Source organism: Eudoraea sp. (genome assembly GCF_049669105.1).
GTDB lineage: Bacteria > Bacteroidota > Bacteroidia > Flavobacteriales > Flavobacteriaceae > Eudoraea.
The window spans coordinates 1-56,170 of sequence record NZ_JBATKE010000051.1; the positions used below are offsets into that span (position 1 = coordinate 1).

38 protein-coding genes and 2 tRNA genes are annotated in these 56,170 nt (G+C 38.7%); 22 read left to right on the forward strand and 18 right to left on the reverse strand.

Going from position 1 to position 56,170, the window contains the following annotated elements:
- Positions 1-866, reverse strand: an 866-nt coding sequence (locus WBM60_RS03915; RefSeq protein ID WP_424282776.1) for an MlaD family protein, incomplete at its 3' end; no start/stop codon positions are given.
- Between the two features lie 54 nt (positions 867-920).
- Complete coding sequence (locus WBM60_RS03920; protein WP_424258709.1) at positions 921-2,372, reverse strand: N-acetylmuramoyl-L-alanine amidase family protein; 1,452 nt, start codon at positions 2,370-2,372, stop codon at positions 921-923.
- A gap of 300 nt (positions 2,373-2,672) precedes the next feature.
- Here WBM60_RS03920 and WBM60_RS03925 point away from each other — a divergent pair, with 300 nt between their 5' ends.
- Both WBM60_RS03925 and WBM60_RS03930 read left to right on the forward strand, forming a co-directional pair.
- Positions 2,673-5,327 (forward strand): putative LPS assembly protein LptD, encoded by a 2,655-nt coding sequence (locus tag WBM60_RS03925; RefSeq protein ID WP_424278898.1) that lies wholly within the window; start codon positions 2,673-2,675, stop codon positions 5,325-5,327.
- An 83-nt stretch (positions 5,328-5,410) separates the two neighbouring features.
- The gene (locus tag WBM60_RS03930; RefSeq protein ID WP_424261727.1) at positions 5,411-5,791 is read left to right on the forward strand and encodes a RidA family protein; all 381 of its coding nucleotides are present in this window, start codon (positions 5,411-5,413) and stop codon (positions 5,789-5,791) included.
- Here the strand turns inward: WBM60_RS03930 and WBM60_RS03935 are convergent.
- The 4 genes from WBM60_RS03935 to WBM60_RS03950 form a co-directional block, all read right to left on the reverse strand.
- Positions 5,784-6,635 carry an N-acetylglucosamine kinase gene (locus WBM60_RS03935; protein ID WP_299164517.1) on the reverse strand — a complete coding sequence of 284 codons (852 nt, stop codon included), beginning with the start codon at positions 6,633-6,635 and terminating at the stop codon, positions 5,784-5,786. The genes WBM60_RS03930 and WBM60_RS03935 overlap by 8 nt on opposite strands.
- 81 nt (positions 6,636-6,716) lie before the next feature.
- A complete protein-coding gene (gene gap, locus WBM60_RS03940) occupies positions 6,717-7,718 on the reverse strand; it encodes a type I glyceraldehyde-3-phosphate dehydrogenase (RefSeq protein ID WP_424261729.1) in 1,002 nt (333 codons plus the stop codon).
- 22 nt (positions 7,719-7,740) lie between these two features.
- On the reverse strand, positions 7,741-8,730 hold the full coding sequence (gene pfkA, locus WBM60_RS03945; protein ID WP_424261731.1) for a 6-phosphofructokinase: 990 nt from the start codon (positions 8,728-8,730) through the stop codon (positions 7,741-7,743).
- A gap of 288 nt (positions 8,731-9,018) precedes the next feature.
- Positions 9,019-10,221 (reverse strand): 6-phosphofructokinase, encoded by a 1,203-nt coding sequence (locus WBM60_RS03950; protein WP_424261733.1) that lies wholly within the window; start codon positions 10,219-10,221, stop codon positions 9,019-9,021.
- Between the two features lie 169 nt (positions 10,222-10,390).
- Here WBM60_RS03950 and WBM60_RS03955 point away from each other — a divergent pair, with 169 nt between their 5' ends.
- The gene (locus WBM60_RS03955) at positions 10,391-11,443 is read left to right on the forward strand and encodes a class I fructose-bisphosphate aldolase (protein WP_424261735.1); all 1,053 of its coding nucleotides are present in this window, start codon (positions 10,391-10,393) and stop codon (positions 11,441-11,443) included.
- Between the two features lie 129 nt (positions 11,444-11,572).
- Here WBM60_RS03955 and WBM60_RS03960 read toward each other — a convergent pair whose 3' ends face one another.
- A complete protein-coding gene (locus tag WBM60_RS03960) occupies positions 11,573-15,964 on the reverse strand; it encodes a translocation/assembly module TamB domain-containing protein (RefSeq protein ID WP_424276656.1) in 4,392 nt (1,463 codons plus the stop codon).
- A 128-nt stretch (positions 15,965-16,092) separates the two neighbouring features.
- Here WBM60_RS03960 and tsaD point away from each other — a divergent pair, with 128 nt between their 5' ends.
- The 6 genes from tsaD (at position 16,093) to WBM60_RS03990 (ending at position 22,460) form a co-directional block, all read left to right on the forward strand.
- Positions 16,093-17,118, forward strand: a complete 1,026-nt coding sequence (tsaD, locus tag WBM60_RS03965) for a tRNA (adenosine(37)-N6)-threonylcarbamoyltransferase complex transferase subunit TsaD (RefSeq protein ID WP_424276652.1) — start codon at positions 16,093-16,095, stop codon at positions 17,116-17,118.
- A gap of 114 nt (positions 17,119-17,232) precedes the next feature.
- Positions 17,233-17,937, forward strand: a complete 705-nt coding sequence (locus WBM60_RS03970) for a 16S rRNA (uracil(1498)-N(3))-methyltransferase (protein ID WP_424259139.1) — start codon at positions 17,233-17,235, stop codon at positions 17,935-17,937.
- Between the two features lie 161 nt (positions 17,938-18,098).
- Positions 18,099-18,740, forward strand: coding sequence for a DUF4159 domain-containing protein (locus WBM60_RS03975; RefSeq protein WP_424279319.1), 642 nt, complete (start codon positions 18,099-18,101; stop codon positions 18,738-18,740).
- A gap of 3 nt (positions 18,741-18,743) precedes the next feature.
- The gene (locus WBM60_RS03980; RefSeq protein ID WP_424262650.1) at positions 18,744-19,832 is read left to right on the forward strand and encodes an AI-2E family transporter; all 1,089 of its coding nucleotides are present in this window, start codon (positions 18,744-18,746) and stop codon (positions 19,830-19,832) included.
- 73 nt (positions 19,833-19,905) lie between these two features.
- On the forward strand, positions 19,906-21,018 hold the full coding sequence (locus tag WBM60_RS03985) for a THUMP-like domain-containing protein (protein ID WP_424262648.1): 1,113 nt from the start codon (positions 19,906-19,908) through the stop codon (positions 21,016-21,018).
- Positions 21,019-21,083: 65 nt separating this feature from the next.
- On the forward strand, positions 21,084-22,460 hold the full coding sequence (locus WBM60_RS03990) for a Gfo/Idh/MocA family oxidoreductase (protein ID WP_424262646.1): 1,377 nt from the start codon (positions 21,084-21,086) through the stop codon (positions 22,458-22,460).
- 16 nt (positions 22,461-22,476) lie between these two features.
- On the opposite strand, the gene WBM60_RS03995 is transcribed toward WBM60_RS03990, so the two are convergent.
- Positions 22,477-23,409, reverse strand: coding sequence for an alpha/beta hydrolase (locus WBM60_RS03995; protein WP_424262644.1), 933 nt, complete (start codon positions 23,407-23,409; stop codon positions 22,477-22,479).
- 25 nt (positions 23,410-23,434) lie between these two features.
- Entirely contained in the window at positions 23,435-24,025 is a 591-nt protein-coding gene (locus tag WBM60_RS04000; RefSeq protein WP_424278059.1) for a M15 family metallopeptidase, read from the reverse strand.
- A gap of 359 nt (positions 24,026-24,384) precedes the next feature.
- Between WBM60_RS04000 and WBM60_RS04005 the strand changes: the two genes are divergently transcribed.
- Genes WBM60_RS04005 through WBM60_RS04020 form a run of 4 tightly spaced genes read left to right on the forward strand, consistent with a single transcriptional unit; the run spans position 24,385 to position 29,655 of the window.
- The gene (locus tag WBM60_RS04005) at positions 24,385-25,506 is read left to right on the forward strand and encodes a glycoside hydrolase family 26 protein (protein ID WP_424262642.1); all 1,122 of its coding nucleotides are present in this window, start codon (positions 24,385-24,387) and stop codon (positions 25,504-25,506) included.
- The gene (locus WBM60_RS04010) at positions 25,484-26,737 is read left to right on the forward strand and encodes an AGE family epimerase/isomerase (RefSeq protein WP_424262640.1); all 1,254 of its coding nucleotides are present in this window, start codon (positions 25,484-25,486) and stop codon (positions 26,735-26,737) included. The genes WBM60_RS04005 and WBM60_RS04010 overlap by 23 nt, the downstream gene beginning before the upstream one ends.
- Before the next feature lie 22 nt (positions 26,738-26,759).
- A complete protein-coding gene (locus tag WBM60_RS04015; protein ID WP_424276650.1) occupies positions 26,760-27,890 on the forward strand; it encodes a glycoside hydrolase family 130 protein in 1,131 nt (376 codons plus the stop codon).
- Position 27,891: 1 nt separating this feature from the next.
- Entirely contained in the window at positions 27,892-29,655 is a 1,764-nt protein-coding gene (locus WBM60_RS04020; protein ID WP_424282777.1) for an arylsulfatase, read from the forward strand.
- 3 nt (positions 29,656-29,658) lie between these two features.
- Here WBM60_RS04020 and WBM60_RS04025 read toward each other — a convergent pair whose 3' ends face one another.
- The 5 genes from WBM60_RS04025 to WBM60_RS04045 all read right to left on the reverse strand — a co-directional run bounded on the left by WBM60_RS04025 (position 29,659) and on the right by WBM60_RS04045 (position 35,636).
- The gene (locus WBM60_RS04025; protein WP_424282778.1) at positions 29,659-31,251 is read right to left on the reverse strand and encodes a sulfatase family protein; all 1,593 of its coding nucleotides are present in this window, start codon (positions 31,249-31,251) and stop codon (positions 29,659-29,661) included.
- A 32-nt stretch (positions 31,252-31,283) separates the two neighbouring features.
- On the reverse strand, positions 31,284-32,123 hold the full coding sequence (locus WBM60_RS04030; RefSeq protein ID WP_424263214.1) for a sugar phosphate isomerase/epimerase family protein: 840 nt from the start codon (positions 32,121-32,123) through the stop codon (positions 31,284-31,286).
- Between the two features lie 16 nt (positions 32,124-32,139).
- The gene (locus WBM60_RS04035; protein WP_424263216.1) at positions 32,140-32,856 is read right to left on the reverse strand and encodes a gluconate 2-dehydrogenase subunit 3 family protein; all 717 of its coding nucleotides are present in this window, start codon (positions 32,854-32,856) and stop codon (positions 32,140-32,142) included.
- A gap of 3 nt (positions 32,857-32,859) precedes the next feature.
- On the reverse strand, positions 32,860-34,578 hold the full coding sequence (locus WBM60_RS04040) for a GMC oxidoreductase (RefSeq protein WP_299164537.1): 1,719 nt from the start codon (positions 34,576-34,578) through the stop codon (positions 32,860-32,862).
- A 179-nt stretch (positions 34,579-34,757) separates the two neighbouring features.
- The gene (locus WBM60_RS04045) at positions 34,758-35,636 is read right to left on the reverse strand and encodes a helix-turn-helix domain-containing protein (RefSeq protein WP_424264068.1); all 879 of its coding nucleotides are present in this window, start codon (positions 35,634-35,636) and stop codon (positions 34,758-34,760) included.
- Between the two features lie 198 nt (positions 35,637-35,834).
- Here WBM60_RS04045 and WBM60_RS04050 point away from each other — a divergent pair, with 198 nt between their 5' ends.
- The 5 genes from WBM60_RS04050 (at position 35,835) to WBM60_RS04070 (ending at position 48,126) form a co-directional block, all read left to right on the forward strand.
- Complete coding sequence (locus WBM60_RS04050) at positions 35,835-37,658, forward strand: sodium:solute symporter family protein (protein WP_424282779.1); 1,824 nt, start codon at positions 35,835-35,837, stop codon at positions 37,656-37,658.
- A 4-nt stretch (positions 37,659-37,662) separates the two neighbouring features.
- Complete coding sequence (locus WBM60_RS04055) at positions 37,663-38,856, forward strand: glycosidase (RefSeq protein WP_424264072.1); 1,194 nt, start codon at positions 37,663-37,665, stop codon at positions 38,854-38,856.
- Between the two features lie 434 nt (positions 38,857-39,290).
- Positions 39,291-42,626, forward strand: coding sequence for a SusC/RagA family TonB-linked outer membrane protein (locus WBM60_RS04060; RefSeq protein WP_424264074.1), 3,336 nt, complete (start codon positions 39,291-39,293; stop codon positions 42,624-42,626).
- 56 nt (positions 42,627-42,682) lie between these two features.
- Positions 42,683-44,443: a RagB/SusD family nutrient uptake outer membrane protein gene (locus WBM60_RS04065; RefSeq protein ID WP_424278373.1), complete on the forward strand. Its 1,761-nt coding sequence runs from the start codon at positions 42,683-42,685 to the stop codon at positions 44,441-44,443.
- Positions 44,444-44,550: 107 nt separating this feature from the next.
- Entirely contained in the window at positions 44,551-48,126 is a 3,576-nt protein-coding gene (locus WBM60_RS04070; RefSeq protein WP_424282780.1) for a VCBS repeat-containing protein, read from the forward strand.
- Here the strand turns inward: WBM60_RS04070 and WBM60_RS04075 are convergent.
- The 4 genes from WBM60_RS04075 to WBM60_RS04090 all read right to left on the reverse strand — a co-directional run bounded on the left by WBM60_RS04075 (position 48,123) and on the right by WBM60_RS04090 (position 53,332).
- Positions 48,123-49,631 (reverse strand): sulfatase family protein, encoded by a 1,509-nt coding sequence (locus WBM60_RS04075; RefSeq protein WP_424259034.1) that lies wholly within the window; start codon positions 49,629-49,631, stop codon positions 48,123-48,125. The two genes, WBM60_RS04070 and WBM60_RS04075, sit on opposite strands and share 4 nt — an antisense overlap.
- 7 nt (positions 49,632-49,638) lie before the next feature.
- Complete coding sequence (locus WBM60_RS04080) at positions 49,639-51,357, reverse strand: glycoside hydrolase family 9 protein (protein WP_424282781.1); 1,719 nt, start codon at positions 51,355-51,357, stop codon at positions 49,639-49,641.
- Between the two features lie 49 nt (positions 51,358-51,406).
- Entirely contained in the window at positions 51,407-52,501 is a 1,095-nt protein-coding gene (locus WBM60_RS04085; protein ID WP_424282782.1) for a bile acid:sodium symporter family protein, read from the reverse strand.
- 96 nt (positions 52,502-52,597) lie between these two features.
- A complete protein-coding gene (locus WBM60_RS04090) occupies positions 52,598-53,332 on the reverse strand; it encodes a prolyl oligopeptidase family serine peptidase (protein ID WP_424259775.1) in 735 nt (244 codons plus the stop codon).
- 276 nt (positions 53,333-53,608) lie between these two features.
- Between WBM60_RS04090 and WBM60_RS04095 the strand changes: the two genes are divergently transcribed.
- The 4 genes from WBM60_RS04095 to WBM60_RS04110 form a co-directional block, all read left to right on the forward strand.
- Positions 53,609-53,692 (forward strand) — tRNA-Ser (locus WBM60_RS04095).
- Positions 53,693-53,814: 122 nt separating this feature from the next.
- Positions 53,815-53,889, forward strand: a tRNA-Pro gene (locus WBM60_RS04100).
- Positions 53,890-54,733: 844 nt separating this feature from the next.
- Positions 54,734-55,021 carry a helix-turn-helix domain-containing protein gene (locus tag WBM60_RS04105; protein ID WP_424282783.1) on the forward strand — a complete coding sequence of 96 codons (288 nt, stop codon included), beginning with the start codon at positions 54,734-54,736 and terminating at the stop codon, positions 55,019-55,021.
- 9 nt (positions 55,022-55,030) lie between these two features.
- Positions 55,031-56,170 (forward strand): type II toxin-antitoxin system HipA family toxin (locus WBM60_RS04110; RefSeq protein ID WP_424282784.1); only part of this gene is annotated, 1,140 nt, incomplete at its 3' end.

Genomic DNA, 56,170 nt, shown 5'->3' on the forward strand with positions numbered 1-56,170 from the left:
CGAAAATCCTGAAGCAAGAGGTCTAACTCTTTGGAAGCCTCAGATAGATTGTTATACAGTTCTTCATTATTTACCAATTTGCCAAGCGTACCTTCACCATTTTCAATTTTAGCTAACATCTTATCCAAATTACTAATTGTAGACTCCAAACTTCTTATAGTATTGGTTAGTCCTACCTGAGCTATGGAATCTGAGAGTACCGAAAAATTAGTGGTAATCGTATTAATATTTGTAATGGAACTGTCCAATTTATTTTTATTATCTGCCAATAATGTATTTAGAGTGGAAGCACTCGATTGAAAACTTTGAACGGTAGTATTTAGACCCTTGATACTTTCTCTTAAGTTTCTTTTTGTTTCTTCATCTAATACTTCATTGAAATTTAATAACAAAGAATCCGCATTGGACACAGCCCCCTCTATTTTCGATTGTAATGGTGCTAATTTTTGCTGTAACAAATCTGTAAGGCCGGGTTTAATATTAGAGGACAAAGTATCCCCGGATTGTGCAAATGGAGCGCCGTCAAAAACCGGATTAATTTGAATTCCTTTACCTCCTATAATTCCTGTATCATATAACTCAGCGACGCTATTTTCAGAAAATTCGAAATTACTGTCAACAGAAAAAGTAACCAGTAGGTTGCCACTTCCATTCTTAAAAGTAATATTAGTCACATTGCCCACATTAAATCCATTAATAGATACCTGTGTTCCCGGCTGCAAACCGCCTACGTGTTTGTAAACCGCGTAAAAGGTTTTGCTGTTATTAAAAATAGGGGTTGATTTAAGAAAACTGAAGCCCATGACAAACAGCAAAATACCTCCAATAACGATTATTCCTGTTTTAATTTCCCTGGATAGCTTCAAACGAATATATTTAGTTTACAAACAAAATTAGAAATAAATTTTCAAGACCTGCTATTATTCAGAGATGTATTTTAAGGCCTCAGGGACAGGAATTCTTTTGCCCTCTTTATAGGCCACAATAAAGGAAGTTTCATAGCCTTTAGCATCGGCGTTGGCCTTAAATAATTTTGCCTGAGAATATGAATTGGTCTTACCATACATATATCTCACAAGGTTATTATGGCGTTCCGTTGAGAGTGAACTCAATCCATTAAATTCTTCAGATAGCAGAGGTAGTACCCTTGAACTTGCCAATAATTGCACTTTAAATACTATTTCTGAGTCTGAAACAACCTCCTCTTTTATTACTTCCTCCTTTATTACCTCTTCCTTTTTTTCTTCTTCTTTTTTCTCATCAACTATTGGCGTAGCAATGGGTTCTTCAGCAATAGTTTCGGGTATTTCTTTTACCTCTTCTTCAGGCACTTCTTTATTTGGTGCAGGCTTAGCCTCCTGCCTTATTTCGATCTCCTCAGGTTTATTTTGGACCTCCTCAGCAGTTTCAGTTTGAGGTAATTCAGTAGAAACGACAGCGATTGGTTCCTTAATTTCCTTTTTCGTTGCCTCATTATTACTTTCAATGGCTGGTGATACTTCCGTTTTTGAAGCTACAATCGTCTCATTTACAGGTGTCTCCTCCTCAATTTTGGTGGTGGTGATTTGCTCTGAAGACGCCGCATCCTCCAGATTAATTCTTGTGTTGTTTTTATAATTAATTATTGCAGACGCAATAGCATTGCCCATTTCTTCCTGGCCTTTTTTAGAGCTTAGGTATAGTCCCTCTGACTTATTTGTAAGAAAACCTGTTTCGATCAGAACACTGGGCATAAAAGTTTGATGTAATACAATAAAACCAGCCTGCTTAACCTTTCTGTCATTTCGGCTCAGGTTGTTAGAAAAATTGTCCTGCATCATCTTACCAAGCATAACGCTTTGATCCAGGAATTCTTCCTGCATAATAGTCAAACCAATTATAGATTCGGGAGAATTTATATCATAATCAGCATAGCGAGATTCGTAATTATCTTCTAGATAAATCACGGAGTTTTCCTTTTTTGCAATTTCAAAATTCTGTTGATTTGCATGTAATCCCAGCACAAATGTCCCGGCACCATTGGCGTCAGAAGTATGTGAATCACAATGTACAGATACGAAAAGGTCTGCATTTGCCTTGTTTGCAATTTCTCCTCTAACAAAAAGATCTACAAAAGTATCATCCTTTCTTGTGTAAATAACCTTTATGTCCGGATTGGATGCTAATTTCTCACCAACATTTAATACAATATTTAAGGCTATATTCTTTTCCATATAGCCATTGCCCAAATTACCCGGATCGTGACCTCCATGGCCTGCGTCTAATACTACAATAAATTGATCAGTCTGAGTATCTGAATCACTTTTGTCATATGAGCATAGCAAGAAAAATAGTATTGCCAGGGGAATGAAAAAAAAATTATTAAACTTCATTGATTTTAGAGTTATATTTTAAAGAACATGGAACAATTGTAATGGCCTTATATCTTTTCCTAAGATAAAAATCTTTATGATTTTTACCTATTACAAATCAAAAATACAATTATCATCTTTCATCTGCTAAAAGAATTTTGCATCCATTTACTATGGTTAAATTTATTGTAATGTGCTACAAGCAGACCAAAAAATATATGTAAGTTTGACTACCAAAAACGAAGCCTTACCGTTACAAAAATAGGATTTATCGCTTTGCAATCAAACAAACATTCTCTACTTTTCTTATTACTGCTTATCATGGGCATTATTCCGCTCTCTGCGCAGGAAGATCTGATCAGGCCCTTACCTATTAAAGCTGTGGGAGATACTATTTACGCGCCTCTTATGCCTGCACCTGCAGTATTAGATACAGTTTTGACCGATTCTATACATTCAGATTCAATTACTGAGAAGCCAGGTTTTTTATCGGATAAAATAAAATATAAAGCGAAGGATTATGTTAAATTAAGTCAAAAAGAGCAAAAAATTTATCTGTATAATGAAGCTGAAATTTATTATCAGGATACCGAATTAAAAGCCGGTATAATAATTATGGATTACATAAAAAACGAAGTTTATGCCGGGCGAATAAAAGATTCTTTGGGTAATTATTCGCAAGTTCCTTATTTTAAACAAGGGGAAAACGTGGTAATTCCAGATTCAATTCGATTTAATTTTGACACACAAAAAGCCCTGATTTGGAATTCCAGAACAGAACAGCAAGCGGGTCTGGGGCAACTTGGTTCTGATGCCATGAAGGTTTATGCTTCGATTACCAAAAAGGAGAACGACTCGGTTTACTTTTTAAGTGAAGGAAGGCTAACTACCTCTAAAGATACTATAGACCCGGATTATTATATTCGAGTCAGAAAGGCAAAGTTTGTTCCAAAGAAAAAAGTCATAGCAGGATTTAGTAATATCTATATTGCAGATGTACCAACCCCTATTGCAATGCCATTCGCATATTTTCCTTTGACTTCCGGACGAACTGCAGGAGTAATGATGCCCACATTTGGAAACGACCCGGACAGGGGCTACTTCCTACAAAACTTGGGTTACTATGTACCTATTAATGACTATGTAGACCTTACGCTTACCGGCGACCTCTATACCAACGGGAGTTGGGGTTTCAGAACACAATCTGTTTATTCCAAGCGCTATAAATACAGGGGTAATTTTAATTTTAGATATGAAAATCAGGTGACAAGTCAAAAGGGGTTTGATGATTACAGCCGGGGAACTATTTACAATATTCAAATTTCACATTCTCAGGATACAAAATCTAATCCTAATTCCAGATTGTCTGCATCGGTGAACCTGGGTAGCAGCCAATACTACAGAAACTCTTTACTTCAGCAGAATTTACCCAATACCCAGATCAATAATTTATCCTCTTCCATCTCCTATTCACGGACTTTTCCTGAATATCCTTCAGTAAATTTAAGCCTGACAGCTACACATAATCAAAACACAAATACAGATGCCGTAGACCTAACTCTACCAACTTTACAAGCCAGTATGGAGCGTATTTTTCCTCTTGCTAAAAGGGATGGCATAAAAAAAGGTGCATTACAGAACATCAATTTTCAGTATGATCTTAATGCCAGGAACAGCATTAGTACCACTACTGATGATTTTGGAACAGCCAAGATGTTTGATAACGCTAAGGTTGGCGCACGGCATCGGATACCACTGAGTACAAATTTTAAAGTAGCTAAATTTTTTAGTGTAAGTGCAGGTGGTACCTATGAAGACGTATGGACCTTGCAAACATTTAATCAACGTTTTGATGCTGAGACGCAAGAAGTTGTTACCGATACTATAAAAGGTTTTGACCGGTTTAATCAATATAGTCTTAGCACTAGTGTTGGGACAACAGTCTATGGTACATTTAATTTTGGCGAGCAAAAAAAGATACAGGCCATCCGACACATAATGAGACCTTCTGTAAGTTATGGCTGGGCGCCTTCTTTTGATCAATATTATGATGAATATATTAATGGAGTTACAGGAGATACTATTGAGTACACCAGGTTTCAAAATACACTTTATGGTGCCCCAAGAAGTGGTAAATCCAGTGCTTTAAGCTTTTCTCTTGCCAATACACTTGAAGCCAAGGTACGTGACAAAGATTCCACGGCTCTGGAACCCAAGAAGGTTATGCTCCTAAATAGTTTTAATTTGTCCACAGGTTATAATTTTCAGGCAGATTCTCTTAATTTAAGTCCGGTAAGTTTAACCGGCGGTACCAATATTCTCAATAATAAAATGTCCATAAACTTTGGTGCCAATCTGGATCCATATGCAATTGACAATAATGGCAGGCGTATAAATACATTTAATATTAATAACGGAGGAAGTCTGTTCAGACTTACATCTGCCAGGGGTAACTTAAGTTATTCCTTGAGCAGTAAAGACTTCCAACCCACCAAGGACCGTGAAGAATATCCGACGGAGGGTGATGCTTACGTTGCCGCCAGTGGGGGCCGGACAGATGATCTTTTTGGAAAAGCAAATAACTTTGATGAAAGCCGGTTTGATGACAGAGATGAAGGTAAAGTTGAGAATCCTATTTATCAGAATAAAATAGAATGGGATCTTCGACTGCAATATGCTGTAACCTATAGTAATAGTGCCAGGCAAAATCAAATCTCCAATAATTCTCTAATGTTTTCCGGTAATATTACGCTATCTCCCGGATGGGACGTTGGCGTGTCATCGGGTTATGATTTCGTTAGAAAAGGGTTTACTGTTACCCAACTTCGGTTTAGACGCGACTTAAAAAGTTTTAAATTAAATTTTGACTGGACGCCGTTTGGTGATTTTGAAAGATGGTACTTTTTTATAGGAATTAAAAGCTCTATTCTTAAGGATCTTAAATTTGAAAATAGAAGTCAGCCTCCTCCCAGGTAATATCAAAAGTAAAAAAACAGAATTCCTGTTTATACTGATCTATTTTTTAATTAGTTTAACCGGCTAAAGCTAAATTCAAAAGCATGAAAAAAATTATACATACTCCCAATGCCCCTGCCCCTATAGGCCCTTATAACCAGGCGGTTTTGAGCGGTAATACATTATATGTTTCCGGACAAATTCCCCTGGATCCTTCAAGCGGAAAACTCATTGAAGATGATATAAAGAAGGAAACACTACAATGCATGAAAAATCTAAAGGCAATACTGGAAGCCGCCGATATGTCTTTTGAAGATGTAGTTAAAGCCACGATCTTTGTTAAGGATATGAATTGCTTTGCAGCTATTAATGAAGTTTATGGCTCATTTTTTAATACTGAAACTGCACCTGCCAGAGAGACCGTTGAAGTCTCTAATCTTCCTAAATTTGTAAATGTAGAGATTTCGATGATTGCCGTCAGATAGTTTCCTTATGAAATTCTACCAGTCCTTCAATTGGTCTCTGACGAATTACGCCTACGATCAGGTCATTTCTTTCCAGAACTGCTATTAATTCATCTTTAAGAAAATAAGCAATACTACCCACAAAATGTATAGGCACCTTGGTAGCTAATTCAAACTGCATAATGTAATTATTTACAAATTGCTGAAGGCCCTTGTCTATAACTCCCTTACAATAGGGGTGTTCTTTGTTCTCAATCAGAAATCTTGCAAATGTGGCCAGATAAGTATTAGGATTTGGCTGCTTGTAAAGGTTTTCCTTAATAACATCGGCATCAAGATCATACTCTTTGTCAAATTTGATTCCCAGGGCCTGTGGCATTTTATGAAAATAATAATCCCTAATTAATTTCCTCCCAAAGAAATTACCACTTCCATCGTCCATAGGAATATAACCCAAAGAAACCACTTTTTGAAACAGTTGATGACCGTCATAATAGCTGCAGTTTGAACCTGTTCCCAAAATGCAGACAATTCCCTGATGTCCGATTTTTGTTGTGGAATAGATGGCAGCATAGGTGTCTTCCTTAACCTCTGCCGTGGCATTTGGGAAAAACGATTTAAAAATATTCTTGAGGAATTTCTTCATTCTATCTGTACCACAACCGGCACCATAGAAATAGAGTCGGCTAACTTTCTCTCTGTTTTTAGACAACTCAAAATTATTGGCTAGCCTATCTTCGATGACCTCTCTTGTGAGGACCTCAGGGCTTAATCCCAGTGTTTGGGTCATAAATAATTCTTTACCCTTATCATCTAAGGCAATCCAATCAGACTTTGTGGCACCGCTATCAACTATTAAAATCATAAATCAAGCATTAAAAAAGAATCCTCAAATTAAGCAAAGTTTTGCTTATTCTGAGGATTCTTACTTATAAAAAACAATTAATTACAATGTAGAAATATATTGTGCCAGGTCTAATAATTTATTGGAATAGCCTGCTTCATTGTCATACCAGGAGATTACTTTGAAAAATTTTGAATTTAATTCAATTCCGGCACCTGCATCAAATATACTGGTACGGGCATCACCAATAAAATCTTGAGAGACCACAGGCTCCTCTGTATAACCTAAAATACCTTTTAGTTCGCCTTCCGAAGCCGCTTTAAAGGTCTTCTTAATATCTTCATAAGAAGTTTCCTTTTCCAGGCGTACCGTTAGGTCAACAACAGAAACATCTGCTGTAGGCACCCTAAATGCCATCCCCGTAAGTTTTCCTTCCAAAGATGGAATAACTTTGGTTACTGCTTTGGCGGCTCCTGTTGAAGCCGGTATGATGTTCAACAAAGCACTTCTGCCACCTCGGTAATCCTTGCGCGATGGTCCGTCAACAGTAAACTGAGTGGCTGTGGTAGCATGTACAGTTGTCATTAAAGCTTCTGCAATCCCATAATTGTCATTCAACACTTTGGCCAAAGGTGCCAGACAGTTTGTAGTACAGGAAGCATTAGATACTATGTTATCTGAAGCTTTTAGATCTTTATGATTTACACCCATTACAAACATGGGGGCATCTTTTGATGGTGCTGAGATAACTACTTTTTTAGCTCCACCATCAATGTGGTATTGCGCAGTTTCCAAAGTTGTAAAAATACCGGTACATTCTGCAACATATTCTGCTCCTACTTCGTCCCATTTTAAAATTTTTGGATCCCTTTCGCCTGTAATTCTAATGGTTTTACCATTAACGATCAAATTGCCATCCTTTACTGCCACAGAACCATCAAAACGACCATGTACCGAATCATATTCCAACAAATATGCAAGATGTTCTACATCCAGCAAATCATTTATGGCTACAACCTCTACATTATCCCTTTTTACTGATTCTCTGAAAACAAGTCTACCAATTCTACCAAATCCGTTAATTCCAATTTTTAGTGTTGACATTATTTATTGTTTAAGATTAAAACTATATAGTCATGATATCTGAAACCCTGATGAGTTCCTTATCAATTTTTGATTTTCCTTTTATGGCCTCACTTACCGGGGTAAATGTTATTTTATTATCAATAATACCGGCCATCAAATTTGTTTTGCCTTCCAAAAGAGCTTCAACAGACTTTACTCCCATTCTACTGGCCAGTACCCTATCAAAACAAGAAGGTGCTCCACCCCGTTGCATATGACCAAGAACACAAACCCGAACATCGTAAACCGGAAGATTCTTCTCTACAAATTCCTTTAGTTCATAAACATTTTTTCCGGTTGTCCTATCGCCTTCTGCAACCACTACAATACTAGAAGATTTCCCCCTGGCTTTGCTGCGAGTTAAGGAATCTAACAACCTGTCTAAACCCAAATTCTCTTCAGGAATCAGTATCTCTTCAGCACCAGCACCTACTCCGGAGTTGAGGGCAATATGGCCTACATCTCTACCCATAACCTCAACAAAGAAGAGTCTATGATGAGAACTGGCTGTATCCCGGATCTTATCAATTGCTTCTACTACAGTATTCAATGCGGTATCAAAACCAACAGTGTATGTTGTTCCAAAAATATCATTATCTATAGTTCCGGGAATACCAATAAAAGGCATTTTGTACTCTTCATAAAAAGCAAGAGCACCCGTAAAGCTTCCGTCACCCCCAATAACCACAAAAGCATCAATATTATTAGAAACCAACTGATCATAAGCTTTTTTACGACCCTCCGGGCTTCTAAACTCATCGCACCTGGCAGATTTAAGTACTGTGCCTCCCTTGTTAATTATGTTATTTACACTACGGGCATTCATTGGAAGAAAATCCCCTTCGATCATCCCTTCGTATCCTCGATAGATCCCAATACAATCTTTCTTAAAATATGCACATGTACGTACTACGGATCTTATGGCTGCGTTCATACCCGGAGAATCACCTCCAGAAGTAAAGACCGCAATTTTTTTTATTTGTGAATTCATTTAAAAAATTAGAATTGCAAAATTACTAAACTTATTGCAGAAAAAGAATTAGACAAACCCTTTATTTAACACCAGTCAGCACCTAAATCGATATAGTGGTAAATTTCTTTATTTATATGGCAAAATAACCCTATTCACGGATGTCTTGAACCCGTCAAAATCTGTGAAAAAATAGACATTTTAATCAGGACAAATATTATTCGCAAATAAAATAACAAATCCTCTCAAAAAAGTTATGTTCAATCAACTAATTAAGGACCTACCCTTTGTTGAATAGACTGCTTACCGTTAGTCATTGGTCATAATAAATAAGGGTAGCATTTCAAAGTTTTTATAATAGGGATGCAGTTTAGGGCGGTTATAGAATTTATCTACGTTAACGAACTTCTTAGTTTCCGTAACAACCTCTATGGGCACATGATCGTAACGTCCATTTTTCAATACCACCATTCGGCCATCAATCCCTTTAAGTATTAAATCGAGTGCCAGATTTCCATAGGCCGTAGGCACTACAGAATCAATAAAATCAGGATCACCGCAACGTACCATGTATCCGAGTTTCTGATTGATTACATTTACGCGGTTTCCCTTATTGTATTTAGGGGAGATTTTCTTTAATGCGAGAGAGACTTCATCACCAATACCACCCAACTTGGCATGGCCAAAGGCGTCTTTTTCCATTCCCTCATATTTCATCTCACCACCTTCAAAGGTTGCCCCTTCGGAAATAAGTACAATTGAATAGTTACTCGGATTTCTATTCCTGTCCTCTGTAAGTAACTCAGCTAGTAGTTCTATATTGAAGGGCACTTCCGGAATAAGACATCTATTAGCTGCTCCAGCCAAGGTAGGCAACATAGCTGTAAACCCGGCATAGCGTCCAAATACTTCAAGTACAAGAAAACGTTCATGGGATCCTGCTGCGGTCCGAAGACTGTTTGTAAGACTAATAGTTCTGGTAACACATGTACTGAAACCTATACAATAATCCGTTCCGGGGACATCATTATCCATGGTTTTGGGAATGGCCATTACCTTAACTCCCTGTTTGAACAAATGAACGGCATAGCTAAGCGTATCGTCTCCCCCAATCGCAATCAAATAGTCTACACCCAGCCAATCGAGATTTTTGATCACTTCCGGTGTAAGGTCATTGACCTCCTCCTTATAAGTATCTCTTAAATGAGCTGGAACCATTAGTTTAGATACATGACTTGCCCTGGTCCTGGAAGTATGAAGAAAAGTCCCACCGGTTCTGGCTGCTTTGTTCACCACTACCTGGGAAAGTTCCATAAAGTTATTGCTGTTGTCGTGCTTACTGTTTCTTTCAATATCTATTAATCCTCTCCACCCTCTTCTAAAACCAATCACCCTATATCCTTCACGTATTGCTCTGAAAGTAACCGCCCTGATTGCTGGATTAAGTCCGGGAACGTCTCCACCTCCGGTTAAGATGCCGATGGTGCCTTTGGTCTTCTTAATGTTTGCCATGATATATTTTTATTTAATTTTCAGTTTAAAACCACAAAATAACTAGGATGGTTAAAGTACTAAATTATGCTGATATCTTATTAACATTTTCCAAAAAAAACCTCTAAAATCAGCCTAAAAAGTGGCTTTATCGGCGTATCTTTATAGGAAGATTGAAAACTATACTATTATGTCATTTAACATTGAAAAAATTTTAGGTAAAGAAGCCAATTACCTTTTAGATCACAAGTGTAACACGGTAAAAAAAGAACATCTACATCTGCCCGGTCCTGATTTTGTGGATCGTGTTATGACCGCTTCAGACAGAAATCCTGTCGTACTTCGCAATATGCAAACTCTCTTTAATAACGGACGAATGGGTGGCACCGGATATGTATCTATTCTTCCTGTGGATCAGGGAATTGAGCACACTGCAGGTGCCTCGTTTGCGCCAAATCCAATTTATTTCGATCCTGCAAAGATTGTTGAGCTTGCAATAGAGGGTGGTTGTAATGCCGTTGCATCTACTCTTGGTGTCCTTGGTTCTGTTTCACGAAAATACGCACACAAGATTCCATTTCTCCTTAAATTGAACCATAATGAATTACTTACGTATCCCAATAAGTTTGATCAGATAATGTTTGCAAGTGTGAATCAGGCTTTTGAGATGGGTTGTATCGCAGTTGGAGCTACAATATATTATGGCTCAGAAGAGAGCACCAGACAAATTCAGGAAGTTACTGAAGCTTTTGAATATGCTCATGAACTAGGTATGGTAACCGTCTTATGGGCATACCTTCGAAATCCTGGTTTTAAAAAAGATGGTATTGATTATCACGTTTCAGCTGACGTAACCGGACAGGCCAATCATTTGGCTTCGACAATTCAGGCAGATATAGTAAAACAAAAGCAGGCTGAAAACAACGGAGGTTTTAAAGCCATAAATTTTGCCAAAACACATGAGAAAGTATATTCAGAATTAACCACTGATCATCCAATTGATCTTACCCGATACCAGGTAATGAATTGTCTTATGGGCAGGGCGGGATTAATAAATTCCGGAGGATCTTCCGGCGATAATGATTTGGCTCAGGCTGTTAAAACCGCTGTGATTAATAAACGAGCCGGAGGTATGGGGTTAATATCCGGACGAAAAGCCTTCCAAAAACCTATGGCAGACGGAGTAGAGCTTTTGAACGCAATACAAAATGTATATTTAGATGATAAAATTACAATTGCTTGATATATAATGTTTTAAATTCATTCACTTAAATTTAATTATAGGTTAAAATACAATTTTTTTTAAAAAGCACCACCGTTTTACGGGGTGCTTTTTTTAGTATATCATATAAACATTACTATAATGGATGAATCACAATTTTGGAATATTTGTCTTAGGATAAAATTTTATTAAACTATCCTTTCCCATAACTGCAGTGGGCACAGTAGCCGTTGCCTGAGGTTCCTCTGTTTCGACATTCTTATTCCTAAAAATCTTTTGCATTAGTTCCTTAAAACTATTGAAATCTACCTCGTAAGAAATACCAATACCTTGTGTATAACCCTGTTGTTCTGACAAAAACTGTTGTATTTCATTTTCGCGATTAAAAATCTTGGCGCGCAGTGTTCCTTCTTCATTTAATAAAATCTGTACTTCCACGTCGCCCGCAACCACTGTTTCACTTACCCCTCCCACAGGAACCCCGAACCTACCATTAAATAAAACTTTGTCACTTATCTGAGTAGATACAGTTACCCCTATTCTGTCTTCGGTAGAAATATCGTTAGGATCCAGATAGCCTTGCTCGTAAGTAACCCCAAAATCAAACTTATCATTGCCGCCACTGTCAAGAACCTGGTTTAATAAGCCGGAGGCCGTTTGAATTAAGTTGCCAGTAACTGCCTGCTGGTTTATACCTGACCCCTCGCTGACAAAAGTTCCCTGAGCAAGCAGGAAAAATGCATTTCGTTCTTCTATTGTCGGATCCTGGAGCCTGTATTCCAATTCAGATTTTACGGTAGAACTTGTGCCTGGAAATTCAATATTTAAATCAATTGTAGGTCGTTCTAACTGATCTGTTAGCCGTATAACCACATCCGTTGGTATTCGCCTGCTATATCCGGAATTATCCAGTAAAGGAGCCGGATTCGCATTTAGGGAATACACGGCTTCCATGTTTAAAGTTGCATCAAGCGGTGCCCCGTCCCATACAATGCTTCCTCCCGGTTTAACACTAAAAGTCCTGTCAATAATTCCCCCAAATTTGTAATTATACGACCCGGTGACCACCACAAAATCGCCGTACATATTAAACTTACCATTTGTATTAATTTCTATAAAAACCAAACCTGCGCCTGTCCCTTTTAAAGAACTTCCGGTTTTGGGGTCAAGCACAATCTCAACCTCTGCATCTGGAGTTACATCCAAATCAAATCTAAGTTCTAATCCGTCATATTCTTTGAGCTGGCGCTCAAAATCAATAGTCTCAACTTCATTTTTATCAATAAATGTGATAAAGGAATAATCGCCTACAGAGGTCACATCACTTATTGGTATCTTTAAAGATGTCCCCCTGGCTGTTGAACCTTCAAAATTAATATTCATGGCATTAGACGGACCAAATATTCGTCCCGTACCATTAACAAAACCGGATCCATAGTAGAGTTTTTCTTCTTCAAATTCGGTATTTAGTATTAAAAACCTATCCCCACTGGTATTTATATCCAAATCAAAATTCCACTTCTTAAAGAAATGGTGCTTAATTGTACCGTCCAGAATGGCCTCGGTATTCAAAGCGACATCTATAAGTTTCACATTCTGAAAATTAAAAGTCTGTTCATTTAATTTAACCACAGAATTAGCTCCAAAATCATAGTCTACGTTAAGATAAGGCACAGAAAGCCCTGCATTATTCATAGTCAAAAGGCCTTCAATATCAGGGTTCCTTATATCTCCTTTTATTTGAGCATTGCCATTGAGCATTCCTCGAATATTGGAAATAATATCCTTGCCCAAAGGACTAAAAGGTTCCATATCAAAATTACTGAACGTAGCCACCAAATCTGCCTGAGGTATTTCCTGATCCCTTGTGACCTTGCCAAATACTCCAAATTTTTCAAGCCCGTTTTCCTTAATTTGAGAATTAACGGAAAATTCGGTAAGGTCACGATTACCAACAATACCAATGGTAAGGTTCCCGAGGTCTATATCATTTACTCCAAATTCAGATATGTCCAAATTGCAAACGGGCAAGTAAATATTGTCCTTTTGAAGAACATTTAAGGTACCATTAATCTCCCCTTTGAGCTTTAAACTGTCTATTGTAGGGGTTATTTTATTTAAGGAGACTATTTTAAACTGAAGTTCCAAATCCTTAAAAGTAGAATCTGCAAGTTGTCCTTTTAGCCTTATTTGTTCCCTGTTATCATTATTCATAACTATTTCTTCTATAGTAATACTATCCAGGGTACTATTAAAAATCACCTTGTTTTTGCTATCGCTTTCACGATTTAGAATCCATGTATTCCCTTTAAAACTTACGTCAGATTTTTTTAAGCCAATCACTGATTTATTGTCCTGATTGAAAGTGTGGTAAAAATTTAAATTATAACTATCATCATACTCACTACCTCCCTTAAATTCTGTTCTAAAGAACAGCGTGTCATTTAAGGTGGTATTAATCAGATTAAAGTCTTTTAGATCATAATAAGGAGTTGAAACATCCTGAACAGCCAGATAGGTATTAAAAAGAGGGTTTTTGTTATCAATCCTAAAATCAATACTGTCTAATTCATTGCCATAAGCCGTAATATAAGGCGATTTGAAATTGAGTTTAAAATCTCCCTGATCTGCGATTATATTACCCCTGATAAAAGTATTTGGGCCAAACTCAACCTCTGGAAAAAAAACTTCAACAATTTTATTATATATCTTAAAATTAAAGGCCATTTCCTGACCTCCTGAAATTTCGTATGGTCTATAGTTTGTATAAATACTACCTATTGAATTTCGTACTAGTCTACCAAGTTCCCTTACTTTAAATTTACCCCTCATATATCCTGTAATAATATCGGGAGAATTTATTTCTATAGACCGGGTAGAATCTGCAGAAAATGTGGATTCAATTTTAAAATCTTCAAAGTAGTAGGTGTTATTTATGTTTTGATAATTTGTTTGGGTAAACTTAATATCTCCCTCAATACTTTGAAAGGAACTTCCTGTGATGTCCATACTTACATTGCCCTTAAATATGGACACACTGTCATCTATAAAATTTAATATTTTCAGGTCGGCATAATCTACCGAAGCATTAAAGTTGAAACTACTTTTATCTGTGCTAAAATCCGCCAGTCCTTCAAATCTAAATTGCAGGTTTTCATCATTGCTGATTAAAGACCCGTCAAATAATTGATCCTTCAGGATACCGGAAATCTTTACATCTTTATAATCATACCCATTGAAAGTAATGCTATACACCTGTCCTAAAACTTCAGTATTCAGATTTTTGCTTACAAAACCTTTACCTTCAACATTAACATCAATAGTTGTTTTACCTAAACTTTTATTATCTGTAAAACGGCCCAAATCAAAATCAATTAAGGACACAAATCCTTTATATCTCGCATTGTCTATATTGTCAATTTCTGTTAGGGTAAGATCTACATAACTGCTTCCTATGGCTGTGTTCAGGTTTGCCTGGGTTTCTATTGATTTTGGTGTAATAAAGGCATCTCCCCTTACCGTAAACTGTCCTAGCCTCTGGAAAGTAGAGGGAAGAGATTTTCCTAATATTTGAGGTAATAATGATCTCATCTGATAATAGCTGGTAGTAATATTCTTTATTTTGGCATCGAGCTCAAAAATACTGTCTTTTGAGAAAATATTTTTAAAATTAAAATCCCCTCTGATCCCTGTATTATCTGATTGCAGAAATAATTGTTCTACATTCAAATCATTTAACACCCCATTTAAAGTGGCAGAAAAATTTACTATTTTTTCTGAACCGAATTGGTCATACAACATATTAATCTCATCCAATGCAACTGATGAATCTATAAAATCTGCATTTAAATTTACCTTGTCTATAAATTGTGCGAGGTCTTCCCTGTTATAAGTAAATAATAAATTACCTACAATATTAGATTTGGGCGTTTGGATTTGCAGGGAATCAAATCGCATTTGCTGTTTGGTGTATTTAAAATTTGTAGCCAGTTTTTCGACATCGATACCCAAAGCACTTTTTAATGATAAACTTTCGATAACCGCAGTAACTTCTGGTCCGAGAATTTGAAAATCACCGGCATCTATGTTTAGGTCCCTGAAATTTAATATTTCAACTTTTTCCTTGTTCATATCTATTAACCGGAATGTGCTATTTTTTATTTGAACATCTGATGAAGAAAAGTAAAAAGGCGGTGTGTTCGGGTCACGGGGTTTTTTGTCATCCAGCTTGTCAACAAAAACTCCGAGATTATTATCTTTTTCTCCTTTATAAGTTTTAAGATTAAAAAGTAATCCTTCTATGTCTATATCTCCAAATTGTAATTTCCCATTAATAAGATTTCGCATACTTAAAATGGAGGTAGACAGCTCTTGTATGTAGATCAGCGTGTCCTGCTTATAATCTTCAATATAAACATCCTTTAAGGCCGTGTCCCAGGAAATAAGGGAAATTCTAAGTCTGTCTACATTAATATTGGTGCCAAACTTATCATTTAGAGTGTCAGTCGCGTAACGCGCAAGCTTAGTCTGCACAGCAGGAATAGAAAGAATAATAGTCCCTACAACGCAAGCCAGCAGGAATACTAAAAGCGTTCTAACGAGTATTTTTCTCAGTTTTTTGATAGGGCTATTATGTTTTACCTTTGTGCTACCAATTTTTGTTCCAAACCATGAGTGATAAACAAAATATATATATTCTGGCTATTGAATCATCCTGTGATGATACGTCGGCCGCTGTTTTGTATAACGACAACATGCTTAGTAACGTGGTAGCCACGCAAAAAATTCATGAGGCATACGGTGGTGTTGTTCCGGAACTTGCATCAAGAGCACATCAGCAAAATATTGTTCCGGTAGTACACCAAGCGTTAGCCAAGGCAAATATCGACAAAAAACTAGTATCAGCCATAGCATTTACCCGCGGACCCGGACTACTAGGTTCATTACTAGTGGGGACTTCATTTGCCAAATCACTTTCATTGGGCCTAAACGTGCCATTAATAGAGGTTAATCACATGCAGGCACACATTTTAGCACATTTTATAAAAGAAGGTGATAAAAAAGTGCCCCCCTTTCCATTTTTAGCTTTAACCATTAGTGGCGGTCACACTCAGATAGTTTTGGTCAATAATTATTTTGATATGGAAATTCTTGGGGAAACCCTTGATGATGCAGTTGGAGAAGCATTTGATAAGAGCGCAAAAATTCTTGGCTTACCATATCCCGGAGGACCATTAGTTGACAAGCATGCCGCAAAAGGGGATCCTACAGCTTTTCCTTTCCCAAAACCAAAGGTAAAAGGCCTAAACTTCAGTTTTAGTGGCTTAAAGACCAGCATCTTGTATTTTATTCAAAGAGAAACTAGTAAAAATCCAAATTTTGTTGAAGAGAATTTGAATGATATATGTGCCTCGATTCAATATACCATTATAGGTATTTTGATGGATAAACTTAAGAAAGCTGTCGCTCAAACCGGTATAAAAGAAATAGCGATAGCAGGTGGCGTTTCTGCTAATTCCGGAATAAGAAAGGCATTACAGGAAAGTGAAATCAAATACGGATGGAACACATATATACCAAAATTTGAATACTGCACCGATAATGCGGCAATGATTGGTATTGTTGGCTATTTAAAGTATCTTGATGGTAAATTCAGCGACCAGCGTATCGGGGCAAAGGCGAGATATGTGATATAATTATATCTTAATTAGAAATGGCCTTTGAATTAGAAGTGATAAGGATTTGGTCAGGATTAGAATTCGTCAACATTAAATTAAATAGCAATTAACTAATTTTTTCTTTTTTTAACTATGCAACTTTTCTATAACCCTTCGCTGGATAATAGCGCAAATCTGTTCTCTTTTGATAAAGAGGAAAGTAAACATATTGTTAAAGTTTTACGCAAAAAAGAAGGAGACGAACTTTATATCACTAATGGTAAAGGTGATTTGTTTACTGCCAAAATACTAGCGGCGGATATAAATATGTGCAAAGCGGCAATAATTTCGACGCAAAAGAGGCATCCTAAAATGTTCCGGCTGCACCTCGCCGTTGCTCCTACCAAAAGCGCTGAACGCTACGAATGGTTTCTAGAAAAAGCAACGGAAATTGGTGTTCATGAAATAACTCCCATCCTGTGCGATCATTCAGAGCGGAAAATTCTTAAAATGGAGAGGCTACAAAAAGTAGTTCAGTCGGCAATGAAACAATCACTTCGGACGTACCTGCCTAAAATAAATAATCCGGTTTCCTATACAGAATTTATAGCACAAGACCATAAAGAACTCTTGTTTATTGCCCATTGTGAAGAGGAAGAGAAACTAGACCTAAAACGATGCGTCGCCGCAGATAAGGATGTAACTATTTTAATAGGTCCCGAAGGGGATTTCTCTCATAAGGAGATAAAAGAGGCTTATAAAAAAGGGTTTTTACCAATATCCCTTGGTGAAGCCCGACTTAGAACTGAAACAGCCGCTATAGTTGCCTGTACCGCTGTGGCATTAATTAATAGATGATCCTAAAAGCCTTTAAGTCTTAATTTATTTATAGGTCATAGCGTTCAAATTAAACTTGAAACCTAAATTTTGAATTATTGCTTAAGGGAAAGATTTTTAGAAGTGAATTTTTTTTATTGTGATTATAGTATCTTTAGAAACGTGACAAGTGACCCTTTTTTATGAAATTACTTCCCCTATTTTTAACAGTTTTGTGGATAGTCAATGTTAATTCACAGGAAATCGCAATTTTAAAATACAATGGTGGCGGCGACTGGTATGCGAATCCAACAGCCTTACCTAACCTTATCAGATTTTGTAACGAAAATATTGATACAGAAATTGAGCCACGACCTCAAACTGTGGACGTGGGCAGCTCAGAAATTTTTCAGTATCCCTTCTTACATATGACTGGTCATGGCAACGTTTTCTTTACCCAGGATGAAGCGGATAATCTAAGAACATATCTTCTTTCGGGAGGATTTGTACATATTGACGATAATTACGGTATGGAGCCTTATTTAAGAAAAGAACTTAAAAAAGTTTTTCCTCAGAAGGAACTCATTGAGATTGCCGCAGACCACGCGATTTTTAAAACACAATATGAATTTCCTAAAGGCTTGCCAAAGATCCATGAACATGATGGAAAAAGACCACAGGCTTTAGGTATTTTTCATGAAAACAGACTACTGTTGTTATTTACCTATGAGTCGGACCTGGGTGATGGTTGGGAAGATCCGGAAGTACACAATGATTCTGAGGAAGTGCGCCTTAAAGCCCTTCAGATGGGTGCTAATATTATACATTACGCATTTAAAAATTAAACTATGAATTCAAAGATGATTGCAGATGGAATATTGAGGGCTGTGGCAGTTATTATTGCGGTTCTAATTATTTGTTATTTCTTTTTCAAAATCAGCACACTCTTGATCTATATAGCCATAGCTGTGGTTATTTCACTTATTGGAAGGCCTGTGGTGGTATTCCTAAAAACAAGGTTAAAGATGAGAAGCACTCTGGCTGTGATTTTAACCATGGTACTTTTTTTGGGGATTGTAATCGGAATAGTTTCAATGTTTATACCCTTATTGATAAAACAAGGACAAAACCTTTCCCTCTTAAATATTGATGCATTACAAGAAAATATTGAAAACCTTTACCGGGAGGTGACAAACTATTTTGGTATTACCACAATAGATATTAAAATGCAGCTTCGGGAATCCAAGATATTTTCTAAGATCAATTTTGGTGTTATTCCGGAATTTTTAAATTCTATCGTAAGTCTTTTAGGAAGTTTGAGTATTGGTCTGTTCTCAGTGCTATTTATTGCTTTCTTTTACCTTAAGGACAGCAAACTTCTACAGGAGAATTTAATGGTCCTTATTCCTGACAACAAGGAACCCAGGTTAAAAAAATCAATGCATACTATAAAACTACTTTTATCAAGGTATTTTGGAGGATTGGTACTTCAAATTTCAATATTATTCGTCATCTATACGACAGTTCTTTTAATCTTTGGTATTGAAAATCCTGTGGTCATAGCCTTTCTTTGTGCTCTTTTGAATCTTATCCCCTATATAGGTCCTGTTATTAGTGCTTTTTTGATGGCATTGTTAACGATGACCAGTAATTTAGGAGCCGATTTCAGCACGGTAATTTTACCTAAAACTATCTATGTCATGATAGGTTTTACAATCGGGCAATTGGTTGATAATTTTTTCTCTCAGCCATTTATTTTTTCCAATAGTGTAAAATCTCACCCCCTGGAAATTTTCCTTATCATAATCACTGGCGGACTCCTCTTTGGTATCACAGGAATGATCATTGCAGTGCCTGGTTATACCGTAATTAAGGTAATTTTGAAGGAGTTTTTTGCCGAAAATAAGATCGTGAAGTCTTTGACAAAAAATTTATAGTTTTACTTTGAATAAGAATATCTTAAACACTGGTGTACAGGATTATATAAATAATAATTTAAATACTGACATCATGTCAGTGTTGCTTAAAAAGAGTGATTTTGATGCAATTTCTTCAAAAGAACTGGCGCAACAGATTGAAGGTAAAAAAAAATGCGCTGTTAAGCTTCCAACATGGTTCAGGACTGCAGAAATATACTTTCCTTCAAAGTTAAATATTGAACAATCTTCCTCAGAAAAAACAGCTATCTACAAGGCAGGTTTACTTAGTGGTAAATCTCTTTTGGATGTAACAGGTGGGTTTGGTGTGGATAGTTATTTTTTTAGTCAAAGAATACCCGAAGTCATACTATGTGAAATTAGTAAACAATTATCTGAAATTACTGCGCATAATTTAAAAGTACTTGGAGCAGATGGTATCAAAGTTGTATATACTGATGGAATAGAATATTTAAAAAAGTCTGATAAAATATATGATTGGATTTATATAGATCCCTCCAGAAGAGATAAAACCAAGGGCAAAGTATTTAAATTATCGGATTGTTCGCCGGATATCACGGAACATTTAGATCTATTGAAGGAAAAATCAAAAGCTATCCTGCTAAAGACCTCTCCCCTCTTAGATATTGCCATGGGTCTCAAGGAATTGAAAAGTGTTGAAGAAATTCATGTAGTTGCATTGAATAATGATGTTAAAGAAATACTATGGATCATTAAGGACCAATATCTTGCTGAGCCTTTAATAAAAACAATAAATATCAAAAATACACAGGATGAGTTTTTTGCATATAAACGCTCAAGTGAATATTTAACCAAATCTGACTTCTCCGGGCCACTGGACTTCCTGTATGAGCCAAACGCAGCTATTCTAAAGGCCGGGGCTTTTAAAACCATAGGAAATGAATTCCATTTAAAAAAGTTACACGAGCATACGCATTTATACACCTCGGAAAAGCTGGTTAAATTTCCCGGGAGAGTTTTTAAAATACTTTCTGTTAACCCATATAATAAAAAGTCAATAGCTGCTCTTAATATTGGAAAAGCAAATGTTACCATTCGCAACTTCCCGTTATCGGTGGCTGATATTAGAAAGAAACATAAAATACTGGAAGGCGGGGAGCACTATCTATTTTTTGTGAAGGATCTTAATAACAAGCTCCAGATTCTAAAATGTGTGAAATCATAGCAAAAATATTTTTCGGTATATTTAAATAATATAACCACCTAAGTATAACTATTGATCATAAATACATGGAATCCAAAACATTCAACATTAACAGGAGAAATTTTCTTAAAGGTGCTACAGCAGCGGCCGTATTATCTTCATTCGGTACTTACGGATTTGAACTTATGTACAGAGATAAGCCCTGGCGAGTAGGACTTATTGGTGCCGGTTGGTACGGCAGCAGCGATCTTTTCAAACTCATACAGGTTGCTAATGTAGAAGTTATATCGATATGTGATGTAGACAGCAATTTCGTAGAGAACACGGCCAATCTCGTTGCCCAGCGTCAGAGATCAGGTAAAAAACCAAAAAAGTATTCGGATTATCGGGAAATGCTGGCAAAAGAAGGTCTTGAAATTGTGTTGATAGGCTCCCCGGACCATTGGCATGCACTCCAATGCATTGATGCCCTGAAGGCGGGGGCTCACGTTTATGTTCAAAAACCTATTAGTGTTGATGTAATTGAAGGAGAGGCCATGGTAGCTGCCGCCCGAAAGTATAATAGAGTTGTGCAAGTGGGAACACAGCGCAAAAGTACTCCCCACTTAATACACGCCAAAAAAAATATTGTAGACACCGGGATGCTTGGAAAAATTTCTCATGTTGAGATGTGTTGTTATTTCCATATGCGTGCAAATGGAAATCCTCCCGTTCAGGAAGTCCCGGATTTTCTGGATTATGAAATGTGGACAGGGCCTGCCCCGCTTAGACCATATGATGGCTTGCCGCACAAAAGATGGTGGCGGACTTTTATGGAATATGGTAATGGAATAATGGGCGATATGTGTGTTCATATGCTGGATACGGTTAGATGGATGCTGGACCTGGATTGGCCCAACCGCATAAGTTCTACCGGAGGTATCTATGTTCAAAAGGACGGTAAATCCAATATCGCAGACACACAATCGGCTATTTTTGAATATGATAATCTCAACTGCATCTGGCAGCACAGAAGTTGGGGGACGCCAGATGATCCGGAATACCCATGGTCATTTAAATTATTTGGTGAGAAGGGAACACTTTCCGGGAGTACTATGCAATATGATTTTGTACCATATGGAGATGGCAAACCAATACATATGGATGTAGTTTACGAAAAAGAGAAATATCCCGAAGATTTAACAGAAAAAGACATCGAACTTAATGCGGCACCGGCCACGAGGTTGCATATGCTCGATTTTCTGGCGGCTATAGACAAAGGAACAAAACCGGTTGCCGACATTTTGGACGGTCACATTTCAACAGCCAGTTGTATTCTTGCAAATATGTCTATGGAAGTTAAAAGACCTTTGATCTATGACCCTAAAAATTTTGTGGTAGTTAATGATTTAGAAGCGACAAAATTATTGCAAAGACCTTATCGCAGTCCATACGTACATCCCCATCCGAACCAGTTTATTTGATTGAATTTCGGTTATATTAAAATTGGAGCGTCCATTCGTACAGATGCTGAGTCCACCTGCTAAGACTTTGGTTCTTCGTGGCTAATGAGAAGCCATGACCGCCTTCCGGATAAATATGAAGTTCTGCCGGCACTCCTTTTTGGTTTAGAGCCCGAAAAAATAACAGACTGTTCTCGGGCGGCACAGCTTTATCATCAGCTGCATGGAAAAGAATTGTTGGTGGCGTATTCTCTGAAACCTGAAGCTCATTTGAAAAGTAGGTAATACTTTCATTATCCGGCTCATCACCCAATAGGGCCTTTTTTGATCCGCTATGGACTGAAGAATCAGAAAAGGATATCACGGGATAAACCAAGGCCATATAATCGGGTCGGGCACTTAATAAATCGGCGCCGTCTACATACTTATATACCTCATCATCAAAATGGGTCCCAAGGGTAGATGCGAGATGCCCGCCCGCAGAAAATCCAATAATGCCTATCTTGTTATCATCAATATTCCAATTTTTCGCCATATACCGTGTAAGCCTCATGGCCCTTTGTGCATCCTGCAAAGGAACAAACTGATTATTTTCTAAGGATTTTGAAATAGGTAACCTATACTTTACCACTATCCCTGCAATTCCTTTTGAATTCAAAAATTTGGCAATATCACTGCCTTCCCAGTCATATGCCAAAATATGATATCCGCCTCCCGGGAAAATTAACATTGCCTTACCCGTACTATTGGCTTCAGATGGTAAATACACCTCTATTTGGGGATATTGCACATAACTTATCCTTTGAATAGCTCCTTTTTCGAGTATCTCCACTTCATCAGATTCAATTCGGTTGGGAACAGCATCTGCAGGCCAAAGCGGCAAAATGGTGTCCTGGGGATAAACAACTTGAATAAGTAAAAATGAAATTAAAAAAGTATATATTATCCTAATCTTTTGTCTGTTTTTCATTGGTTTAGCCATCTCTGAAATTTGTCTAATTACATTCCCATTTAAAATCTGCAATGCGGTCATTGGAAGCGCTGGAGAGGTTGTAATGCCACCACTCCGTCCTTACTGACCAAAACCCGTATTTTTCCATAGTTTCTTTTAAGACCTTTCTATTTTTCAGGATTTCCTTAGGTAAATCCATATTATCGTGATATGCCTTTTTACCAAAGAAATCAAAATCGGTGCCCATATCCAATTCATCTCCTCTTAATGTTACCAGGGTAATATCTACGGCACCCCCTTTATTATGTATGGAACCCTTAACAGGATTCGCCACATACTGCGGGTTCGGGACAATCTCCCACATTTTATACTGCACAGAATTAGGCCGGTAACAATCATAAAACTTAATTTTGTATCCCTGCTCTATAAAATCATTGTTTGCCTTAATTAAGGCCTTTGCGGTCTTTACTCGCGTATAACATTCTGCACAGTTGTAAACTTTGGCTTTTAAAAAATTGTTTTCTGTGGCATATCTAAGATCATATTCAAAATCACTGCTATAGTCGGCTAAACGCACGAATGTAGTATCAGCCATGTCAACTAAAGATTTGAGCGCGTCTTCCCCGGGAGCAATGCCTGATTGTGTTTGTGTTTCCAAAACAATTACTGAATCCGATTTGGTATCCAATGCCTTCTCTTTTACCGATTTTTCTTTGCACCCGGTAAAGAGGATAATAAAACAAAAAAATGTGATGGTTTTCAAAAGTGATTCCGGCAATTGAATAGTTTAATTACGAAGTTAGAGAAAATTAAAAACACATGTACTTCTAATAACTCATTTCTATTCAAAAGTGTTTTTTCCAAAAACTTTCCCAAATTCAAATTATACTGTCTGATGTGGCCTGCATGAGATAAAAATCAGATCGAATTATGATTCAATTTAGTTAGAGATTCTATTAATTTTTGAGGAACTTTATAGATGAATACTTACCCATGCGCAAAAACATTACATATTGGATTAAAATCATTCTTTTATTGGTTCTCCTGCAGTCCTGTAAATCGACAACTACCTTAATGAAACAGGAAGCTGCCCTGGCTGACAAAATGGGAAGCAGACAAACTGAATACTTATACAACAGAATTAAAGAGATTGCCAAAGTCGGTTATGCATTTGGGCACCAGGATGCCACGGCATATGGCATGGGCTGGAAAAACGATGGTAGTATAAAAAGAAGTGACGTTCATGATGTCAGCGGAGCGTATCCTGCGGTTTACGGCTTTGAATTAGGGCATATAGAATTGGGACATTCCATAAATCTTGATACCGTAGATTTTAAACTAATGCAAAAGCTAATCCAAAGAGCGCATAAGATGAGAGGCATCATCACCTTGAGCTGGCATCCTGATAATCCGGTATCAAAAAAAAGTGCCTGGGATACTACCGCTGCGGTTACTGAAATACTTAAAGGGGGAAATTTACACAATGAATACAAGGCATGGCTCTCTAAACTGGCGAACTTTATGAACGAGCTTAAAGATGAATCAGGCAATAGCATTCCTGTTGTTTTCAGGCCATTTCATGAAATGAACGGTGACTGGTTCTGGTGGGGTAAAGGCAATTGCAACCCGGAAGAATATATTAGTCTTTGGAGAGAAACCTTTGATATTCTTACCAAGGAGTATAGCGTACATAATATGCTTTATGCCTACTCCCCTAATACCTTAGAAAAAAAAGAGGATTATCTAAAATATTATCCAGGTGATTCATATGTAGACATATTGGGAATTGACATCTATCAACACGGTAGCTCTGAAGAGTTTATTATGGCCCTTAAAAACAATATTGGTCTGTTACAAAAAATAGCGGCCGATAAAAACAAACCGTATGTTCTTTCAGAGGCTGGCTTAAATGAAATCCCTATTGCCAACTGGTGGACCGAGGTTCTTGACCGGCATATAGCCAAAAGCGGGATTTCCTGGGCTTTATTTTGGAGAAATGCGTGGCCAAACCACTATTTTGCTCCATATCCCGGACAGGCCAGTGCATCAGATTTTATTTTATATAAAAATTTATCACATGTCTTATTTCTGAATGATGTTAAAAAAATCAGGTAGCAAAGACAACAAACCAGCCGAGAAGCGCGATATAAATCATGACAAATTTATAAAGCAATCAGTTCAGGAACTTGCAAATATTCTAAGCTTTTGGCAATTAAATACAGTCGATAATTCCTTCAGTGGCTTTTATGGAAGGCGCGATCATTTTAACAGGCTTATCCCAAAAGCTCATAAAGGAATTATACTTAATACACGGATTCTTTGGTCTTTTTCAGCAGCAGGAAATTTTTATGGCAATAACCAATATCTGGAGATTTGTGGACGGGCTTTTAATTATTTAAAAGGCAAATTTAAAGATGAGGAATATGGCGGGGTGTATTGGTTGGTTGATTACAAAGGCTTCCCATCAATAACAAGAAAACAAACTTACGCCCAGGCCTTTACCATTTATTCCCTTGCTGAATACTATAAATATTCCCGGAACCAAAATGCACTGGACTGGGCATTGGAAATTTTTTATCAATTAGAGAGAATAGCTCTGGACCATAATTCAGGGGGGTATATTGAATGCTTTAAACGTAATTGGGAGCCCATAGAGGATATGAGACTCAGTGAAAAGGATCTCAATGCCAGTAAGACCATGAATACCCATTTGCATATTCTTGAGGCCTACACTACCCTGTTCGAGGTAAGCGGGAACGAAAAAACAGGCAGCGCCCTCGAGAATTTAATCCATTTGGTTTTAAACAGATTCGCAACAGAAGATGGTCACTTTAAATTATTTTTTAGCAGCGACTGGAACTCTTTGTCTACCGAAGTATCTTTCGGACACGATATTGAAGCCGCCTGGTTATTGATTAATGCCGCGCGTGAATTAGGCAATAAAGAGTTAATTATATCTACAGAATCTCTGGCAGTTTCCATCGCCGATTCTTTTATAAAGAAGGCCCTGGATAGTGATTATGGAGTTTATAACAATATGGATTTGCACACCAAGCAAGTAGACACAGATAAACACTGGTGGCCTCAGGCCGAGGCCATTGTTGGTTTACTGTATGTGTGGAATATAACAGGAATAAATAAATACCTTGATATTGCCAGTGGCATCTGGGCTTTTATTGAACAGACAATTATAGACAAAACAAATGGGGAATGGTTTTTTAGAGTTGATAAAGAAGGTGTACCTTATGAGAATGAAAATAAGGTTGGTCCCTGGAAATGTCCCTACCACAACAGCAGGGCTTGCATGGAAATTGTAAGGCTATTGAAACAGCCTGGATTAAACTAAAAACAACAAATAATTTAAACAAATGAAAACAAGTATCCTATTATTGCTAATTTTTTGTTCTTTAACGGCTATCTCCTGTAAAGAGGATAATAAAGAAAAACCTAAGGCAACGGTTAGTGAGGCAGATATATGGATGCTTGGCTTCGAAAAAACGGATATAAATCCTATTATGACAGCAGATTCCAGTTATGTTTTCATGGATCCCATAACAAAAGAGGATGTACAATGGCAAAAAGCCGATGTATTTAATCCCGCTGCCGTGGTGAGGAATGACACCGTTTTTATGCTCTTCAGGTCCGAGGATAACCCCGAAGCTATTTTGGGAGGAAGAACCTCACGCATTGGCCTTGCATACAGTACAGACGGAATAAATTTCAGCAAATACCCCGAACCGGTTTTATATCCAAAAGAAGATGAATTTCAGAAGTGGGATTACCCCGGGGGCATCGAAGATCCCAGAGTAGTAGAAATGCCCGACGGGACTTATCTAATGATGTATACGAGCTGGAACAAAGATGTGGCCAGATTGTCAAGTGCTACATCAAAAGACCTTAAGAATTGGACCAAGCATGGGCCGGTTTTTGAAAGTTTTCAAAAAGGGAAATTTAATAATATCTGGAGTAAATCTGGATCAGTAGTAACAGAGTTAAAAAATGGACGGCTAATCGCTAAAAAAGTAAATGGTAAATTTTTAATGTATTGGGGAGAGTTATTTGTCAATTTAGCACAATCTGAGGACGGCATCGATTGGGAACCTTATTTGGATAAAGAAGGTGAACTATTACATGTTTTTACTCCTACTATTGGTGAATTTGACAGTCATTTAACCGAACCCGGACCTCCTGCCCTTTATACGGAACATGGAATACTTTTGCTTTACAATGGCAAAAATCTAAGTGGAGAAGGCGCAAGTAAAAAAGTAGCTGAGGGAACCTATTGCGGGGGTCAGGTATTGTTTGATGCTAAAGATCCATCCCGGTTTATTAAAAGACATGAAGAACCGTTTATATGCCCCAGTCTTCCTCATGAAACCAGTGGGCAGTACACAGCGGGAACCACTTTTATTGAAGGTTTGGTCTTTTATAAAAATAAATGGTTCCTTTATTATGGTACAGCTGACAGCATGGTAGGATTGGCTGTGAAATCGGATTAAAATGAATTTGAATTTAAGTTTGCTGTTACTTCTATTATTCCTGGGGTGTGATACTAAAGAGGAAGGTGGAACGACAGTAAAACGGCCAAATATTGTTTTAATTATAGCAGATGACCAGGGATGGGGCGATCTAAGTATAAGCGGCAACAGCAACCTCAACACGCCTAATATTGATGCGCTGGCACAAAATGGTGTTTCTTTTGAAAATTTCTATGTTCAGCCAGTTTGTTCTCCTACCAGAGCCGAGATACTATGCGGAAGGCAATTTCAAAGACTTGGTGTTTATGCTACTTCTGCCGGCGGTGAAAGACTGAATCTGGACGAAACCACAATTGCTGAGGTATTTAAAAAGGCCGGTTACCAAACAGCAGCCTATGGTAAATGGCACAGTGGCATGCAACCCCCTTATCATCCTAATGCACGAGGATTTGATGAATTTTATGGTTTTGCTTCCGGGCATTGGGGTAATTATTTTGATCCACTTATAGAGCATAACGGCGAACTCGTAAAAGGAAAAGGGTTTTTAGCGGATGATCTCACAAATGGAGCCCTGGAATTCATAATTAAGAATAAGGAAAAACCCTTTTTCCTTTATATACCCTATAATACACCTCATAGTCCCATGCAGGTCCCGGACAAGTATTGGGATAAATTCAAGGATAAGAAATTAACTGAAAAACACAGGGATACCATTATTGAAGATCTCAACTTTACAAGGGCCGCACTTGCCATGGTGGAGAATATTGATGATAATGTTGGCAGGATAATAAATAAACTTCAGGAATTAAATCTAGAGGAAAATACCATTATCGTATACCTCTCAGACAATGGCCCCAACGGATGGCGCTGGAATGCCGGAATGCGCGGTAAAAAAGGTTCTGTAGATGAAGGTGGTGTTCGCAGTCCTTTGTTTATCAGTTGGAAAAACGCCATCCCAACTGGCAAAAAAATAACCCAGATAGCAAGTGCTATAGATATCCTGCCTACTTTGGCCGGTTTAGCCGGTATTGAAACCAAAACTCAAAAACCCCTGGATGGGCTTAATACGGAGCCTTTGATTTTTGAAGAAAATCCTTCCTGGGAATCCCGATTTATTTATAACCACTGGAATGATAAAACCAGCGTGAGATCACAGGAATTTCGATTGGATGATGAAAACCGACTCTACCATATTCCAACAGATTTAGGTCAGACACGCGATGTGGCCAAAGATTACCCTGAGGTGTATACCTCTCACTTAAACGCAAAAGAGAATTGGCTAAAAGAAGTGCCGGTTGCTTCTAAGGCAATAAGGCCATTTACCCTGGGGCATCCAAAATTTAAAACTACCCAACTCCCTGCACGTGACGGAATTGCCCATGGTGGAATTAAACGAAGCAACAAATATCCAAATTGTTCCTTTTTTACAAATTGGAAGAATCTTAGCGATTCCATCACTTGGGATATAGAGGTTTTGTCAGATGGCGACTATGAGGTTATTCTGCATTATACCTGTACTGAAAAAAATGTTGGATCTACTATCCTGCTTGAATTAGATTCCAATAGTCTTAGTAAAAAGATTACTGAATATCATGATACGCCACTCAGCGGTATGGAAAATGACCGGATTCCCCGAATTGAATCCTATATAAAAGATTTTAAACCCGTTTCCATGGGAATAATGAAATTAAAAAAAGGTAAGGGGCAACTTACCCTTCGGGCATCCGAAATAATTGGCGAAGAGGTTATAGATTTTCGATTGCTGCTTTTTAATAAATTGAATTAGAAGTTAATCTACAGTATAAAGCAAGTCATCACTATCCGTATAACCAATCCGAACAGCTTTTGCAATAAATGAAGCTTTCTTGTCTAAAGGTTGAGAAAAAATATGCCAGCTGACATCCCCGGGTTGTTTCCATATAATGGTAGCATCTGATTTTTTTGAAATCAGATTAATTTTTTCCCCTTTTTCAACCATTTGAAGTGGTTCTAATTTAGGTGGTTCTCCATTTGGAAACCACATTGCCATCAAATCCTTTTCTGGATATCTGCCCAAATCATTGGTTTCTTTGATCCAGGTGTTTAAAACCGTTCTCAGATGAACCAAAGTATCCTGCCATTGTGTTTGGTCTGAAAGATTCACTAATTCATAAGGATCATTTTGCGTATCGTATAATTCCTCCTCTGGTTTGGGTATTCTGAACCACAAAGAAGCAAGAGAGTCCAATTTTCCGGAAGCCTGCAAAGACATCATATTTTGCATCATAGGCATTTGTTCCCGGTATTTAACCGCCATTGCATTTGATATATCGGTATTGTAATTCCTGATATACTTAAATCTCTTAGTTCGAACGGCGCGTAATTTATCATACATTTCGTCAAACCTGTCTGAAGTGGCGAAAACATACTTGCTTGCCGTACTGTCTTTATAAACTCCAAATCGTGCCTTACCCTGCATAACCTTCGGAGGGCTTATGCCGGCCCAGGAAAGAAGGGTTGGGGCAAAATCTATAAAACTTAAAATTTGGTCATCGTAATTGCTTTTTTTTAAATTATCCTGAAATTTAATAACCAAAGGCAGTTTTATACCCGTATCATACAAAGCGCGTTTATGCCTTGGAAAGGGACCCCCATGATCTCCATAAAAGAAAATAATACTGTTCTCATATAAGCCGTCTTCCTTTAATTGATTAATAATTACACCCAATTGTTCATCCAATCGTTTTAAGTTTGAGTAATTAACCGCCAGATCATGGCGAATAACATCATTATCAGGAAAATATGGTGGAACGGTTATGGAATCTGGTGAAACGAATAATTCTTCTTCTCCTTGTTTCCAGATACCTGATTCATGACAAACATTAAAATTAAAAACGGAAAAAAAAGGAGCGTCTTTTGGCCTGTTCCTCCAATGGGCAGTTGAACTGCTTTCATCCCAACCAGATAGGGGGGCTTTAAAATTGTAATCCTCTTTGGCGTTATTAGTGCAGTAATAACCTTCTTTTCTCAAGTATTCTGTAAACATTTTAACTCCGTCCGGAACTAAAGGTGAATAACTGGGAATCCCTATCGATGGCTGATTCTCCTTAGAATAGGCATTATAGGTGCGCATATTATGAGTGCCTAATGTGGTTGGGTACATCCCTGTTATAATGGCACTTCTGGTAGGGGCACAAACCGGTACAGGCGTATAGGCATTTGTAAAAACTACACCATCCGAAGAAAGCGATTCAATATTAGGCAGAGCGATTGTACTATCACCGTACATCGGAAAAAAATCGGGCGATTGATCCTCTGCGACCAACCAGATAATGTTTGGCTTAATTTGGGCTTCATTTTGCATTTCATTATTCTTACATCCAGTCCCAAATGCAAAGAACATAGAACACCAAAGGATTGATCTAATAACTATTCTCAAAGGCTTTTAAGAAATTTAAGACTTTGAGGTACCTGCTCCACAACCCTGGAGCACTCATCCTCAATAAACATATATTTAACCACCCCGAGCTCCTTAGCACGATTAACCACACCTGCTATATCTACCTGACCTGTTCCCAGTACTACGTTGGTCTCAACATCTTCATGCCCCGTATCGTTGCCTTTTACCCCATGCTCCATGTCCTTAAGGTGCAGCAATACAACCTTATCAGGATAGCGATTCAAAAGTGCAAGTGGGTCTCCTCCTCCATGATGCACCCAATACACATCCATCTCAAAAGCAAAATGATTGGCATTTTTTGCCATATAATCAAATAGAGTACCGTCCTCATATGGCCTGAATTCATAACCATGAGCGTGATACGCCAGAGTAATCCCTTCTTCTTTTAGTCGTTTCCCTGCTTTATTAAAAACCTCGGTAGCTTCTTTAGTTTTGGCAATATCGAAGGTATTTCCATCATGTGGGATCCATGCACACATTACATATTTGGCACCAAATGTTTTAGCGTTTTGTACGACTTTCTCTATATCATTCTGCAGGTCCTCATAGCCGGCACCCACACTAACCATTTCCAGTTTATTATCCTTGAGTAATTTTTTATACTCGTCCATCGGAAGTCCATAACTGCCACCACCTTCTATTTTGGTAATACCCCAGTCTTTAACCAGTTTAAGCGTTCCTGGAACGTCAGTTTTAAATTGATTTCTCAGGCTATACAATTGTAAACCAACTTCCTGAGCAACCATCTGATAACTACTAAACTGACAACATAAAATTGCCATGCCCAGAATTAATAAATTATTTTTTTTCATCATGTTTTTATTTTTTTATTTACGTCAATAAATTACCATTATCATCCCATTCCGCAATTACGCCTCGCTTGCTTTGATCCACGCATTTAGCGAGCCATTCCTTATCATAAGCTAACCCATGCTGCTGCAATACATCTTCAGGTACACCATCCCAAACGTTTGGCATATTCCCTTTATAGCCCAGCTCTTCAATACCAATTTTAGAGGTATAATATCCGGTAAGTGTAAGGTTCCGCATTAATGAGAAAAATTGTATTTCCAGTGGTTGCTCATCCATGGGAATTTTGGAATCATAAAACGCAATTAGATCCAGGATTTGTTTTTGTTGCTCTTCAGTAATCGACTTAAATTCCGCACCAAAATCCGTATTGCTTTTATGATCCAGCCACATAAGGCCTCCCCGTAAATCTGTCTGTAATTTAGGGACGTCTTTAGCCATAAATTCAATGAATTCCGGAACTCCGGCGTCTGTAGCCCCGCCAAATTTGTCATTCGGAGGCATTATCAGATTACTCAGTATTGCAATGGTACCCAATTCATGCTCATTAAAAAATTGTTCAGAATTTAATTTTTCAATAAGCTCTTTCTCTTCCGGTGTCCTCCCAAAGTGATTTTCACCTGATTTAACTGCTGCAATTTCCTCAGTACTTGCTGCTTCGGGTTTACAACCATGAACAACCAGACCACCGGCAACGGTTCCAAGTAAGATTGATTTAATACTCTTCCTTCTATCCATTTTTTAGATATTTTGCTGTTTTAATTGTTCCACAATATAGTCCGATGCACGCCATGACAAGGCCAGAATGGTCCAGGTGCAGTTTTTATCTCCCTGCGAAACAAACGGACCCGCATCAGTTATAAAAACATTATTGACATCGTGTAACTGTTGAAATTTATTTACCACCGACTTTTTTGGGTCATCGCCCATTCTCGTGGTTCCTACCTCATGGATTATTCTACCAGGAGCTAAAAGCCCATAATCCTCTTCTTTTGAAGGGGTATCACCCAGGACTTCTCCTCCCATATTGTGGATAAGCTCTTCAAATGTGGACTGCATATGCCTGGCCTGATTTCTTTCAAAATCTGACCAATTATAATTGAAACGAAGTACCGGGATTCCGAATTGATCGACGGTAGTGGGATCTATTTCACAATAGTTATCTTCTCTGGCAACTGCCTCTCCCCGGCCTCCAAAACCCAGGACAGAGCCGTAATATTTTTTCACATCCTTACGTAAACTTTCGCCATAACCTCCGGTCGGTAGGTTAAAAAATTTATTAAACTCATTTGGATTAAATCCAAAGCCATAATTAGGCATCCGCATTCCTCCCCAGACCTCAATATGATACCCCCGGGGGAAATCTAAATTCTTATTATCAAGCCACCAGGGTGTGTAAACATGCATTCCACCTACCCCATCTTCATTGTAAACTTTCCGATTCATCAGACCCGGGATAAATCCGGCCCGGCTGCTTCCTGTAGAGTCATGAAGATACTTCCCAACAACATTACTGCTGTTTCCAAGCCCATTAGGATGCTGTTTGCTTTTTGAATTCAGGAGAATTCGTGCAGAACTACACGCAGAAGCTGCTAGTACAACAACTTTTGCCTTTAGCTGGTACTCTTTGCGGTCGTCCTTATTAATATATGAGACCCCTGTTGCTTTTCCTTCTTCATTCGTTGTTACTTCCCGAACGACGGAATTCACATAGAGGTCAACCTGACCTCCACTTTTCTGAGCAGGAAAAATTAAACAGGAACCTGCAGAAAAATCAGCATATACCTGGCAAGAACGAGAACACTGACCACAGTAAAAGCATACCCCGCGATCGTTATTAATTTTTTTCGTGAGCATAGACATTCTGGATGGAATAACCGGAATATTGGATTTACGCGCACCTTTAATATACATAAGCTCATGCAGTCTCGGTTTTGGCGGTGGTAGAAAAAATCCATCCGGATCATTAGGAAGTCCTTCATTAGTACCAAAGACCCCAATAAGTTTGTCTACCTTATCGTAATATGGTTTTACATCTTCATAACCAATTGGCCAATTGTCACCAAGGCCATCTATATCTTTATGCTTAAAATCTTTTGGTCCAAAACGCAGTGAAATTCTTCCCCAGTGGTTGGTTCTTCCCCCCAGCATATGTGACCTGTACCAGTCGAATTTCGTACCTTCTTTACGCGTATAAGGTTCACCTTCTATTTCCCAGCCTCCATACGCCATGTCAAATTCACCAAAATCTCTGGTAGTATTTGCACCTCTTCTCGGTGATTCGTAAGGCCATTTTAACTGGGTCATTTGCTCCGGATCTGCAGGATCAAAAAAAGGTCCTGCTTCAACGACGGCAATTTTTAGACCAGCGTCTGCCAGGACTTTGGCCGACATGCCTCCACCGGCACCGGAACCAACTATTATTGCATCATACATAGTTGGTGATTCTTTTATTTGCATAGGCTTTATTTAATTAATTACGGTCTTTATTATCAGATAATAGCATGCTTAAATTACATTATTTATTTGAAATATTTTGCAGTCTGTCCAGTTTGGTAGAAATGTACAAGAAATTGACAATTTAGTGTAAGCTTAGTGCTATAGAAAACCCTCCAAGGGTATTAACTACTCCTATGAAGTTATAGTACTCTGCGAATACCGGAAAAATCCTGCCTGTATTGAGTAGGCGTACTACCTTTGCTTTTTCTAAAAACCCGGTTAAAATTTGCAATGCTATTAAAGCCGCACATAAAAGCTATTTCGGATATGCTCAAATCTCTTTCAATTAACCATTTGGAAGCATAACCTATACGAATATCATTTACATATTCTACAAATGTCTTACCGGTTCGCTTCTTAATAAATCTATTAAATGAAACACTACTCATATTCATTATATCTGCCACTTCCTGAAGAGTCATTTTTGCTGAATAATTGTCCTGAACATAATCATATAATGTTTTGAGTTTATTATTATGCTCAAAGTCTTCCAGTAGAATTGTGGTCGTGGACAGCAACCGTTGATTTCTTGAAGTCGCCAGGTCATATAAAATTGAAAATAGTTCCATAAAGTAATCGATTCCACCCAGTTTTGATACTTTCAGTATTCTCGGTGCCATATTACGGGTTACTTCTTCGGAAAAAAGAATTCCATGAGCTGACCTATCAAACAAGTCTTTTAAGGGCTTCATAATTCTACGGCCAAGAAAAGCGGAGTCGAAGAGATCATTATGAAACTGAATTGTTATTTCATGTATGTTTTTTTTTATACACTCATGTTGTTCCCATCCATGAAAAAGATTAGAGCCAACCAATACTAATTCAAGATTGTCAATTTCATCAATGCTGTCGCCAACAATTCTGCGGATTCCTTTGCCATTGGAGATAAAGTTCAGTTCTAATTCCGGATGGAAGTGCACTGGATAATCAAAAAAATCCTTCACTCTGTCGAAAACCAGAAAACTGTCTTCATTAGAAAGAGGCGTGATCTCACGATGAATTCTTTTTAATAATTCCATTATTCAATGCTAGATCTGTCGTTATAATTCATTGATATGATAAAATAATACCAAAACAATATTAACAAATATTTTAGATTTGAACCAGAATTTAGCAAATGAAGGGTGTATATTTTTATAAATTTTCAAAAAAGCACACTAATTTTTACTAATTCCAACTTATTTGATTAATCTTTAATTTTTAAGTTAAAACAAAATATGCTGCAGGGAATAGATATTGCAATAATCCTATTATATCTTTTAGCTACTGTGCTTATTGGTCTTATACTTCGCAAAAGGGCGCAAAGAAGCAAAGATGATTATTTACTTGGCGGCAAATCCCTGCCCTGGTATATGCTCGGTCTTTCTAATGCCTCAGGGATGTTTGATATTTCCGGAACCATGTGGCTGGTTACCTTAACCTTTGTATACGGTTTAAAAAGTATTTGGATACCCTGGCTTTGGCCTGTGTTTAATCAGATATTTTTAATGGTCTACCTGAGCGCCTGGTTAAGGCGTTCCAATGTCACAACCGGGGCCGAATGGATTTTATTCAGATTTGGTGAAGGTAGGGGCGGCAAATTGTCGCATACCGTTGTTGTGGCTTTTGCCATTATTAGTTGCCTTGGCTTTCTGGCCTATGGGTTTATTGGACTGGGGAAATTTGTTGAAATATTTATCCCCTGGGAAATAGTAAGCGCCTATATTCCTTTTGATGTCCCATTGCAATATGTCCCACATTTCTATGGCACTATTTTTACTTTGTTTGCTGTATTTTATTCGGTGCTTGGCGGCATGTCTGGTATCGTTTGGGCAGATCTTTTACAATTTACAATAATGACCATCTCCTCATTTGCCATAGCTTTCATAGCCTGGCAGGCAATGGGTTCAAATACGCTGAACGTACCCGAGGGCTGGATGGATCCCTTTTTTGGATGGACTCTGGATATTGATTGGACTGGCCTTATTGCAGAAGTTAACGACAAAATTGCTTCAGACGGCTATTCATTATTTGGATTGTTCTTTATGCTGGTTGTCTTCAAAGGTATTCTGGCCAGTATCGCCGGTCCTGCACCAAATTATGATATGCAGAAAATACTATCTACCAAATCGCCAAAAGAAGCTGCAAAAATGAGTGGATTCGTGTCGATTGTTCTTATGCCTACCAGATATCTTATGATAGGTGGTTTTGCAGTTTTGGGCATCCTTTTTTATGATCAGTTGGATCTGCAACGTGCCGGAATAATTGATTTTGAAAATATTCTTCCCTCGGCCATAAGTAATTTTGTGCCTGTTGGTTTAATGGGTCTTTTACTGGCTGGCTTATTGGCTGCATTTATGTCCACTTTTGCCGGAACCTTAAACGCGGCTCAGGCCTATATTGTAAATGATGTTTACTTAAGATATAAAAAAGATGCAAAACCAAAAGAGGTAAAATGGATGAATTATGGCAGTGGCATACTGGTTGTCATAGTGAGTATTGCTTTGGGGTTTTTCGTCGAGGACGTTAATTCTGTTTTACAATGGATAGTTTCTGCCCTTTGGGGTGGTTATGTAGTTTCTAATACTTTAAAATGGCACTGGTGGCGATTTAACGGCTACGGTTATTTTTGGGGAATGGTATCGGGCCTGATACCTGCAATTATTTTTCCACTGGTCTTTAAAGAGACGCTGGAACTTTATCTTTTCCCCCTGTTTCTTATAATTACCACCCTTGGCTGTATAATTGGAACTTATATGGGGCCGCCTACCAATGAAGCCACTCTAATTAATTTTTATAAAAAAACAAGGCCCTGGGGTTTTTGGAAACCCATACAGAAAAAAGTTAGTGCTCAGGATCCGGATTTTATAAAAAACAAAATGTTCAAAATGGACATGTTTAATATTTTTATAGGTACCGCAGCTCAGACACTTCTCGTAATTATGCCTATATATTTAATCCTCAGAGAATATACGTCCTTATGGATATCGCTTGCAATTTTTGCCGTTTGCGGTTTTCTCCTTAAAAAATTCTGGTGGGATAAGTTAGACCAACAAATGTAACGTGATGGAAACAGGCAGGCTAAAAAACCAAAAACGGATTTGGAATTATGAGCAGCTTATGAGAAATCATCAGCAACTTATAAATAGACCTAATGATGCAATTCCGGAAAATAGTGGGATAATTTCCAGATATGAGTATCCGGTGATTACTGCTGAACATATACCAATAAACTGGCGGTACGATTTAAATGCAGCGTCTAATCCGTATGGCTTAGAACGTATAGGTGTTAATGCAGCATTTAATGCGGGGGCAATTAAATGGAATGATAAATATACCCTGGTAGTAAGAGTTGAGGGGCGCGATAGAAAATCTTATTTTGCCTTTGCAGATAGCCCGGATGGAATAAATAAATTTAAATTCTGGGAAAAGCCCTTACTACTTCCACAATTAAACGATCCGGATATTAATGTTTATGATATGCGCCTGATTGCTCATGAAGATGGGTTTGTTTATGGTATTTTTTGTGCAGAAAGAAAAAATCCGGATGCTCCACACGGGGACACTTCTTCTGCAATCGCAAACGCAGGTATCATCAGATCAAGGGATCTGAAGAACTGGGAGCGCTTACCCGACTTAATTTCGGGTTCCAACCAGCAAAGGAATGTGACTTTGCACCCGGAATTTGTTCAGGGTAAATACGCCCTGTACACAAGACCCCAGGACGGATTTATTGAAACTGGTTCCGGAGGAGGCATTGGGCTGGGGTTTATAGATGACATGACCCACCCCGAGGTTGTTGACGAGACAATTATAAACCAAAAAGCCTATCATACTATATATGAATTGAAAAACGGGTTGGGACCTTCACCAATTAAAACGAAAGAAGGGTGGCTTCACCTGGCACACGGAGTCCGCAATACCGCCGCAGGTTTAAGATATGTATTATATCTTTTTATGACAGATCTGCGGGATATATCTAAAGTCATTTATCAGCCCGGGGGTTATTTTATGGCTCCGAATAATAAAGAGATTGTAGGAGATGTGGGAAATGTTCTTTTTTCTAATGGTTGGATAGCAGATAATGACGGAACCGTTTTTATCTATTATGCGTCTTCAGACACCAGAACCCATGTAGCCACCACGTCGATAAATATTTTGGTCGACTATTGTAAAAACACACCCAAAGATAGGTTATCAACCAATGAATCAGTAAAAAGCATATTACATTTAATTGAAATGAATGAATTACAGCATTAAAAATAGTTTCCCCAACCTGCGCTTGGTTTTTTTGAATTAGCGCGGCGTTTCCCGTTTCTGACTGGCAAATCATAGGGGAACGATTGCAATTGTGATGCCCTTCATCGTAAGGTAGTATCAGTAGCGTAGTAAGCAATGCCTTTTGGTTAACCCCAAAAGGTATTGTTTTATTAAAAAAAAAAGTAGTAGTCTACAAGAATTGACAAAAAACAACAAAATGTTAAATTTATTTATATAACAAATTCCTAATATTTCATTATTTGACAACTAATTGACAAAATATTGTTATCGTTTATTATATAATTCGCATAATTTTATTAATATTATCAAAAATTTATGGTTTATTTTAACATTAACCGCAAACGTTTTCGCTTTAAGTGTTATTTAAAATCATGAAAATCAATTAATTAAAGCTAACTAAACAACAAACGATTATGATTCTAAAAAGTGATTATCACTCGTTAAAATCTTGTGCTGGCAAAATCAGTAGGTCCAGTATCAAGGTTTTTTCATTACTTATGGGGCTTGTTTGTTCGTTTGCTCTTGCAGCACCGACAACAAGTCTCGAAACAGTAACGACGATTGAAGCATTTCAATCCACCATCACAGGAACTATTACAGATGCAAGCGGGGTTCCGCTTCCTGGAGCGAATGTGGTAATTAAAGGCACCTCAACCGGTGCCGCGGCTGATTTTGATGGAAATTATTCCATCCAGGCCAGTCCCGGGGATGTCCTGGTATTTTCTTACACCGGTTACAATTCGGCAGAATTGACTGTGGGTAGCTCCAGTGTTATAAATGCAACTCTTGAAGAAGGGCTTGCATTAGACGAAGTTGTAGTAACAGGGTATACCACGGAATCAAAAAGGGAAACCACAGCAGCGGTATCCATTGTTAGTGCCGAGGAGCTGGCAGCAATTCCTTCCGGTAATGTGGAACAACAATTAGCTGGTAGGGTTGCCGGTGTTACAGTAATCACTAATGGCCAGCCGGGAACTCAAAGTCAGGTGCGGGTTCGTGGATATGGCGGCTTTGGCGGTAACCAACCACTTTATGTAGTAGATGGGGTACCTATTCAAAGTATTGATTTCTTAAGCCCGGACGATATTGCTACGACTACAGTACTTAAAGACGCTGCTGCGGCATCCATTTATGGAGCAAGAGCAGCAAACGGTGTAATTGTTTATACAACAAAACAAGGATCACGCGGAGATCGAAAAACCAACATTTCAATTAATATTCAAAGTGGTGTTACTGATCCCAATGTAGCAGGGTCACCAAAAATGCTGAATCCGCAGGATATGGCGGATTATACGCATATTGCCTATAGAAATAATGCTGCGGCTAATGGTACTGCACCACAGTATACACATCCGCAATACGGTTCTAATGCAACACCAAGATTCCCGGATTATCTGCATGCAGATGGGCAGAATGGTGTATTTGAAAGCGATATAAATTTAGCACAGATACAGGCAAATTATGAAGCAGATCCGGAAAATGTATTTTTAATCAGGCCAAACCTTGCAGGAACTAACTGGTATAGAGAAATTACCAGGGTTGCACCACAGACCAGGATTAGCCTTGGTTTTGATGGAGGTAACGAGAACGGACGCTTCTATATAGGATTAAATATGCAGTCTATAAAGGGAATTCTTTTGTCGAACAGCCAGGACAGGTATACTGCCCGTGTTAATTCAGAATTTGATCTGGCACCCTGGTTAAGTATTGGTGAAAACCTGCAGGTTACCTATAATTCAGTTTTAGGCCAAGAAGGTGGTGCAGGAGGTCAAGGTATTGCTAATGCGGAGTCTGAAGTACTTCAGGCCTATCGTATGCCAACCATTATTCCGGTGTTTGATGACTTTGGCAGCTATGCCAGTACCAGGGCTGCAGGTTTTAACAACGGACGTAACCCTGTACGAAGATTGGTTCAGGACAGAGGTGATGATAGAGCGTTTTCAGCAAGTGCCATTGGTAATTTTTATGCACTGATCAAACCTTTTGAGGGCTTTACTTTTAGAAGCAGTATAGGCGGGTTCTATTATAATTTTAACAATAGAGATTACAATTACAGGTATTTGGGAGATTCTGAACCTTCGGCTAGTTTTTCTTTTAGTGAAGGCTCAGAATATGGCTTCTCATGGACATTTACGAATACCATTACCTATGAGAAATTAATTGCTGACAAACACAAATTAAAAGTTTTAATAGGCCAGGAGGCAATTGAAGGAACCAATACCCCGGTAGCTGCACCTAGGGGAAGAAGAATTCAAGGTAACGGTATTAACCCGTTCTCTACAGATTTAGACTTTGTAACCCTCTCTGCAGTGCAAAGCCCGGTAGTCCAAAGTTTTATAAGACAAGGTGTTAATTTTAGTTCTTTGTTTGGCCAGTTGCAGTACAACTATGACGAAAGATATTATGTTTCTGGGGTTGTTAGGCGAGATGGTTCTTCCGTCTTCGGGGCTAACAACAGATATGGTACCTTTCCCGCCTTTTCAGGCGCCTGGAGGATAACTGGCGAATCATTTATGGATAACCAAAACTTTTTTCAGGATTTAAAAGTTCGCGTAGGCTGGGGAGAAATGGGTAACTCCAACAACGTAGACCCTGCCAACCAGTTTTCTTTGGCCGCTTCAGATTTAGGGAATACCTTTTACCCGATACAAGGTCAAAATAGTGGTGCCGATGAAGGTTTTGCTACCAGCCGTATAGGGAACCCGGATGCTAAATGGGAAACCAGTACAACTACTAACATTGGTTTTGATGCTACTATTATTGACAACCATTTAGATATTGAATTCGACTGGTGGAAACGCGATACCGAAGACCTTTTATTCGTTGTGCCTTTGGCAGGTGTAACCGGAAACTATGCAAGTGCACCATCCAGAAACGTTGGGTCTATGCTTAACCGGGGAATTGACTTACGAGTAGTTTATAAAGGAAATTTCACAGAAGATTTTACATTTGAATTTGCGGTTAATAACACCTTCCTTAAAAACGAAGTGGTGGCCTTTGCGCCAGGTATCGAATTTTTAGAATTAGAGGGTGCAAGAGGTATAAATCCTACAAGGAACCAGATTGGAAAGCCATTGTCTTCCTTTTTTGGATATGATGTCATAGGCTATTTTGATAGTGCAGCCGATGTTGCCGCATCGCCGGCACAGGACGGAGCCGGTGTAGGTAGATTTAAATATAGGGATGTTGACGGAGATGGTGTAATTACCCCGGATGACAGAACCTATCTTGGTGATCCTGTAGCGAATTACAGCGGTGGGGCAACCATAGATTTGAAATATAAGGATTTAAGGATGGAGATGTTCTGGAACTGGTCTACAGGCTTGGAAATATTTAACCAATCTAAATGGTATAGAGATTTCTTTGGTACTTTTGAAGGCTCTGCAAAAGGTGTCGCTGCATTTAACTCATGGACTCCTGAATTAGGTAACAACGCTGCTGCTCCTATCTGGGAAAGTGCATCTAACCTAAGTACCAGTGGAACGGCAAATTCCTGGTATGTAGAAGATGGTAGTTATGCAAGACTTCAAAGACTTGCTTTTACTTACTCTTTTAGTCAACTGGTTAATGATTCCAATGTACTTAGCAAATTTGAAGTAGGAATTTCTGCCAATAACATTTGGACCATAACGGGTTACAGCGGATTAGACCCTGTTGTTGGTGGTATTGCTGATACCGAATTTGGTGTTGATTTAGGTAACTACCCGGTAACACCATCTTATTTGATAAATGTTAATATTGGACTCTAAGACCTTGATTATGAATAATTATGATAAAATTTTAATTATATTTGAAAAAAAAAGTTATGATGACAATTAAAAAGATTAAACATTTCGGAGTTTTCGTCATGTGCGCCCTCGTGTTGGGTGTCTCATGTAGCGATGAATTTTTAGAAGTACCGCCTGCAGGTTCATTGGGTGATGCCCAGTTGGGAACAGCTGATGGTATTGAAGCCCTACTTATTGGGACGTATTCTGCATTGAATGGCGTTTTTGGAAACAGGTTTGAAGGTCCCAACCATTGGGTTACCGGTTCTATTATGGGTGGAGAAGCCAATAAAGGAACAGATGCAGGGGATTATTCGACTATCAACCCCATTCAGCGTTATGAAACAGATCCTACAAGTGGGGATTTGAATAATTTATGGCGTGGACGTTATGAAGGCATTGCAAGAGCGAATAGGGTCCTTGCAACAATTACGGCTAATCCCGATGCTCTAATCGCAGCCGATGCTGCTAGAATTAGCGGTGAAGCCCGAATGTTACGCGGTCATTTTTACTTTGATCTTCAGAAGCATTTCGGTAGCATCCCGGTTTTTGATGAAACTCTTCCATCAGAGGAAGTTATTCTTATTCCAAATTCAGGGACTGCCTGGGCACAAATAGAAGCTGATTTCCAGTATGCGTATGATAATTTACCTGCTGTTACAGATGCCGGTCGTGTAAATAAATGGGCTGCAGCAGCTTATATGGGCAAAGCCAAATTATTTCAAGGGAAGTTTTCAGAAGCTATAACCTGGTTTGATGATGTTATTGCTAATGGAGTTACTTCCAATGGTTTGAAATATGCATTATTAGATGATTACGCTCAAATTTACAATGCGGAAAATGATAACCATGCAGAAGCTGTAATGGATGTTGAATCTGCTAATAATACTGGAAGTGTCAATAATGCCAATGCCTTTGATGATTTAAATTACCCTTACAACACGGGCCCTGACGGTCCTGGTAACTGCTGTGGATTCTTTCAGCCAAGTTTCTCTTTAGCTAATTCCTTTAGAACACAGGCAAACGGTCTGCCATTGTTAGACGGATCCTATAATGATCCTGCCAATGAAGTTCAAAACGCCTTTTTCCACGTTATTGTTAACGGTAACGATGAATCAACATTTGTACCTGATTCAGGTCCGTTAGATCCAAGAATTGATCATTCCATTGGAAGAAAAACCATTCCTTATTTAGATTGGATTCCTCATCCTGGTTCTGCCTGGATTAGAAGTTTCCCATATGCGGGTCCTTACTCTCCAAAAAAATACATCTATTACAAATCACAGGAGAATACTTTTACAGATGGTAGTTCATGGACACGTGGTTATGCGACTATGAATTATACTATTATACGTTATGCTGATGTATTGCTGATGGCTGCTGAAGCTGAAGTAGAAGCAGGATCACTTGCCAAAGCATTGGTTTATGTTAATCAGGTACGGCGTAGAGCTGCTCTTTCTGAGCATTGGGTTAAAAATGAAGATGGTACAGATGCCGCTAATTACAATATCTCAGAATATACAGCAGCAGACTTTGCTTCTCAGGCCGTTGCACGAACTGCAGTCCGTTTTGAAAGAAAGCTTGAGCTTTCTGGCGAAGGGCACAGATTCTTTGATCTTGTCCGTTGGGGTGTTGCCGCTCCGGTATTAAATGAATATTTGGCTTATGAGGGTCAGTACTTAATTACCAAATTTGGTGGCGCAAGCTTCACTGCCGGTAAAAGTGAATTATATCCTATTCCACAAGCGCAAAGAGATATTCAAGGCTCTGATATTTTAGCTCAGAATCCCGGGTATTAATACTATTATGCAAATAATTTTTAAAAGGCCGCTGAAAAGCGGCCTTTTTATTTGTTCATGTGCCAGGGTTCTCGCATTTTTGTATGTTGATTTAAAATAAAGATCCCATGAAAGCGAAAATTGTATTACTGGCAATTGGCTTACTCTCAATACTAGTTAACAGCTGTGATAATGCAGAAATAAATACAGTTCTTTTCAAAAGTGTTACTTCCCAAAATTCAGGCCTGGATTTCACCAATGCATTGACCGAAAATGATTCTATTAATATCCTTGATAATGAATTTGTCTACAATGGCTCCGGTGTGGCACTGGGTGACCTGGATGGTGATGGACTAGAGGATATTTTCCTCACTGGCAATCAGGTAGATAATAGTTTGTTCCTCAATAAAGGACAATTAAAATTTATGGATATCTCCACAGCGGCGGGCATAAATAAACCAGATTCCCTGTTATGGTCTTCAGGGGTTTCTATTATGGATATTAACCTTGACGGGAAGCAGGATATTTACGTTTGTAATACATTTTATAAAAATCCGGACAGAAGAAGGAACCTCCTGTACATCAATCAGGGTAATAATGAGAGTGGTACTCCCCTATTTAAAGAAATGGGCGGGGATTACGGGATTGCAGACACTACCTATTCTTCCCATGCACAATTTTTTGACTACGACAACGACGGAGACCTGGATCTTTTTATTGGCGTAAACAGGATTGAAGGAATAAACCCAAGCCAGTTTAGTCCTTTAGAGGACGACGGCACCTCCCTTAGCCGCGACAGGCTCTATAAAAATGAGTGGAATGATAATGCAGATCACCCTGTATTTAAAGATGTATCAGAAGAAGCCGGGATTCGCTTTCACGGATACAGTCATAGTACGCTAATTCACGATTTTAATGAAGATGGATGGATGGACATCTATGTGGCGAATGATTTCCTGAGTAATGATCTGATTTATATCAATAATCAGGATGGTACCTACACCAACAGGGCCGGGGATATATTTAAGCATTTTAGCCTTTCTTCCATGGGCAGCGATATTGCTGATGTTAACAATAACGGGCATATGGATATTTTTACTTCAGAAATGCAACCTTATTACAACAAGCGAAAGAAGTTATTCCAGGGACCCAGCAGTTATCAGAAAGAAATTTTTACTAAAAAATATAACTACGCATCCCAGTATACCAGAAATACACTACAACTAAATCTTGGCATAAATCCGGAAACAGGGCTTCCTATATTTGGAGACACAGGTATGTTTGCCGGGATTCAGGAAACGGATTGGAGTTGGGCACCTCTTTTTGCCGATTACGACAATGACGGCTGGCAGGATCTTTTTATTACCAATGGATTTCCAAAAGATGTAACCGACAGGGATTTCGGGGATTTCCGTATCACGGCCAGCAGACTGGTCAGCAAAGAAAAATTGATAGCTGCCATTCCTGAGATAAAAATTCCAAATTTCATGTTCCGAAATACAGGAGACTTAAATTTTGAGGATGTTACCGATACCTGGGGGCTTAATTTTGGCACTTACTCCAATGGAGCGGCCTATGGAGATCTGGATAATGACTGGGATTTGGATTTAGTAATCAATAATATAAATGATCCTGTACTCCTAATGGAAAACAGGCTTTCCCAAATAAATCCGGAAAGTCATTATTTAAGGATCAAATTAAAAGGTTCTGCTAAAAACCCTGCTGCCTACGGGAGCGTCGTAGAAATTTATTCTGATGGCATGAGCCAGAAGCAGTCCTTGCTTTCCGGACGAGGGTATCTTTCCAAACCTGAAAGTGTATTTCATTTTGGGCTTGGTACTAAAACCTCTGTAGATTCTATAAAAATTATCTGGCCCGGTGGAGGTATTCAGAAGTTACAAAGACAGGTAACAGACAGAGTGCTTAATATAGCTTATGATCCAGGATTGCTGGAAACCACTTTAGAAAAGGATTCCCTATTTATTCCTATGCTAAAAGAAGTGGCAGAAAAGTATAATCTGGTACATGAAAGTAAAGATCATGACTTTATTGATTTTAATTTCCAGCGTACACTACCACATAAGTTCTCTCAATATGGTCCTGCTCTAGCGGTGGGTGACGTAAATAATGACGGCCTGGATGACATGTTTCTGAGTGCTAGCAGGAAATTCGCCGAGTCCTGGTTTATACAGCAAAAGGATGGGAGCTTTATTCAGGAGGAAGTTAATTATAAACAGGGCAAAGAATTGGAAGAAGAAGATGCCGGTACCCTGCTCTTTGATGCTGACGGTGACCAGGATTTGGATTTATATATAGCCCGCGGGTGTGCTCAGTATCCACCTGGGGATATATTATACAAAGATATTCTGTTATTAAATGATGGAAACGGCAGGTTTTCTGAATCTGTTGAAGGGATACCTGATATGAGGAGTAACTCTTCTGCAGTAAGGGCTGCAGACTATGACAGAGACGGGGACCTCGATCTCTTTATCGGAAGCAGGGTATTGCCTATGGCCTATCCAAAAGCAGACCGTTCCTATATTCTCAGGAATGAAAGCACAGAAGGGAATGTTCGTTTTATTGATGTTACGGCGGAAGTTTCCCCTGAACTGGAATATCCGGGGCTTATTTGCGATGCTTTATGGACGGATTTTAACGGAGATTACTGGCCAGATCTTATATTGGCGGAGGAATGGAAGCCTATACGATTCTTTGAAAACAGAAATGGAACTCTTCATGAAATAACGGATTCCAGTGGTATTCAGGATAATTTCGGCTGGTGGAACAGTCTGGCAGCTGCAGATCTGGATAATGACGGAGATACAGACTATGTAGCCGGCAATTTTGGGCAAAATATTTATTTTAAAGCCAACAAAGAGATGCCTGTGCGCTTATATGCAAAGGATCTGGATGATAATGGAATGATAGATCCTCTTATCTCCTATTACCTGAGAGATAGCGTAGGGACCAAGAAGGAATACCTTTATCATCCCTGGCAGGATGTTGTAAAGCAGTTTGTGGGAATTCGAAAAAGATTTAACTCCTTTGGTGAATTTGGTGAAGCCACTTTGCCGGAAGTTTTTCCTGATGGCCTTCTGGATGATGCTATGAAACTCACGTTTAACTATATGCAGACGTCGTGGATTGAAAACCTGGGAGATGGCAGGTTTAAAAGTCATCCGCTGCCTATTGAAGCTCAACTTGCCCCTGTTTACGGGATTCTCATAACCGATTTTAATAATGATAACTTCATGGATATCGCATTGGTAGGGAACGATTTTGGGATGGAAGTACAACAAGGCCCTGCTGACGCTTTTGTAGGTGTTGTGCTAAAGAATAAAGGAGAAGGAAGTTTTAAAGCCGTGCCCCTGGAGGAGAGTCATTTCCTCGTCCCAGGTGATGCAAAAAGCCTCGTAAGATTAACCGTGGCTAATGAAAAATCTATACTGGTCGCTTCACAAAACAATGATTTCCTAAAAGTTTACGAAACAACTATAAATCCAACGCCTCAGTTAGTTCCACTAAAAGCTAATGAAGTTAAGTGCGTATTATATTTCGGGGATAATAGCAGTCAGATTCAGGAATACTATTGGGGTTCCTCCTTTCAATCCCAATCCAGCAGGTATATTGAAGTGAATCCAAACGTAAACCAAATCAAGTTTTTTGATAATAACGGCAAAGAAACCAGAACGCTGGATTTTTAGTGTTCTTGTTGGTGTTTAAAATCTCCAAAACGGTATTTAACTGTTCGCTTTAAGGGAATATTCATACCATTGGTTTCTTCAAGCCAATCATATATGGCAGATGACATAGATTTTGCTATTTCCTGTTTGTCCGGATCTGCGATTAAATTGTACATCTCCTCAGGATCGTTCTGTAAATCATAAAGTTCATTTCTATCCCATATCCCCTGATACTTCATGTACTTATATTGATCTGTTCGCATGCCAAACACAGTTGGCGTCATTGGAAAATCATACTCCCAGTAATATTCATAAAATATTTCTTTACGGGAAGCCATCTCTGTATTTCCGATTAGAATAGGAATAAATGAAACCCCGGGCATATTTTCTGGTTGTTTAACCCCTGCTTCAGCCAGAACTGTGGGTCCTATATCTATATTTTGAACCATTTGCTGTGGAACCTTACCCCCTTCAAATAATTCCGGACAACGCACCAGTAAAGGAACTTTAACAGACTCTTCATAAAAATGCCTTTTATCGATCAGGCCGTGCTCACCCCAACTAAAACCATTATCCCCCATGTAAATAATCAGTGTAGACTCATCCAGTCCTTCCTTCTTTAAATACTCCATAACGCTACCAATACTTTCATCAACTCCAAGGAGGGTTTCACAGTAATCCACAACCATTTCATATAAGTCCCGGTTAGAATGGTACATATAATCTACCCCATGCCAGCTGATTCGCTGGTCAGCAACCCATTGTGGCCATTTTAAATCACGATACTTGCCTGTTTTGGTCTGTTCATAAGTAGCAGGGAGTTTTATCTTTTTCCCTTTATAAATACCTTTATGTCTTTTAGCAGGTTGAAATCCTGCGTGCACTGCTTTATGTGAAAGATACAGAAAGAATGGTTTATTCTTATCTCTTTTATCCATCCAATCTACGGCGTGTTCCGTTAAAAGATCGGTGATGTAAGTAGAATCTTTATAGGCCACTCTCTCCCCGTTAATATTTAAAGTAGGATTATAATAGACCCCTTGCCCGGGAAAACTTTCCCAATGTGTAAAACCTGGTTGTGGCTCATCACCGTGGTCACCCATATGCCATTTTCCAAAAAAGCCTGTTTGATATCCGGCTTTCTGTAAATACTCCGGAAAATAAGTCAGGTTCCCGGGATCCGGAGCCTGGTTATCCACAATAGTATGGCTATGTGAGAATTGCCCAGTTAAAATAGATGCGCGGCTCGGAGAGCACAGGGAAGTAGTTACAAAGGTATTGGGCAGGTATGCACCTTCCGCTGCCAGCTTATCCATATTTGGAGTTTGCAGCCAGGGAACTTTACCTGTAAACCCCATATAGTCATACCTGTGGTCATCGGTAAGAATAAAAATGACGTTTCGAGGTTTTGGTTTTTGTATTGTACTTGAATCGTTTTCTGTTTTTGTATTTGCAAAAGCGGTTTCCGTACTTCCCGTTAGGGCGTACACACCTAGTATAGCGATAACAGTTTTAAGTATTCTCATAATTTGGTTATTTAGATTCTTGTTCCAGAAAGCCCAGAATATAAGTCAAAGGGGAATTCCAGTTTAAACATATTTCATTGCTTGCGTAACTATCCTCATGATCTACCCAACTTTTCATAGGGGCAACATTTTCAGGATAAATTACCCCGGCAGCTATATCCTGCTTGTCATCATTTGGCCCACCAGAGAGCAGTCCCGGTACCGGATCTACGATGCCGTCAGCGGCACTTTGCCTGTGATGTATAAACATAGGGGGGTTATCTCCAAAACCCGTTACAAAACTATATCCTAAAGCATTGGTTCCCAGTATATAATCAACAGATTGCCTTACAGCTGTTAGATATTCAGGTTTATTTTCCAGCCTGTAGGCCTGAGCAATAATCATCGCTGTATTCAGAACGTCGCTGTTCGAACCCCATTGAAAATCATCAACACACTGAAAATAATCATTTGTTTTTGTTCTTTCAGTCAGGGCATCCGCAGTACTCAAAATTCCTTCTTTTAATTCATCATAGAGTTCATCGGGAACGAGTGATTTGTTTTCCAAAAGTGTAAATATCCCCATAAACCTCATAAATTTTGTCCAACCATCACCAGGGCTGTAGTTAAAATCGATCTGTTCCTTATTCAGTTGTTCGAGGTAAGTGATATCAGACGTAGTTATATATAATTGTGCGCCGGCCCAGAAGAATTCATCATCAAAATTGGTGTCTCCATATTGACCTGTACTAATATCTTCAGGGTTTACAAATGTCAGCTGTGGATTCTCTATGGACCAATTGAAAGCCTTTTTAGCTGCCTGCAGGCATTTCTCGGCATATGCAGAATTATAAGGCATAAAAACACGGGCAGCTTGCGCGGCAGCGCCTGCAAAATCCAGACTAGCAGCGGTTCCTTTACCCACAATATATCTTTGATTTGTTGCCTCATGAGGCATTACCATCCCTTCAAAATTTTTAGTGGTCAGTTTATGAAACATCCCACCGTCTTCATCCTGCATAGTTAATACCCAATCCATTTCATATTTCAATTCATCCAAATAATCACTAATGGCATTACCGCTTTCCGGAATGTTTAAATCTCCATCCGAAACACTATTTGGATATTGCTCCTCCAGCAAAAAGAATTGACCTAAGGGGAAAGAGGCATTTACTACATATTTATTGTAGTCTCCGGCATCATACCAGCCTTTGGGGGAATTTAATGTCCCTGTTTGTTTGCCGCTGGACGGATGATACAAAACAGAATCATCAGGATGCCCAAGGGCCCTATGCCATTGTGATGCATATTTTTTATCAAGGGCCATACCGGCTCTTTGAAAGTACAAACCCTTTATTGACCCCCGAAAAACAGGAAGTAAAACATGTTCTTTTATTTCAAAAGGAAAAGAAAACCCAACATCTTTAATATAAATATGATAAGATCCGGTCTCTGTAAATTCACTGAAATCGGCAATACGCACTACTTCTCCTGCCATTTCCCAGTCTAATGGCTCTGAGAGCGTTCCGGAAAAAACAGCATCTCCGGAAACGCTATCCACTATAATGAATTTTTCATTTTCTAATTCCGTAACAACCACCGCTTTTTTAACTGCATCAGGATAATAACCAATTTGGTTTAATCTAATTTCAGAGCTAAATGAATCAGTAATGACAGGGACAGCTTCTTTACAACCCCCAGTAACTAAAAGAATCAATGTTCCATAAAGACAAAATAACCTGCTCATAGTATTCAAATTTTAAGATTATCCCCGGCCTGTTTCTACTTAAATAATATTACGACAAATCTTTCGCTTCAACCAATTCATCAATAGGTTTTCCACGCCACCAGGTTGCCAAACTGGAACCCGTTATATTCATCATGGGACCAAATACTGCAGGCGCCAGACCCATGGTAGCAACCCTTCCCATTTCTAAGGCAATGCCTGATGCCAGACCAGCGTTTTGCATGCCTACCTCGAATGCAACAGTACGTGCCGACTTCCTATCGAGACCAAATACTCTACTTCCCCAATATCCGAAGAAATAGCCAATTAAATTATGTAAAATTACGGCGACTATCAAAAGCAATCCAAGGGTTAAGAGGGAATCTCTGCCGGCAGCAGTTATGATTGTAATAATAATTGCAATTCCGGCCATGGAGACCACCGGCATTGCTTTATCGAGCCATTTAAATCTTCCATGGGCAAATCTATTAAACACGAGTCCGGCGATGATGGGTATAATAACTATTTTCACAATACTCCAAAGCATTCCTAAAAAGTCTATCGGCACCAGTTGATTCGCTAAAATCTTCATCAGCAAAGGCGTAAATAGGGGTGCCAGCAGGGTAGCTACGGCAGTCAAAGTGAGCGAAAGTGCCAGGTTTGCACCGGATATATAGGCCATTACATTAGATGCCAGACCACTGGGAGAGCTACCTACCAAAATAATTCCGGCGGCAATTTCTGGGGGAAATCCAAATACTGTAGCTAATCCATAGCCTATAAAAGGCATAATGGTAAACTGACATAAAATACCCACTAAAACTCCCTTAGGCATTTTAACAACTCCCTTGAAGTCCTGAAGGCTCATTGCAGTCCCCATTCCAAACATGATTAGCATTAACAGAGGAACAATTAGTTTTTTAAGGTCGAAGCTGCCTGCTTTGGAAAAAAATTCCGGATAGAACATAGAAGCAGTTACTGCTGCAAATATTAATATGGTAAAAGAAAACCCTTTCAATGAATCAAAACTTCGTATCGCTAAAGCGAGTGATAGAAAAAAAAGTATCAAAACAGGGCCCAGCGCATTAAAATCATCCAAAATCAAGAGCACAAGTGCCAGTATTCCGGAACCAATGGCTAATCCTGATATTATTTTTCTATACATCTCGGTTATTCTTTGACTTCAATAAATATAGTATATTGAACACGGAACTCAAACGAAATTTCTAAAACTTAAAAGTAAAAGCATCGTAAAAAGGAATTATTCTTTTGTACGCTTTTGGTTCATAAACCATTCATACAATTCCTCGGTATTATAAGCCCGCACCCAAGCATTATGCCCTACCCCATCATATCTGGTAAATGTAACATCATAGCCCATTGCTTTAAGCTTTGCAACCATTTCCTCAGACTCGGAAATAGGTATTGATTGATCTTCAGTTCCATGAAAAACCCATATGGGCATATTTTTATTTATCCAGGCAGCATAGGGTACCGGGGTCATTCCGCATACTACCGCCAGAGCTGCAAATTTATCGGGGTATTGTACAGCAAGCTCCCAGGCAGCACCTCCTCCCCTGCTTAAACCGGTCAGATAAATTCTATCAATATCTACCCTGTTTGCCTCTATTATGGTGTCCAATAGTTGCATCACCGCCCGGGTATTCCACCATTTTTTTTTGTAGGGATTTTGAGGGGCCAATATTAAGAAAGGGAATTCCTTTCCTTCCGCTAAAAGTTTAGGTGGACCATTAGTTTTGAGGTCTTCCAGGGTGCCTCCTGCTTCTCCTCCTCCATGTAAAAATAAAAGCAGGGGAAATTTTTCATTTTTTACCTCTTCATATTCCTTAGGGAAATAGAGGTAATATTGCAAATTCTCAACTGACACAGTTTCTTTTTCATCAGCGATTAATGTAGACTGTGCAGAACAGGACTGCATAAAAAGTAGAGATAGTATAATTAAAGTATGTTTGATAAAAGTAGAGATTCTTTCCATTTTTAGTATTGTTATTCAGTTCAAGGTTTCATTTCAAAAATTGTCCAAGCCATTAAATGGTAAATTGAACTTATATGAAATCCTTAATTTAGTTAAATTAATTTGTTTTGAAGCGTATAAAAAACCAGGGGTTCATCCTTTAGGATTTTTAATTATCTAAGAAAGTTTGAAATGTGTATGTTATCGCTTAAAAATTCAATAAAAAAGTTGCGTTCCAGGATATGAAGAATTACATTTGCATCCGCATTTTACAATGCACGTTCATTAAAAAATACAGGAGAGGTGCCGGAGTGGTAACGGAGCAGATTGCTAATCTGTCGACGCGTAAGTGTCGCCTGGGTTCGAGTCCCAGTCTCTCCGCTTTCGCCAGCCTTTTTCCGCCATGCGGGGAACCGGCGGGCCGCAGCCGACATGTCTGCCATAAGTTAATGATGGTACGTCAGTTGCAGTTTGGAAATTGAAATAGTTCTATATTCAGCATTCGGGGTGTAGCGTAGCCCGGTTATCGCGCCTGCTTTGGGAGCAGGAGGTCGCAGGTTCGAATCCTGCCACCCCGACCGAGAAAAGCCAGACAAGAATTGTCTGGCTTTCGCGTTTTCGGGGGGCGTCAAAATTGTTTTTGTAAGCCACCATGAAACGCGAAAGCAGCCAGCCTGCCAGCTGGCCTGGCTTTTCTCGAGCACCGCCCCCACTACAGGATCACCGAGCGCAGCGAGGTAATCCTGTTCATCCTTGCTTCGTAAAGTCGAAGGGAATGAAAAACTTCGTAAAGCCAATTAGGATTACTCTAAGGTAGCAGAAGTTCTCAACATATGCCAGCGCACCAGCTGGCCCCTCACTAAAACAGGTCCACCGGACCTGTTTTGGACGTTCGGCCCCCCCTTCAGGATCACCGAGCGGAGCGAGGTAATCCTGCCACTATCCCGTTTTTGCTTAACGCTAATCTGCCGGAATCGCTACAAAAACCGGACAGGATCCAAGCCCAAAGTTTTGAGGTAAGATTTGGGACGGACTTACCCCAAACAGAAATTACCATCGAATTGTGGATAAATCAATGTATTTGGCCAACGGGAATTTGTGCTTTGAAGGGCACTTTTTGTGGATAGGGGGAAGTAAGAAAAAGGTTATGAATTGGCATGTTTCAATATAATTTTTCGTGATATTTTACATGCAAAGCTAATCTTGGTACAGCACGCTAGGATAATTTTAATACAATATTTACCCTGATTTTGTTACAAAAAAATGAAGAAATTACCCTTACTCTATTACAAATGAGCGAGGAAGTTTAGCCTATAAACTCTTTTTATAAGATGAGTACTCGTTAATTATTAAAACAATTTTATACTAAAACGAGTATTATTATACCCAAAAATAGTATATTTGGGATAAATATTACCCAAAATGAAAAATAAGAAAGCCGTCCTATTCCCAAAATATCAAAAGATAATGGAGCGGGTTGGGGAAAATATCAAACTTGCCCGTAAGCGTAGAAAGCTTAATACCATTCAGGTATCGGAAAGGGCTGGGATAAATAGACGAACCCTTTACGAAATCGAAAAAGGAAATTCGAAGGTCGCGATTGGGTCATATTTTAATGTTTTAATTGCCCTTGGTTTGCAAGATGATTTCTTGAAGTTGGCAACAGATGACGAATTCGGAAGAAAACTACAGGACTTAGATTTGTTATAACAGGGAAGAATGGCACAAGGTAAATTTGATATATATGTTTATGCACATTGGCATGGAATGCCGGAAGCTAAGCTGATAGGTGTTCTTGCGGCTCATTATGCCAAAGGAAAAAAGGCCTTTAGTTTCGAATACGATAAGGATTGGATAAAATCAAAACACCAACTATTGTTAGATCCCGATATCCAATTCTATTCGGGTCCGCAGTACCCCAATAACAAAGAGAATTTTGGAGTTTTTTTGGATAGTATGCCTGATACGTGGGGAAGAACACTAATGAAAAGACGAGCGGCTCAACTTGCAAAAGAAAAAGATCAAAAGGCTCCGACTTTATATGAGATTGATTATCTATTAGGAGTATATGGCCAAAGCCGAATGGGAGCTTTACGTTTTAAAACCAACCCCGACGGCCCATTTCTGGATAATAGTGAAGACAATCCCACCCCACCTTGGTCATCGGTTAGAGAGCTTCAAGAAGCAGCCAAGAATTTTGAAAACGACACAGACAATGATGAGTTAAAAAAATGGCTGGCCATACTCATGGCTCCAGGATCTTCTTTGGGAGGTGCGAGACCCAAAGCCAATATTTTGGATGAACACGGAAACCTTTGGATAGCAAAATTTCCATCCAAAAATGATACTATAGATAAAGGGGCATGGGAATTTTTGGCATATCGGTTGGCGGTAGATTGTGGAATCGAAATGGCACCTTCAAGGATCGAAAGGATAGTTGGAAACTATCATACGTTTTTTACAGAACGTTTTGATAGGGCACAAGAAGAACGCATCCATTTTTCCTCTGCAATGACCATGACGGGTAATAATGAGGATACTATCCGAGATAGCCCTGCAAGTTATCTGGACATCGCCGAATTCATCCAAACCAATGGTGTAAACATTGATAAAAACTTGCACCAATTATGGCGCAGGATTGTTTTTAATATTGCTGTTTCGAATACCGATGACCATTTGCGGAACCATGGATTTATTTTGACTCCAAAAGGCTGGATACTTTCTCCTGCTTATGATATTAACCCATCAATAGACAAAGACGGACTAGCACTAAACATAGATATGGAGAACAACTCTTTGGATTTGGAGTTGGCCAAAAGTGTAGGCGAGTACTTCCGTTTGGACGATAAACAAATGGAT

What these genes read in the sequence shown, in the direction of transcription:
- WBM60_RS03980 (WP_424262650.1), top strand. Translation starts at nt 18,744, where the DNA reads ATGAATTCAAAGATGATTGCAGATGGAATATTGAGGGCTGTGGCAGTT.
- WBM60_RS04050 (WP_424282779.1), top strand. Translation starts at nt 35,835, where the DNA reads ATGCTGCAGGGAATAGATATTGCAATAATCCTATTATATCTTTTAGCT.
- WBM60_RS04025 (WP_424282778.1), bottom strand. Translation starts at nt 31,251, where the DNA reads ATGTTCTTTGCATTTGGGACTGGATGTAAGAATAATGAAATGCAAAAT.
- WBM60_RS03975 (WP_424279319.1), top strand. Translation starts at nt 18,099, where the DNA reads ATGAAATTACTTCCCCTATTTTTAACAGTTTTGTGGATAGTCAATGTT.
- WBM60_RS04005 (WP_424262642.1), top strand. Translation starts at nt 24,385, where the DNA reads ATGCGCAAAAACATTACATATTGGATTAAAATCATTCTTTTATTGGTT.
- WBM60_RS04030 (WP_424263214.1), bottom strand. Translation starts at nt 32,123, where the DNA reads ATGATGAAAAAAAATAATTTATTAATTCTGGGCATGGCAATTTTATGT.
- WBM60_RS03970 (WP_424259139.1), top strand. Translation starts at nt 17,233, where the DNA reads ATGCAACTTTTCTATAACCCTTCGCTGGATAATAGCGCAAATCTGTTC.
- WBM60_RS03990 (WP_424262646.1), top strand. Translation starts at nt 21,084, where the DNA reads ATGGAATCCAAAACATTCAACATTAACAGGAGAAATTTTCTTAAAGGT.
- pfkA (WP_424261731.1), bottom strand. Translation starts at nt 8,730, where the DNA reads ATGAATTCACAAATAAAAAAAATTGCGGTCTTTACTTCTGGAGGTGAT.
- WBM60_RS03930 (WP_424261727.1), top strand. Translation starts at nt 5,411, where the DNA reads ATGAAAAAAATTATACATACTCCCAATGCCCCTGCCCCTATAGGCCCT.
- WBM60_RS04085 (WP_424282782.1), bottom strand. Translation starts at nt 52,501, where the DNA reads ATGTATAGAAAAATAATATCAGGATTAGCCATTGGTTCCGGAATACTG.
- WBM60_RS04045 (WP_424264068.1), bottom strand. Translation starts at nt 35,636, where the DNA reads ATGGAATTATTAAAAAGAATTCATCGTGAGATCACGCCTCTTTCTAAT.
- WBM60_RS03955 (WP_424261735.1), top strand. Translation starts at nt 10,391, where the DNA reads ATGTCATTTAACATTGAAAAAATTTTAGGTAAAGAAGCCAATTACCTT.
- WBM60_RS04010 (WP_424262640.1), top strand. Translation starts at nt 25,484, where the DNA reads ATGATGTTAAAAAAATCAGGTAGCAAAGACAACAAACCAGCCGAGAAG.
- gap (WP_424261729.1), bottom strand. Translation starts at nt 7,718, where the DNA reads ATGTCAACACTAAAAATTGGAATTAACGGATTTGGTAGAATTGGTAGA.
- WBM60_RS03920 (WP_424258709.1), bottom strand. Translation starts at nt 2,372, where the DNA reads ATGAAGTTTAATAATTTTTTTTTCATTCCCCTGGCAATACTATTTTTC.
- WBM60_RS04070 (WP_424282780.1), top strand. Translation starts at nt 44,551, where the DNA reads ATGAAAGCGAAAATTGTATTACTGGCAATTGGCTTACTCTCAATACTA.
- WBM60_RS03935 (WP_299164517.1), bottom strand. Translation starts at nt 6,635, where the DNA reads ATGATTTTAATAGTTGATAGCGGTGCCACAAAGTCTGATTGGATTGCC.
- WBM60_RS04055 (WP_424264072.1), top strand. Translation starts at nt 37,663, where the DNA reads ATGGAAACAGGCAGGCTAAAAAACCAAAAACGGATTTGGAATTATGAG.
- WBM60_RS04090 (WP_424259775.1), bottom strand. Translation starts at nt 53,332, where the DNA reads ATGGAAAGAATCTCTACTTTTATCAAACATACTTTAATTATACTATCT.
- WBM60_RS04105 (WP_424282783.1), top strand. Translation starts at nt 54,734, where the DNA reads ATGAAAAATAAGAAAGCCGTCCTATTCCCAAAATATCAAAAGATAATG.
- WBM60_RS03950 (WP_424261733.1), bottom strand. Translation starts at nt 10,221, where the DNA reads ATGGCAAACATTAAGAAGACCAAAGGCACCATCGGCATCTTAACCGGA.
- WBM60_RS04075 (WP_424259034.1), bottom strand. Translation starts at nt 49,631, where the DNA reads ATGAGAATACTTAAAACTGTTATCGCTATACTAGGTGTGTACGCCCTA.
- WBM60_RS04020 (WP_424282777.1), top strand. Translation starts at nt 27,892, where the DNA reads ATGAATTTGAATTTAAGTTTGCTGTTACTTCTATTATTCCTGGGGTGT.
- WBM60_RS04080 (WP_424282781.1), bottom strand. Translation starts at nt 51,357, where the DNA reads ATGAGCAGGTTATTTTGTCTTTATGGAACATTGATTCTTTTAGTTACT.
- WBM60_RS04040 (WP_299164537.1), bottom strand. Translation starts at nt 34,578, where the DNA reads ATGCAAATAAAAGAATCACCAACTATGTATGATGCAATAATAGTTGGT.
- WBM60_RS04065 (WP_424278373.1), top strand. Translation starts at nt 42,683, where the DNA reads ATGATGACAATTAAAAAGATTAAACATTTCGGAGTTTTCGTCATGTGC.
- WBM60_RS03985 (WP_424262648.1), top strand. Translation starts at nt 19,906, where the DNA reads ATGTCAGTGTTGCTTAAAAAGAGTGATTTTGATGCAATTTCTTCAAAA.
- WBM60_RS04035 (WP_424263216.1), bottom strand. Translation starts at nt 32,856, where the DNA reads ATGGATAGAAGGAAGAGTATTAAATCAATCTTACTTGGAACCGTTGCC.
- WBM60_RS03995 (WP_424262644.1), bottom strand. Translation starts at nt 23,409, where the DNA reads ATGAAAAACAGACAAAAGATTAGGATAATATATACTTTTTTAATTTCA.
- tsaD (WP_424276652.1), top strand. Translation starts at nt 16,093, where the DNA reads ATGAGTGATAAACAAAATATATATATTCTGGCTATTGAATCATCCTGT.
- WBM60_RS03925 (WP_424278898.1), top strand. Translation starts at nt 2,673, where the DNA reads ATGGGCATTATTCCGCTCTCTGCGCAGGAAGATCTGATCAGGCCCTTA.
- WBM60_RS04015 (WP_424276650.1), top strand. Translation starts at nt 26,760, where the DNA reads ATGAAAACAAGTATCCTATTATTGCTAATTTTTTGTTCTTTAACGGCT.
- WBM60_RS04060 (WP_424264074.1), top strand. Translation starts at nt 39,291, where the DNA reads ATGATTCTAAAAAGTGATTATCACTCGTTAAAATCTTGTGCTGGCAAA.